This is a genomic window from Streptomyces sp. ID05-26A (assembly GCF_033794685.1).
Taxonomy (GTDB): domain Bacteria; phylum Actinomycetota; class Actinomycetes; order Mycobacteriales; family Pseudonocardiaceae; genus Lentzea.
Genome location: NZ_JARAYZ010000009.1, coordinates 114,045 through 170,835, shown reverse-complemented (window position 1 = coordinate 170,835; position 56,791 = coordinate 114,045). Strand labels below are relative to the sequence as shown.

Annotated in this window: 54 protein-coding genes (2 of these 54 only partly in view); 30 read left to right on the top strand and 24 right to left on the bottom strand. The window is 68.8% G+C overall.

What is annotated here, in order from left to right:
* Positions 1 to 332, bottom strand: partial view of an acetaldehyde dehydrogenase (acetylating) gene (locus PV646_RS43655; protein ID WP_500348939.1) — the beginning only. 586 nt of this gene lie to the left of the window's left edge; the window shows 332 of its 918 coding nt (coding positions 1-332); it begins with the start codon at positions 330 to 332; the stop codon falls past the left edge of the window.
* Entirely contained in the window at positions 329 to 1,108 is a 780-nt protein-coding gene (locus PV646_RS43650; protein ID WP_500348938.1) for a 2-keto-4-pentenoate hydratase, read from the bottom strand. Before PV646_RS43650 ends, PV646_RS43655 begins: the two co-directional genes overlap by 4 nt.
* Before the next feature lie 80 nt (positions 1,109 to 1,188).
* Here PV646_RS43650 and PV646_RS43645 point away from each other — a divergent pair, with 80 nt between their 5' ends.
* Positions 1,189 to 1,953 carry an IclR family transcriptional regulator gene (locus tag PV646_RS43645; protein WP_500348936.1) on the top strand — a complete coding sequence of 255 codons (765 nt, stop codon included), beginning with the start codon at positions 1,189 to 1,191 and terminating at the stop codon, positions 1,951 to 1,953.
* A gap of 95 nt (positions 1,954 to 2,048) precedes the next feature.
* On the opposite strand, the gene PV646_RS43640 is transcribed toward PV646_RS43645, so the two are convergent.
* Positions 2,049 to 3,056 carry a DUF2891 domain-containing protein gene (locus tag PV646_RS43640; RefSeq protein ID WP_500348935.1) on the bottom strand — a complete coding sequence of 336 codons (1,008 nt, stop codon included), beginning with the start codon at positions 3,054 to 3,056 and terminating at the stop codon, positions 2,049 to 2,051.
* A gap of 239 nt (positions 3,057 to 3,295) precedes the next feature.
* Here PV646_RS43640 and PV646_RS43635 point away from each other — a divergent pair, with 239 nt between their 5' ends.
* Positions 3,296 to 4,621 (top strand): class II 3-deoxy-7-phosphoheptulonate synthase, encoded by a 1,326-nt coding sequence (locus PV646_RS43635; RefSeq protein WP_500348992.1) that lies wholly within the window; start codon positions 3,296 to 3,298, stop codon positions 4,619 to 4,621.
* A 73-nt stretch (positions 4,622 to 4,694) separates the two neighbouring features.
* Here PV646_RS43635 and pknB read toward each other — a convergent pair whose 3' ends face one another.
* A complete protein-coding gene (pknB, locus tag PV646_RS43630) occupies positions 4,695 to 6,743 on the bottom strand; it encodes a Stk1 family PASTA domain-containing Ser/Thr kinase (RefSeq protein ID WP_500348933.1) in 2,049 nt (682 codons plus the stop codon).
* Positions 6,744 to 6,820: 77 nt separating this feature from the next.
* Here pknB and PV646_RS43625 point away from each other — a divergent pair, with 77 nt between their 5' ends.
* Positions 6,821 to 7,186, top strand: coding sequence for an Rv2175c family DNA-binding protein (locus tag PV646_RS43625; RefSeq protein ID WP_452254499.1), 366 nt, complete (start codon positions 6,821 to 6,823; stop codon positions 7,184 to 7,186).
* A 77-nt stretch (positions 7,187 to 7,263) separates the two neighbouring features.
* Here PV646_RS43625 and PV646_RS43620 read toward each other — a convergent pair whose 3' ends face one another.
* The 3 genes from PV646_RS43620 to PV646_RS43610 form a co-directional block, all read right to left on the bottom strand.
* The gene (locus PV646_RS43620; RefSeq protein WP_500348931.1) at positions 7,264 to 8,124 is read right to left on the bottom strand and encodes a phytoene/squalene synthase family protein; all 861 of its coding nucleotides are present in this window, start codon (positions 8,122 to 8,124) and stop codon (positions 7,264 to 7,266) included.
* Positions 8,125 to 8,135: 11 nt separating this feature from the next.
* Positions 8,136 to 9,584 (bottom strand): polyprenol phosphomannose-dependent alpha 1,6 mannosyltransferase MptB, encoded by a 1,449-nt coding sequence (mptB, locus tag PV646_RS43615; RefSeq protein WP_500348930.1) that lies wholly within the window; start codon positions 9,582 to 9,584, stop codon positions 8,136 to 8,138.
* A 168-nt stretch (positions 9,585 to 9,752) separates the two neighbouring features.
* Positions 9,753 to 10,820, bottom strand: a complete 1,068-nt coding sequence (locus PV646_RS43610; protein WP_500348928.1) for a polyprenyl synthetase family protein — start codon at positions 10,818 to 10,820, stop codon at positions 9,753 to 9,755.
* Positions 10,821 to 10,924: 104 nt separating this feature from the next.
* On the opposite strand from PV646_RS43610, the gene metF reads away from it, so the two are divergent.
* Entirely contained in the window at positions 10,925 to 11,806 is an 882-nt protein-coding gene (metF, locus tag PV646_RS43605) for a methylenetetrahydrofolate reductase [NAD(P)H] (RefSeq protein ID WP_500348927.1), read from the top strand.
* 89 nt (positions 11,807 to 11,895) lie between these two features.
* On the opposite strand, the gene PV646_RS43600 is transcribed toward metF, so the two are convergent.
* Positions 11,896 to 12,549: a DUF3153 domain-containing protein gene (locus PV646_RS43600; protein ID WP_500348926.1), complete on the bottom strand. Its 654-nt coding sequence runs from the start codon at positions 12,547 to 12,549 to the stop codon at positions 11,896 to 11,898.
* A gap of 107 nt (positions 12,550 to 12,656) precedes the next feature.
* Here PV646_RS43600 and PV646_RS43595 point away from each other — a divergent pair, with 107 nt between their 5' ends.
* Positions 12,657 to 14,309, top strand: a complete 1,653-nt coding sequence (locus tag PV646_RS43595; protein ID WP_500348924.1) for a DUF885 domain-containing protein — start codon at positions 12,657 to 12,659, stop codon at positions 14,307 to 14,309.
* Between the two features lie 122 nt (positions 14,310 to 14,431).
* Here the strand turns inward: PV646_RS43595 and PV646_RS43590 are convergent, their stop codons facing one another.
* Positions 14,432 to 14,836 carry a hypothetical protein gene (locus tag PV646_RS43590; RefSeq protein ID WP_500348923.1) on the bottom strand — a complete coding sequence of 135 codons (405 nt, stop codon included), beginning with the start codon at positions 14,834 to 14,836 and terminating at the stop codon, positions 14,432 to 14,434.
* A gap of 63 nt (positions 14,837 to 14,899) precedes the next feature.
* Entirely contained in the window at positions 14,900 to 15,394 is a 495-nt protein-coding gene (locus PV646_RS43585) for a VOC family protein (protein ID WP_500348921.1), read from the bottom strand.
* Between the two features lie 24 nt (positions 15,395 to 15,418).
* On the opposite strand from PV646_RS43585, the gene PV646_RS43580 reads away from it, so the two are divergent.
* The gene (locus tag PV646_RS43580) at positions 15,419 to 16,990 is read left to right on the top strand and encodes an alkaline phosphatase D family protein (RefSeq protein WP_500348919.1); all 1,572 of its coding nucleotides are present in this window, start codon (positions 15,419 to 15,421) and stop codon (positions 16,988 to 16,990) included.
* Here the strand turns inward: PV646_RS43580 and PV646_RS43575 are convergent.
* Together PV646_RS43575 and PV646_RS43570 are read right to left on the bottom strand one after the other, a co-directional pair.
* A complete protein-coding gene (locus tag PV646_RS43575; RefSeq protein ID WP_500348918.1) occupies positions 16,967 to 17,713 on the bottom strand; it encodes a maleylpyruvate isomerase N-terminal domain-containing protein in 747 nt (248 codons plus the stop codon). The two genes, PV646_RS43580 and PV646_RS43575, sit on opposite strands and share 24 nt — an antisense overlap.
* On the bottom strand, positions 17,710 to 18,129 hold the full coding sequence (locus PV646_RS43570) for an SAV_6107 family HEPN domain-containing protein (protein WP_500348916.1): 420 nt from the start codon (positions 18,127 to 18,129) through the stop codon (positions 17,710 to 17,712). Before PV646_RS43570 ends, PV646_RS43575 begins: the two co-directional genes overlap by 4 nt.
* A gap of 203 nt (positions 18,130 to 18,332) precedes the next feature.
* Here PV646_RS43570 and PV646_RS43565 point away from each other — a divergent pair, with 203 nt between their 5' ends.
* The 4 genes from PV646_RS43565 to PV646_RS43550 all read left to right on the top strand — a co-directional run bounded on the left by PV646_RS43565 (position 18,333) and on the right by PV646_RS43550 (position 21,308).
* Positions 18,333 to 18,821 (top strand): YbaK/EbsC family protein, encoded by a 489-nt coding sequence (locus PV646_RS43565; protein WP_500348914.1) that lies wholly within the window; start codon positions 18,333 to 18,335, stop codon positions 18,819 to 18,821.
* Positions 18,818 to 19,381, top strand: coding sequence for a GNAT family N-acetyltransferase (locus PV646_RS43560; protein ID WP_500348913.1), 564 nt, complete (start codon positions 18,818 to 18,820; stop codon positions 19,379 to 19,381). Before PV646_RS43565 ends, PV646_RS43560 begins: the two co-directional genes overlap by 4 nt.
* A 308-nt stretch (positions 19,382 to 19,689) precedes the next feature.
* Complete coding sequence (locus tag PV646_RS43555) at positions 19,690 to 20,319, top strand: GntR family transcriptional regulator (protein ID WP_500348911.1); 630 nt, start codon at positions 19,690 to 19,692, stop codon at positions 20,317 to 20,319.
* Complete coding sequence (locus tag PV646_RS43550) at positions 20,316 to 21,308, top strand: 1-aminocyclopropane-1-carboxylate deaminase (protein WP_500348910.1); 993 nt, start codon at positions 20,316 to 20,318, stop codon at positions 21,306 to 21,308. Before PV646_RS43555 ends, PV646_RS43550 begins: the two co-directional genes overlap by 4 nt.
* 9 nt (positions 21,309 to 21,317) lie before the next feature.
* Here the strand turns inward: PV646_RS43550 and PV646_RS43545 are convergent, their stop codons facing one another.
* Positions 21,318 to 25,868 carry an ATP-dependent helicase gene (locus PV646_RS43545; RefSeq protein ID WP_500348991.1) on the bottom strand — a complete coding sequence of 1,517 codons (4,551 nt, stop codon included), beginning with the start codon at positions 25,866 to 25,868 and terminating at the stop codon, positions 21,318 to 21,320.
* A 100-nt stretch (positions 25,869 to 25,968) separates the two neighbouring features.
* Between PV646_RS43545 and PV646_RS43540 the strand changes: the two genes are divergently transcribed.
* From PV646_RS43540 to PV646_RS43510, 7 genes are all read left to right on the top strand, one after another.
* Positions 25,969 to 27,816 carry an Hsp70 family protein gene (locus PV646_RS43540; RefSeq protein WP_500348908.1) on the top strand — a complete coding sequence of 616 codons (1,848 nt, stop codon included), beginning with the start codon at positions 25,969 to 25,971 and terminating at the stop codon, positions 27,814 to 27,816.
* Between the two features lie 53 nt (positions 27,817 to 27,869).
* Positions 27,870 to 29,132 (top strand): MFS transporter, encoded by a 1,263-nt coding sequence (locus PV646_RS43535; RefSeq protein WP_500348907.1) that lies wholly within the window; start codon positions 27,870 to 27,872, stop codon positions 29,130 to 29,132.
* A gap of 9 nt (positions 29,133 to 29,141) precedes the next feature.
* Positions 29,142 to 29,336 (top strand): DUF3046 domain-containing protein, encoded by a 195-nt coding sequence (locus PV646_RS43530; RefSeq protein ID WP_500348905.1) that lies wholly within the window; start codon positions 29,142 to 29,144, stop codon positions 29,334 to 29,336.
* 147 nt (positions 29,337 to 29,483) lie between these two features.
* Complete coding sequence (gene recA, locus PV646_RS43525; RefSeq protein ID WP_189159366.1) at positions 29,484 to 30,530, top strand: recombinase RecA; 1,047 nt, start codon at positions 29,484 to 29,486, stop codon at positions 30,528 to 30,530.
* A gap of 13 nt (positions 30,531 to 30,543) precedes the next feature.
* Positions 30,544 to 31,053, top strand: a complete 510-nt coding sequence (locus PV646_RS43520) for a regulatory protein RecX (RefSeq protein ID WP_500348903.1) — start codon at positions 30,544 to 30,546, stop codon at positions 31,051 to 31,053.
* 76 nt (positions 31,054 to 31,129) lie between these two features.
* Positions 31,130 to 31,585 (top strand): MarR family winged helix-turn-helix transcriptional regulator, encoded by a 456-nt coding sequence (locus PV646_RS43515; RefSeq protein WP_500348901.1) that lies wholly within the window; start codon positions 31,130 to 31,132, stop codon positions 31,583 to 31,585.
* Positions 31,586 to 31,695: 110 nt separating this feature from the next.
* Positions 31,696 to 32,496 carry an alpha/beta fold hydrolase gene (locus PV646_RS43510; RefSeq protein WP_500348899.1) on the top strand — a complete coding sequence of 267 codons (801 nt, stop codon included), beginning with the start codon at positions 31,696 to 31,698 and terminating at the stop codon, positions 32,494 to 32,496.
* 63 nt (positions 32,497 to 32,559) lie between these two features.
* Here the strand turns inward: PV646_RS43510 and PV646_RS43505 are convergent, their stop codons facing one another.
* Positions 32,560 to 33,366, bottom strand: coding sequence for a S1 family peptidase (locus PV646_RS43505; RefSeq protein WP_500348898.1), 807 nt, complete (start codon positions 33,364 to 33,366; stop codon positions 32,560 to 32,562).
* A 145-nt stretch (positions 33,367 to 33,511) separates the two neighbouring features.
* On the opposite strand from PV646_RS43505, the gene PV646_RS43500 reads away from it, so the two are divergent.
* Genes PV646_RS43500 through PV646_RS43490 form a run of 3 tightly spaced genes read left to right on the top strand, consistent with a single transcriptional unit; the run spans position 33,512 to position 36,206 of the window.
* Entirely contained in the window at positions 33,512 to 34,276 is a 765-nt protein-coding gene (locus tag PV646_RS43500; protein WP_500348896.1) for a hypothetical protein, read from the top strand.
* A 42-nt stretch (positions 34,277 to 34,318) separates the two neighbouring features.
* A complete protein-coding gene (locus PV646_RS43495; RefSeq protein WP_500348894.1) occupies positions 34,319 to 35,086 on the top strand; it encodes an RNA ligase family protein in 768 nt (255 codons plus the stop codon).
* Positions 35,079 to 36,206, top strand: coding sequence for an AAA family ATPase (locus PV646_RS43490; RefSeq protein ID WP_500348892.1), 1,128 nt, complete (start codon positions 35,079 to 35,081; stop codon positions 36,204 to 36,206). Before PV646_RS43495 ends, PV646_RS43490 begins: the two co-directional genes overlap by 8 nt.
* A 298-nt stretch (positions 36,207 to 36,504) precedes the next feature.
* On the opposite strand, the gene PV646_RS43485 is transcribed toward PV646_RS43490, so the two are convergent.
* Positions 36,505 to 37,725, bottom strand: a complete 1,221-nt coding sequence (locus PV646_RS43485; protein WP_500348890.1) for a DUF4142 domain-containing protein — start codon at positions 37,723 to 37,725, stop codon at positions 36,505 to 36,507.
* A 273-nt stretch (positions 37,726 to 37,998) separates the two neighbouring features.
* On the opposite strand from PV646_RS43485, the gene PV646_RS43480 reads away from it, so the two are divergent.
* The 3 genes from PV646_RS43480 to PV646_RS43470 all read left to right on the top strand — a co-directional run bounded on the left by PV646_RS43480 (position 37,999) and on the right by PV646_RS43470 (position 41,757).
* Complete coding sequence (locus tag PV646_RS43480; protein ID WP_500348889.1) at positions 37,999 to 38,526, top strand: sigma-70 family RNA polymerase sigma factor; 528 nt, start codon at positions 37,999 to 38,001, stop codon at positions 38,524 to 38,526.
* 2 nt (positions 38,527 to 38,528) lie between these two features.
* Complete coding sequence (locus PV646_RS43475; RefSeq protein ID WP_500348888.1) at positions 38,529 to 38,969, top strand: zf-HC2 domain-containing protein; 441 nt, start codon at positions 38,529 to 38,531, stop codon at positions 38,967 to 38,969.
* A 247-nt stretch (positions 38,970 to 39,216) separates the two neighbouring features.
* Positions 39,217 to 41,757 carry a BREX system ATP-binding domain-containing protein gene (locus PV646_RS43470; RefSeq protein WP_500348886.1) on the top strand — a complete coding sequence of 847 codons (2,541 nt, stop codon included), beginning with the start codon at positions 39,217 to 39,219 and terminating at the stop codon, positions 41,755 to 41,757.
* On the opposite strand, the gene PV646_RS43465 is transcribed toward PV646_RS43470, so the two are convergent.
* The 4 genes from PV646_RS43465 to edd all read right to left on the bottom strand — a co-directional run bounded on the left by PV646_RS43465 (position 41,717) and on the right by edd (position 47,979).
* The gene (locus PV646_RS43465; RefSeq protein ID WP_500348884.1) at positions 41,717 to 42,952 is read right to left on the bottom strand and encodes an MFS transporter; all 1,236 of its coding nucleotides are present in this window, start codon (positions 42,950 to 42,952) and stop codon (positions 41,717 to 41,719) included. The genes PV646_RS43470 and PV646_RS43465 overlap by 41 nt on opposite strands.
* Positions 42,952 to 44,916 (bottom strand): PEP/pyruvate-binding domain-containing protein, encoded by a 1,965-nt coding sequence (locus tag PV646_RS43460; RefSeq protein ID WP_500348883.1) that lies wholly within the window; start codon positions 44,914 to 44,916, stop codon positions 42,952 to 42,954. The genes PV646_RS43465 and PV646_RS43460 overlap by 1 nt, the downstream gene beginning before the upstream one ends.
* 214 nt (positions 44,917 to 45,130) lie before the next feature.
* A complete protein-coding gene (gene eda / locus PV646_RS43455; RefSeq protein WP_500348882.1) occupies positions 45,131 to 45,778 on the bottom strand; it encodes a bifunctional 4-hydroxy-2-oxoglutarate aldolase/2-dehydro-3-deoxy-phosphogluconate aldolase in 648 nt (215 codons plus the stop codon).
* A 344-nt stretch (positions 45,779 to 46,122) separates the two neighbouring features.
* Positions 46,123 to 47,979: a phosphogluconate dehydratase gene (edd, locus tag PV646_RS43450; RefSeq protein ID WP_500348880.1), complete on the bottom strand. Its 1,857-nt coding sequence runs from the start codon at positions 47,977 to 47,979 to the stop codon at positions 46,123 to 46,125.
* A 227-nt stretch (positions 47,980 to 48,206) separates the two neighbouring features.
* Here edd and PV646_RS43445 point away from each other — a divergent pair, with 227 nt between their 5' ends.
* The 4 genes from PV646_RS43445 to PV646_RS43430 all read left to right on the top strand — a co-directional run bounded on the left by PV646_RS43445 (position 48,207) and on the right by PV646_RS43430 (position 51,972).
* Positions 48,207 to 48,497, top strand: coding sequence for an Rv0250c family protein (locus PV646_RS43445; RefSeq protein WP_500348879.1), 291 nt, complete (start codon positions 48,207 to 48,209; stop codon positions 48,495 to 48,497).
* A gap of 86 nt (positions 48,498 to 48,583) precedes the next feature.
* Positions 48,584 to 49,348, top strand: coding sequence for a succinate dehydrogenase subunit SdhC (gene sdhC, locus PV646_RS43440; protein ID WP_500348877.1), 765 nt, complete (start codon positions 48,584 to 48,586; stop codon positions 49,346 to 49,348).
* 9 nt (positions 49,349 to 49,357) lie between these two features.
* A complete protein-coding gene (locus PV646_RS43435) occupies positions 49,358 to 51,226 on the top strand; it encodes a fumarate reductase/succinate dehydrogenase flavoprotein subunit (RefSeq protein WP_500348876.1) in 1,869 nt (622 codons plus the stop codon).
* The gene (locus PV646_RS43430; protein WP_500348875.1) at positions 51,223 to 51,972 is read left to right on the top strand and encodes a succinate dehydrogenase/fumarate reductase iron-sulfur subunit; all 750 of its coding nucleotides are present in this window, start codon (positions 51,223 to 51,225) and stop codon (positions 51,970 to 51,972) included. Before PV646_RS43435 ends, PV646_RS43430 begins: the two co-directional genes overlap by 4 nt.
* On the opposite strand, the gene PV646_RS43425 is transcribed toward PV646_RS43430, so the two are convergent.
* A complete protein-coding gene (locus PV646_RS43425; RefSeq protein WP_500348873.1) occupies positions 51,959 to 52,627 on the bottom strand; it encodes a response regulator in 669 nt (222 codons plus the stop codon). The two genes, PV646_RS43430 and PV646_RS43425, sit on opposite strands and share 14 nt — an antisense overlap.
* A 113-nt stretch (positions 52,628 to 52,740) precedes the next feature.
* Between PV646_RS43425 and PV646_RS43420 the strand changes: the two genes are divergently transcribed.
* Genes PV646_RS43420 through PV646_RS43410 form a run of 3 tightly spaced genes read left to right on the top strand, consistent with a single transcriptional unit; the run spans position 52,741 to position 53,847 of the window.
* Positions 52,741 to 53,013, top strand: coding sequence for a hypothetical protein (locus tag PV646_RS43420; RefSeq protein ID WP_500348871.1), 273 nt, complete (start codon positions 52,741 to 52,743; stop codon positions 53,011 to 53,013).
* A gap of 19 nt (positions 53,014 to 53,032) precedes the next feature.
* On the top strand, positions 53,033 to 53,398 hold the full coding sequence (locus PV646_RS43415; protein ID WP_500348869.1) for a hypothetical protein: 366 nt from the start codon (positions 53,033 to 53,035) through the stop codon (positions 53,396 to 53,398).
* On the top strand, positions 53,383 to 53,847 hold the full coding sequence (locus PV646_RS43410; protein WP_500348868.1) for a hypothetical protein: 465 nt from the start codon (positions 53,383 to 53,385) through the stop codon (positions 53,845 to 53,847). Before PV646_RS43415 ends, PV646_RS43410 begins: the two co-directional genes overlap by 16 nt.
* Before the next feature lie 54 nt (positions 53,848 to 53,901).
* Here the strand turns inward: PV646_RS43410 and PV646_RS43405 are convergent, their stop codons facing one another.
* The 4 genes from PV646_RS43405 to PV646_RS43390 form a co-directional block, all read right to left on the bottom strand.
* Complete coding sequence (locus tag PV646_RS43405; protein ID WP_500348866.1) at positions 53,902 to 54,783, bottom strand: amino acid ABC transporter permease; 882 nt, start codon at positions 54,781 to 54,783, stop codon at positions 53,902 to 53,904.
* A complete protein-coding gene (locus PV646_RS43400; protein ID WP_500348864.1) occupies positions 54,780 to 55,427 on the bottom strand; it encodes an amino acid ABC transporter permease in 648 nt (215 codons plus the stop codon). The genes PV646_RS43405 and PV646_RS43400 overlap by 4 nt, the downstream gene beginning before the upstream one ends.
* A gap of 79 nt (positions 55,428 to 55,506) precedes the next feature.
* Positions 55,507 to 56,400 carry a glutamate ABC transporter substrate-binding protein gene (locus PV646_RS43395; protein ID WP_500348863.1) on the bottom strand — a complete coding sequence of 298 codons (894 nt, stop codon included), beginning with the start codon at positions 56,398 to 56,400 and terminating at the stop codon, positions 55,507 to 55,509.
* 39 nt (positions 56,401 to 56,439) lie between these two features.
* Positions 56,440 to 56,791 carry the 3' portion of an amino acid ABC transporter ATP-binding protein gene (locus tag PV646_RS43390; protein ID WP_189159489.1) on the bottom strand. Its footprint extends 377 nt past the window's final position, so 352 of the gene's 729 nt are visible here — the last part of the coding sequence; its start codon lies off the right edge, out of view — the gene reads right to left on this strand; the stop codon is at positions 56,440 to 56,442.

Below are 56,791 nucleotides of genomic sequence, written 5' to 3'. Positions count from 1 at the left end.
TTGACCGTCGGCACCACCATCGGTCCGATCGCCGCCGGGGTGAGGTCGATGACCTTCTTGCCGTGCGCGGCCAGGACCTCGGCGTGCTTCGCGTGAGCGCCCGCGGAGGTGGCGTCGAAGACGATCTCGATGTCGTCGAACCCCGGCATGGCGACGAGGCCGTCGATGCCGTCCGCCGTGGTGGGAACGCCGAGCTTCCCGGCCTTGGCGAGGCCGTCCGACGCGGGGTCGATGCCGACCAGCGCCACCACCTCCAGCACGGTGGACCGCCTGAGCACCTTGATGACGAGGTCGGTGCCGATGTTGCCCGACCCGATGATCGCGACCTTCACGCCTCCTCCTTCCCGAACGTCGCCCGCACCGTGCCGAGGCCGGTGATGGTGGCTTCGACCTCGTCGCCGGCCTGGACGGGCACGACGGGACCGAGCGCGCCGCTGAGCACGACGTCACCGGCCTTGAGCGGGTCGCCGAGTGCCGCGGCGGTCGTGGCGAGCCAGGCCAGCGCGGTCAGCGGGTCGCCCATGCAGTCCGCGCCGGTGCCGGTCGAACGCTCCACGCCGTTGACGCTGAGCACCATCGACACCCCCTTGGGCGCCACCTCGTCCAACGTCCGCTCCTGGGCGCCGAGCACGTAGAGGCCCGCCGAGGCGTTGTCCGCGACGGTGTCGGCGAACGTGATGTTCCAGCCCTCGATCCGGCTGTCCACGACCTCCAGCGACGCCTGGACGTACCCGATCGCCGCGGCGACCTTCCGCTCGTCGAACGGCCCGTCCGTGAGGTCGGCCTTCAGCACGAACGCCACCTCGGCCTCGACGCGGGGCTGCAACAGCCGGTGCGTCGGCAGCACGTCGCCGTCCTTGAACGCCATGTCGTCGAGCAGCACGCCGAAGTCCGGCTGGTCCACGCCGAGCTGCCTGCGCACCGCGGGCGAGGTGAGGCCGATCTTGCGACCCACGGGTTCGGCGCCGTCCGCGACGCGTGCGGCGATGTTGTGCTGCTGGACCGCGTAGGCCTCGGCCTCGCCGATGATGTCCCGCACGGGCGCGCACGTGACCTTGTCGCGCGCCGCTTTCGCGAGGCGCTCCGCTGCAGTTCGGACTTCGCTCATGCCGCACATCGTGGCGGTGTTCCTGCTCCACGAGGGACTCGGGAGTTCCGCTGACCGGAACTCAGTGGCACGATCGAATGATGACCGAGGTGCCGAACACCCTGCTGGGCAAGGTGATGTCGGTGCTGAACGCCTTCGGGGCCGACGACGACGAGCTCGGCTTCGCGGAACTGGGCAGGCGCACCGGCCTCTCGAAGGCGACCCTGCACCGCCTCCTGGGCGACCTGACCGACGTCCGCCTGCTCGACCGCGGCACACGCGGCTACCGCCTGGGCGGCCACCTGTTCCAGCTGGGCATCCGCGCGTCGGTCGAACGCCGCCTCGTCGAGGTGTCCACGCCGTATCTGGAAGACCTCTACGAACGCACACACGAAACCGTCCACCTCGGACTACTGGAGGGCCACGAGGTCGTCTACGCCGCCAAGATCGGCGGTCACCGGCAGGCGTCGTCACCGTCGCGGCTGGGCGGACGCATGCCGCTGCACGCGACCGCGATCGGCAAGGCCCTGCTCGCCCACGCCCTGCCGGCGTTGCGCACTGAGGTTCTGTCCGCTCCCTTGGTCCGCCGCACGCCGCGCACGGTCGTCACGCCCGGCATGCTCCGCCGTCAGCTGGCCACGATCCGGCAGACAGGGGTGGCCTACGAGTTCGAGGAGTCCAGGATCGGCCTGGCGTGTGTGGCGTCGCCGGTGCTCGGCCACGACGGGGCGGTGGTGGCCGCGGTGAGCGTCGCCGGGCCGGTGATCCGGTTCGATCCCCGGGCCCACGCGGCCTCGGTGCACGCGGCGGCGACGGGCATCGCCCTGACCCTGATCCGGCGCGCGACACTGTCGTCCGGCAGCTGATATCCAATATATCGTCGCCCGTTTTGTCCGACCTTATGCAAAAGACGTTTGCGGACGTCCGCAAACGTCTTTTGCAATGGGCGGGTAAGCGCAGGTCAGAAGGCTTTGATGTCGAGGTAGGCGCCGAACGTCCCGAGCCAGTGGTCGGCCATGTAGCCGTGCCCGCCGAACACGTAGGTCCACCCGGCTTCGCGGTGCGCGGCCGAGGCGGTGCGGGCCGTCGACACGTACCGGTGCCCGTCCGGAAGTGCTTCCGCGATCGCTTCCCAGTTCCAGGCACGAGACAGAGCGAGCCCGGCCAGGTGCGAGCCGTAGGGGTCGCTGGGGTCGTCGACCGGGAAGGGCTCGCGCAGCACGCGCCACCGTTCCGACTCGAGCTCCGGCAGGTAGGCGTCGAGCCAGTCCGCGAACTCCGCGGCGGGGAGGGCGCGGCGCATCAGGTCGGCCGTCGTCAGCGCGGGGGACAGGAAGTCGGCGGCGTCGGGTTCGAAGCCGCCGTACGCGACCTCGTCCCGGTGCCACCTCAGGGCGGCCTCGGCGCACGCGGTGGCCAGTTCGGAGTCTCCGTTCGCCTGGGCGGCGTCGAACACGAGACCGGTCGCGAACGCGGTGTTGCTGTGCGTGCCGGTGCGGATCGGCAGGCGCGCCACCGAGATCCACTCCAGCCAGCGGTCGCGCAGCACGTCCGCGATCGGCGCCACCGACCACGGCAGGCCCGAGGAGCGCAGTTCGGCGTCGAGCAGCAGCAGCCACGCCCAGCCGTACGGGCGCTCCCAGTGCCGTCCGGACGGGGAGGCGAAGAACGCGGCCTCGGTGGCGCAGTTGTCGGGGGTGATGAGCTTGTCGAGGGCGTTGCGGGCCGTGTCCGCTCCCGCGAGAGAGGGACGCAGCCGCAGCAGGCGCACGGCGAGCCACGTCTGGTGCACGCACGAGTGCCAATCGAACGACCCGGCGAACACCGGATGCAGCACCCGCTGCGGCACGAGCCGGTCGTCGCCGTCGATGACGTGCGTCCAATGGACCGGGTGGTCGCGCTGGATGTTGTCGACCGCGACGCCCAGCAGCCGGGTCGCGGTGCCGTCATCCAATCGGGTGGCGTTCATGGCCCACATCATGCAATGCGGCACCACGACACGGCAGAGGTCGGTAGTTGACAAGTAACAGACTTCACTCTGCCGGAGGTAACAGCGGTTACGCCGGATGACGGCCAGGTCGGCGGCCTGGAAGCGCTGACAGGCCCGGCCCGGTCTCTCAGTGTGGGACAACTAGGATGAGCAGCGTGAACTGGACCGTGGACGTGCCCATCGACACGCTTCCCGAGCTTCCGCCGCTGCCTCCCGAGATGCGCAAGCGCCTGGACGACGCCCTGTCGCGCCCGGCAGCCCAGCAGCCCGAATGGCCCGACGCCGAACAGGTGCGTCGTGTGCGGACCGTGCTCGAGAGCGTGCCGCCGATCACCGTGCCCGCCGAGATCGACCGGCTGCACACGCAACTGGCGCAGGTCGCGAACGGTGAGGCATTTCTCCTGCAGGGCGGTGACTGCGCGGAGACGTTCGCTGACAACACCGAGCCGCACATCCGCGCGAACATCCGGACCCTGCTGCAGATGGCCGTGGTGCTGACCTACGGCGCGAGTCTCCCGGTGGTGAAGGTCGGCCGCATCGCCGGCCAGTACGCCAAGCCGCGTTCGTCGGGCATCGACGCCCTCGGCCTGCCGTCCTACCGCGGCGACATCATCAACTCCCTGGTCGCGACGCCCGAAGCCCGCGTCGCCGACCCCGGTCGCATGATCCGCGCCTACGCGAACGCCGGCGCGGCCATGAACCTGCTCCGCGCGCTCACCGGCGCGGGTCTCGCCGACCTGCACCGCGTGCACGACTGGAACCGCGACTTCGTGCGCACCTCGCCCGCCGGCGAGCGCTACGAGGCCCTGGCCGGCGAGATCGACCGCGGCCTCAAGTTCATGTCGGCGTGCGGTGTGAACGACCAGTCGCTGCACGGCACCGAGATCTTCGCCTCGCACGAGGCGCTGCTCCTCGACTACGAGCGCGCGCTGCTCCGCCTCGACACGACGGGTGACGAGCCCAAGCTCTACGACCTGTCGTCGCACTTCGTGTGGATCGGTGAGCGCACCCGTCAGCTCGACGGCGCGCACATCGCGTTCGCCGAGATGCTCGCGAACCCGATCGGGCTCAAGATCGGCCCGACGACGTCGCCCGAGATGGCCGTCGAGTACGTCGAGCGCCTCGACCCGCACAACAAGCCGGGCCGCCTGACGCTCATCTCGCGCATGGGCAACCAGAAGGTGCGCGACGTGCTGCCCGCCATCATCGAGAAGGTCGAGGCCAGCGGCCACAAGGTCATCTGGCAGTGCGACCCGATGCACGGCAACACGCACGAGTCGTCGACCGGCTACAAGACCCGGCACTTCGACCGCATCGTCGACGAGGTCCAGGGCTTCTTCGAGGTGCACCGCCGCCTCGGCACGCACCCCGGCGGCATCCACATCGAGCTCACGGGTGAGGACGTCACCGAGTGCCTCGGCGGCGCCCAGGAGATCTCCGACGACGACCTCGCCGGCCGCTACGAGACGGCGTGCGACCCGCGCCTGAACACGCAGCAGTCGCTCGAGCTCGCGTTCCTCGTCGCCGAGATGCTGCGGTCCTGACGAGTTTCCTGAAGACGAGCTGAAGAACGAAGGGCCCCGCGTCGAGAACGCGGGGCCCTTCGCTTTGCCCTGATCAGAGGCCGACGATCGTGATCTCGGTACCTCGCTTCACCCGCGTCCTCGGCGGGATCGACTGGTTCACGACGGTCGCGTTGTTGCTCTTGTTGAACTCGACCTTGACCTTCAGGCCGGCCCGTTCGAGCTCCTCCTTGGCTTCCCGCACCTTCTGCCGGGTGACGTCGGGGACCTCGATCTCGCGGTCGTTGCTCTCGTAGAACAACGTGACGCGCTTGTTCTGCGTCGGGTCGAGCACCGTGCCCGCCGGCGGGTCCGTCCTGACCACGCGCGACCCGGCGTTCTCCGGGCCGTCGTCGCCACTCGCGTCGACCGCCTCCAGACCGGCGCGCTGCAGTTCCGCGAACGCCTCGTCCTTCGTCTTGCCCGTCACGTTCGGCACGGGCAGGCGCGGCGGCGGTCCCTTGCTCAGGATGAGCGTCACCGGGGCGTCGAGGGCGAGCGCCGTGCCGGGGCGTGGGTCGAGGCCCACGACCTTGCCGATCGGCACGGTGTCGTGGAACGCGTCCTTCGTGGGGTCCTTGACCGTCTTGAGGCCCGCGGTCTGGATCTCCTTGGTCGCGGCGTCCACCTCCGCGCCCGCGGTGATGAACGGCACGACCGGCCTGCCACGCGACACGACGAGCTTGACCTGCTCGTTCTTGCGCAGCTCCGCGCCGGGGCCGGGGTCGGAGCTGATGACGGTGCCGTTGGGCACGTCGTTGGACGGCACCTTCTCGACCAGGCCCGTCAGGTCGGCCTTCGAGAGCAGCACCTGCGCGTTCTGCTCCGACTGGCCGGCCACCGACGGCATCTCCGTGTAGCGGTTCGCGCCGACGTACCAGGTGAACAGGCCGATGGCGACAACCACGACGGCGGCGACGGATCCCCAGATCGTGTAGAGCTTCTTGCGGCGCTTGCGTTCTTCCTCGAGTTTCTCGGCCTGCGTCTTCCGCTTCTGCGCGGGACGGCGGCGCGGAGGCTCCGGGCGCTGCATCGTCCGCGTCGCCGAGGCTCCGGCGGGGAAGCCGGGAGGAGGCGTCGGCGGCCCCGTGTGGACCGTCGTCATCGCCCCGGCGTTCAGCCCGGGGTTCAGCGGCGGCTTCGGCACCACCGGCCTGGTCGCCTCGGCTGCCGAGGGGGGAGTGGCGCCGACGGCGACGGGAACCGGCCGCATGACGACCGTCCTGTCGTTCTCGGGCACCGAGCCGGGCACGGGCACCGGCTGCGGCGTGAGGCCCAGATCCGTGCCCACGCGCTCCAGTTCGGCCAGGAACGTGTCGGCGTTCGCGGGCCGCAGCGACGGGTCGCGCCGCGTCGCCTTGCGCACCAGCGTGTCGAGCGCCAGCGGGATCTCCGGAACCGACGGGACGTCCGAGTTCACGTGCTGGTAGGCCACCGAGATGGCCGTCTCGCCGCGGTAGGGCGCCTGACCGGCCAGCATCTCGTAGAGCACGATCCCGGCCGAGTAGACGTCACTGCGCGCGTCCGCGGCTCCCGTTTCCACCTGTTCGGGTGACAGATAGGCGACGGTGCCCAGGATCTCGCTGTCGCTCGTGACGCCGTTCTCGCCGATCGCGCGGGCCAGCCCGAAGTCCGCCACCTTGACCTGGCCACCAGGCCCGATCAGCACGTTCTCCGGTTTCACGTCCCGATGCACGAGCCCGGCGCGGTGTGCCGCGCCCAACGCCGACAGCACCGGCCCGAGGATGCTCAACGCGACGGCGGGAGCGAGCTTGCCGCGCTGGTTGAGCAGGTCACGGAGGTTGCCGCCGTCGATCAGCTCCATCACCAGGTACACCTGGTCACCGTCGACGCCCTGGTCGTGCACGGACACCACTGCCGGGTGGTGCAACTGGGCCGCCGCTCGCGCCTCACGTTCGAAGCGCGCCACGAACGTAGGGTCCGCGGTCAGGTGCGGATCCATCACCTTGATGGCCACATCGCGATCGAGGCGAGTGTCACGACCTCGATAGACGGTGGACATGCCACCGCGCGCGAGCACGGAGTCCACCCGGTAGCGCTGCTCCAGCAGTCCACCCATCACGTTCGAAACCGACCTCTCCACAGTGCGAGATGGTAAAGCTCAGGATGACCCGGTTGGCGGAAGGGCGTTCCCAGTTCGGTTATGGCATTGTGACCCCCGTGAGTGCGATTCCTGCCGCTGCGGATGTATTGGCTGCCGACCTGGAGGTTCTTCACCTCCCCGAGGTTGCCGACCGAATGGGGCTTCCGGTCACCCGGGTCCACCAACTGCTGCGCGACGGGCAACTGCTCGCCGAGCGGCGCGCCGGCGTTCTCGTCATCCCGGCGGCGTTCCTCGCTGCCGGAGCAGTGGTGAAGGGTCTGCCCGGCACCATCACGGTGCTGCGCGACCAGAACTTCTCCACGGACGAGATCCTGCGCTGGCTCTTCACGGAGGACGAAAGCCTCCCTGGCACTCCGATCGAAGCATTGCGCGGAGACCGTGGGCGCGAGGTAAAGCGCCGCGCGCAGTCCATGGGCTTCTAGGCCACCGATCACGGCGGTTCCAGACGTCTCCGCAGGTGAGAGGCGTCTGGAACCCTTGTGCCCGGCTAAAGCGGTGCTCACCTCGTCATCACACGTGCGATGAGGGCCTGAGCGGCGCCGGGTACTGCCACGGCCAGTCTTCTTGAGTTCGGCACGGCCACGCGCCGCCACAGCACCTCGCAGCCGATGAGCCCGAGGATGTCGCGATACAGCGTGTATGCAGCACGTACACAGGGCCGCGACGCCGCCGACAGCATGCCGATGCCCAGCTCCGCAGACTGATATATCGCATATGAGTGCGCGACGAGATCGTCGAGAGCCCTGTGCACCCGGACGTTTGCGCGCTTCCGCAAACGACACCATTGCAATAGCTCGCGGTCGACACCGTGCGCGGTCAGCACGTCCAACGGCAGGTAGACCCGGCCTCGGTCGAGGTCCTCGCCGACATCGCGCAGGAAGTTCGTGAGCTGGAACGCCGTCCCGAGCCGGGCCGCGTACGGTTCGGCCTCCTCGCGGGGCACGACGGTGCCGAGCACCGGCAGCATCTGCAGCCCGACGACCTCCGCCGAACCGCGCATGTAGACGCCGAGCGCGTCGAGGTCCGCGTACTCGGTCACGCCGAGGTCCATCCGCATCGACGCGAGGAAGTCGGCGAACAGCGACCTGTCGATGTCGTAGCGGCGCAGCGTGTCGGTCAGCGCGTGCAGGATCGGGTTCGACGGTTCCTTGTCGAGCAGCCGCTCCAGGCGGTCCAGTTCACCCGCGCGGTCGGTCACCCCCGCGGCGTCGACGATCTCGTCGGCCCAGCGCGCGAACGCGTACAACGCGTGCACGGCGGGCCGCTGCTCAGGCCGCAGCAGCGTCGTCGCCAGGAAGAACGTTCTGCCGTACCGCGCGTTCACCCGGCGGCAAGCGGCATAGGCGTGGCCCAGGTCCATGGTCCCGGGGCTCATTCGTAGCGCGAGGACAGGCCGAACGGGTCCGGCTTCACCAGCGACCTTGCCGCGAGCCCCGACACCACCAGCGCGAAGAACAGGTAGCCCCACGAGTAGAGCGCCGTGTCGCCGTTCGGGAACGTCACCAGCATCAGGAACAGCGACGCGACCGTCATCGTCACCAGGCCGGCCGTGCTCCACGCGAACCCGGCGGCCAGCGCCAGCGGCCAGGTGAAGTACCAGGGCAGCGTCGCGGGGGACAGCAGCGCCACGGCCAGCATCGTCAGCGCGCCTCGCCGGATCGCGTCGCGCACCTCCCCGTCACGCGACGCCCACCACTGCGTGTACGCGATCCAGATCAGCACCACGGAGCCCAGAGCTCGCGCGACGCCGATGAAGATGCCGCCGTCGACGTAGACGAACCAGTTCACGACCATGCGCACGAAGTCGCCGACCGCACTCGGCACCGACAGCCAGTTGATGATCATCGACGAGCTGCGCAGCGCCGGGATCCAGCCGAGGTTCACCCCGGCGATCACCGTGCACACGGCGAACGTCCCGAGGAACGCGGCGAGGCCCGGCAGCAGTGCCTTGCGGAACTGGGCGCGCTTGTCGCCGTCCAGGCGCGCAGCCCAGATCCAGACGAGGAACGGCGCGACCACGACGGCCGTGGCCTTCACCGAGAACGCGAGGGCGAGCAGCACGAAGCCGAGCACGTGCCGGCGGTCGAGCGCCAGCAGCACACCGGCCGCCATCAGCCCGATCATCAGCAGGTCGTTGTGCGCTCCGCCGATGAGGTGGATCAGCACCAGCGGGTTCGCCGCGACCAGCCACAGCGCGATCGCCGACTTGCCGCCCAGGTGCCTGCTCAGGCCCGGCAGCGCCCAGCACAGCAGCACCAGGCCACCGGCGAGGGAGAAGCGCATGGCGACGACGCCGAGGATGACGCTCGCGTCCGTGATCCACACGATCGCCTTGGCGATCAGGATGAACAACGGCCCGTACGGCGCCGGCGTGTGCTGCCACACCCAGCTGACGTTCTCGGACAGCGTGCTCTGCAGGACGGCGGGCCCGACGGTGTACGGGTCGTAGCCGCTCAGCGCGAGCTGGCCCTGCGCCAGGTAGCTGTAGATGTCCTTGCTGAACAGCGGCGGCGCGAACAGCAGCGGCAACGTCCAGACCGTCACCGCGACCAGCACCGCGAAGTCGCCGATCTCGCCCCACCGCACGAGGCGGCCGAGCCGGATCCACGCCCAGATGACGAGGCCCAGCCCGAGGTACAGGACCATGCTCGCCAGGTCGCGGCCGTGGCCGTAGCGCAGCCAGCTCAGCCCGACCTCGCCCAGCAGCGGGTCGCGTTCGAGGATCGCGCCGGCACCCATGCCCCCGAGCGCGATCAGCGCCACGCCCAGCAGACCGAGCATGGTCGTGCGGATGGGGATGGCGTAGGTGTTCGCGCGCACGACTGGTTGAAGCTCCTGTGGAGACGCCTCGGAGCTCGTGCGGGGTAGGGACGGGGTTGCTGCCATCGCCCGAACATCGTTGCACAACGCGCGGAAGCGTCAGCAGGCAACGGCCCACACGGTCATGAGGAGTTAATCAACTCTCAGGAAGAGAGATCATGATCGACTTCAGAAGGCCCGCTTCGTCGAGCTGATCGCGAGGTCGGCGAGCTTGGTGGCGGCCGGTTCGGCCACGGGGGCGTCGTCCAGGGCGGCCAGCGCGCTCTTCGTCAGCTCCTCGATGCGCTCCTCGACGGCGTCGACGGCGCCGACGTCCACGAGCGCGCGCCGGACCTCCTCGACGGTGTCCAGGTCGAGGTCGGGCTTGCCGAGAGCGATATCCAATATATCGGCGCCGTACTGCATGCCGAGCGCGACGAGCAGCGTGCGCTTGCCCTCGGAGAGGTCGTCACCCGCGGGCTTGCCGGTGACCTCGGGGTCGCCGAAGACGCCGAGCAGGTCGTCGCGCAGCTGGAACGCGACGCCGATGTCGGCCCCGAACGCGCGCAGGCCGTCGATCAGCTCGGGTGAGGCGCCCGCCATCGCCGCGCCCATGTGCAGCGGCCGTTCGACGGTGTACGCGGCTGTCTTGAGCCGGTCGATGCGCAGCGCGGCGTCCGGGGACGAGTCACCCCGCGCCTGCGTCAGCACGTCGAGGTACTGGCCGGCGAGCATCTCGGTGCGCATGTCCCGCCACGGCTCGCTCATCCGGCGCAGCACCTCGGAGGGCAGCCCGGCGGCGAAGAGCATGTCGTCGGCCCACGCCAGCGCGACGTCGCCGATCAGCACGGCCGCGGACATGCCGAAGCGTTCCGGCGAACCGAGCCAGCCCTGCTCGCGGTGCCGCGCGCCGAACGCGATGTGCACGGTCGGTTTGCCCCGGCGCACGGACGACGCGTCCATCAGGTCGTCGTGGATCAGCGCGCACGCCTGGATCAGCTCCAGCGAGCTGACCGCCGTGAGGACCTCGTCCGCGAGTTCACCGTCGGGGTCACCGCCGGCCGCACGCCAGCCCCACCACGCGTAGGTCGGGCGGATCCGCTTGCCGCCGCCCAGCACGAAGTCGGAGAGCGCGTCGACCGCGCTCGCGAAACTCGGGTCCATCGCCTCGCCGGACGCGCGCCGGGAGGCCAGGTACGTGGTCAGCGCTTCGTCGACGTGCTGGGGCAGGGCAACGTCGATTGGGTGGTGGGACACACGTCCATGGTCCGCTGTGTCCGGGGCCACCCGCATGTCGGGGCACGCGTACCAGATGGTGAGCGGGTGTCTCACCTGGCGGAAGACCCACTAGGCTTGGCTCCATGACGTCGGTGGTGCAACGGCTCCAGGGGGAGTTCCCCAAGTTCTCGGTGGAGTTCCTCCCGCCGCGAGACGCGGAGGACGAGAAGATCCTCTGGAAGGCCGTTCGCGAGCTGGAGGGCCTCGACCCGGCGTTCGTGTCGATCACCTACGGCGCCGGCGGGTCGCGCCGGGACCGCACCATCCGCGCCACCGGCCGCATCGCGCAGGAGACGACGCTGCTGCCCGTCGCGCACCTCACCGCCGTCGAGCACTCGGTGGCGGAGCTGCGCAACGTCATCGGCTGGTACGCGGCGATCGGCGTGCGCAACGTCCTGGCGCTGCGCGGCGACCCTCCCGGCGACCCGATGGGCGAGTGGGTCGCGCACCCCGAGGGCCTCAACTACGCCGACGAGCTGGTGCGGCTGGTCCGCGAGCTCGGCGACTTCTGCGTGGGCGTGGCGGCGTTCCCGTACGGGCACCCGCGCTCCGGCGACCTCGACACCGACTTGAAGTACCTGCTGCGCAAGCTCGACGCGGGCGCGGACTACGCGGTGGCCCAGCTGTTCCACGCGCCGGAGCCGTTCCTGCGGATGCGCGACCGGGTGGCGGACGCGGGCTGCACCGCGGCGATCCTGCCCGGCATCATGCCGATGCTCTCGCCGCGCGGCCTGGCCAAGATCGTGGAGCTGTCCGGCGCCGATCTGCCGCTCGACGTCTCGCGCCGGCTCGCCCCGTACGCGGACGACGTCGCGGGGTTCCGGGCGACCGGCATCGACATCGCGACCGAGATGTGCCAGCGCCTGCTCGACGAGGGCGTTCCGGCCCTGCACTTCTACACGATGAACAGGGCCAAGGCGACGCGGGAAGTGCTGGGGCGCCTGGGTTTGGTGACGCGCGCCTAGGCCCTGTCCCGCAAGTCTCGTCGGGCGACAGCGGCGGCCTCCGGGACTCTCGCCCGCGTCTGTCACCAGGCGAACTTTCAGGACAGCGCCTAGAGCGTGACGTTGCGTTTGTGGGCGATGAGCGCGAGGACGACGACGATCAGCGCGGCACCGCCGGTGAGCCCGGCGACCAGCAGCGCCCAGCCGAAGAACGACTGGGAGTTCTCGCCCGCGTACTGCACGGTGGCCTGCAGCATCGACGCCTGACCGGGCTTCGGAGACCACGCGATCGTGTTGTTCTCCTCCTCCCGGCCGTTGGTGTTCACGATCTTGCCGGGGAAGCTGACCTTGACCTGGATGTCCGCGCGTTCCACGGGCACCTGGGTCAGGTCGACCGAGCCCGAGAGCGTCACGAGATCACCCGACCGGCGGAAGCTGAGGCTGTAGCGGCTGTTCGACGAGCTGGTGGACGACGACAGCGTCCGCATCTCGTCGAACGACAGGCCGTTGAAGAACAGCTGAGTGCCCGCGTACGACTCCACCCGGTACGGCTTGGTGGTGACCCGGCTCGCGAGCTCGGGCGGCACCTTGAGCTGCGGACCGGGGTCGTTGTCCTGGGTGGGAGGCGTGGCCGCGACGATCTCGCCGGAGATGCGGTCGTCGTCCGACACGGCCATGGCGGCGTACACGCGAACGCAACCACTCAGCGAGAACAGGGTGAGCAGCAAGAAGACCGGCAGCAGCAGTGCCCGGGAACGACGCACCCGGACATCCTGCCAGGACGGTCCAAACGACGCAGGTCCCCTCCGAAGGTCGTGAGCTTGACTAACTACCTTTTGGTGTGGAGGGGCGCGAGGTAGCGTCTCGAAACATGGCATCCGTGCACGAAATCAGCAACAAATTCGTCAGCGACTACGTGGCGTTGGACCCGATCACGGCCACGAGTCTGGGGTTCGCGGGATCCGACGACAAGCTGACGGACCTCTCCCCGGAGGGGCACGCGGCGCGCGACGAACTCGCCGTCCGCGCGCTCGCCGCCATCACCGCCGCACAGCCCGCGGATGCCTCCGAGGAAGCGGCGCGCGCCGTCTTCCTGGAACGGACGGGCGTTGAACACGAGTTGTACGAGGCCGGTGAGACCGAGTCCTCGCTGAACGTCATCGCGAGCCCGATCCAGTCCGTGCGCGACATCTTCGACCAGATGCCGACCGACACGCCGGAGCAGTGGGCCACGATCGGCAGCCGCCTCTCCGCCGTGCCCGCCGCACTGGACGGCCTGCGCGCCTCTCTCTCACACGCCGCATCCCGCGGAAACGTCTCCGCGCTGCGCCAGGTCACCCAGGTCGCCAAGCAGTGCGACACCTTCGCCACGACGTTCTTCGGCCCGTTCGCCGCGTCCGCGAACGTCGAAGGCTCGGTGCGCTCCTCTCTCGACGCCGGCGCCACCGCCGCTGCCGCCGCCTACGCGGACTTCGCCTCGTTCCTGCGCACGACGCTGGCTCCCCAGGCGCCGACCAAGGACGCCGTGGGCGAGGAGCGCTACCGCCTCGGCTCGCGTTACTTCACCGGCTCGCGGCTCGACCTGGCCGAGGCCTACGCGTGGGGCTGGGAGGAGTTCCTCGGCATCGAGGCCGAGATGAAGACGGTCGCCTCACGGCTCAAGCCGGGCGCCTCTCTCGCGGAGACCGCGGCGTTCCTCGACGAGCACCCGCGCTACCAGGTGCACGGCCAGGACGGCCTGCAGTCGTGGATGCAGGAACTGTCCGACAAGGCCCTTCTCGACCTGCGCGACGTGCACTTCGACCTGCCGGACGTGCTCATGAACCTCGAGTGCAAGATCGCCCCGCCCGGCGGTGCCGTCGGCGCCTACTACACGCAGCCGACCGCGGACTTCTCCCGCCCGGGCCGGATGTGGTGGTCGATCGCCGAAGGCAAGTCGGTGTTCCCGACGTGGCGCGAGACCTCGACGGTCTACCACGAGGGCGTGCCGGGCCATCACCTCCAGTGCGCGACGGCGGTGTACCAGTCGGAGTCGCTGAACGACTTCCAGCGCCTGATGTGCTGGGTCTCGGGCCACGGCGAGGGCTGGGCGCTCTACGCGGAACGCCTCATGCGCGAGCTCGGCTACCTCGACGACGACGGCGACCTGCTCGGCATGCTCGACGCGCACCTGTTCCGCGCGGCCCGCGTGATCATCGACATCGGCATGCACCTGGAGCTCGAGATCCCTGCCGGCACCGGCTTCCACCCCGGCGAGCGCTGGACCCCCGAACTCGGCCTCGAGTTCATGATGACCCGCACCCTCTCGGAGCCCGCGCACATCCGCGACGAGATCGACCGCTACCTCGGCTGGCCGGGCCAGGCGCCGGCGTACAAGATCGGCGAGCGCCTGTGGCTCGCCGCCCGCGAGGACGCGCGGACCCGCAAGGGTGCCGACTTCGACCTCAAGCGCTTCCACAAGGAGGCCCTGGAGATGGGCGCGATGGGCCTCGACACCCTTCGTGAACGGTTGGCCGCCCTCTGACCGCACCTCGCGGTTTGGTGCTCTGACCTGCGCTTACCTGCCCCATTGCAAAAGACGTTTGCGGACGTCCGCAAACGTCTTTTGCATAAGCGGGCGGGTCAGGCGAACTGATATATCGGATATCAGTGGGCTGCGGGGTCGCGCAGGCGGAACATCGAAATGTCGAAGCCCGTGCCCGTGAGGCTGCTGTCGAACGGTTCGCCGCCCGGTCCCGTGTAGGTCAGCCGATGCACGTCGTCGTTGGACAGGAAGGCGCCTTCGACCTCGTAGTCGCCGCCACCCTTCTTGATCCGCTGGGACAGCTGGTGGGCCAGGTACTGCGCGAGGCTGTACCCCTTGCCGGTGCCGCCCACCTCGGCCTTGAGCTCGCGGGCGACCTCCGGGTGGGCCCGGTCGACCTTGATCGCCAGCTGGTACGCGGTCATGTAGGGCCGGCCGAAGTGGTGCCCGGACTCGTTGACGATCGTGACGGCTCCGAGTGCTTCGCGGACCTTCTTCTCGACCAACAGCTTCTCCCAGATGCTCACGTGGCTCGTCCTCCTGCCGCGGCGGGTCTGACGGACCGGCTGTCGTGGGAGTGCCTCCGGCCGTTACGCCGGGTCGGCCCACCGGACGCGCACCCGGTTCGTGATCGGCTCCGGATCGTCGGTCCGCACGAACTCGAGCCACGGACCCGGCTCGGGCCGGACCGAGGCGAAGCCGTCACCGCTGCGCACCACCGGGTGCCCGGTCGCCTCGGCGGACGCTCGCGGATCACGTGAGTCGACGACGACGGCCGCGATCACACCGGGGTACTCGGGCCGGGGTTCGAGGACGCAGAACTCGTTGCCCTGCGGATCGCGCAGCACCACCCACGGCACGTCGGCCTGACCGACGTCGGCGTGTTCGGCACCGAGCTTCAAAGCCCGCGTCACGATGTCCGCCTGGTGTTCGGATGAGGTCGAGGCCAGGTCGATGTGCACCCGGTTCTTCTCGATCTTCGGAGCGTCGCTCCACACGAACGTCAACTCGATCTCGTCACCGGCGAATTCGGACCAGAACGCGGCCAGCGCGGGAGGATCCGCCGCCTCGAACGTGATTTCCACTCGTGCGAGGGTACTGTCTCGCGCGTGGCGAAGCTGGTGCTCGGACCCCTTCTCAGGTATGTCGACGACACATCCGCGACGGTGTGGGTCGAGACGGACACCTCCTGCGAGGTGAAGATCGCCGGCGGCACGGCGCGGACGTTCCAGGCGGGCAGTCAGCACTACGCGGTCGTCCGGCTCGAGAACCTTGGGCCGCGCACCGAGTACGACGTCGAACTGGACGGCGAGAAGGTCTGGCCGGAAGCGGACAGCCGCTTCCCGAAACCCGTCATCCGCACCGGACAGGTCCGCCGGATCGCCTTCGGGTCGTGCCGTGCCGCGCCGGACCAGCCGCTCGGCCCGGACGCGCTCGACGCGTTCGCGCAACGGCTCATGGACGCGCCGGAAGAGGAATGGCCGCAGGCGATGATCCTGCTGGGCGACCAGGTCTACGCCGACGAACCCACCGAGGCGACCAAGCAGTGGCTGCGGGATCGCCGCAAGGGTTCGAAGGAACCCGACGGCGAGGTCGTGCACTTCGGTGAGTACGCCCGCCTCTACCACGAGACCTGGGGCGACCCGGAGATCCGCTGGCTGCTGTCGGTCGTGCCGACGGCGATGATCTTCGACGACCACGACGTGCGTGACGACTGGAACACGTCCGCGGTGTGGCGCAAGGAGATGGCGGACAAGCCGTGGTGGCGTGACAGGATCCGCGGCGCCATCTCCTCCTACTGGGTCTACCAGCACCTGGGCAACCTCGGCCCGCAGGAGCTCGCCAAGGATCCCTTGTACGCCAAGGTGAAGGCCCAGGACACGGACGTGCTGCCGATGCTGCTGGAGTTCGCCGAGGCGGCGGACAAGGAGTCCGAGGGGCGCAAGTCGACGTGGTGGAGCTTCCGCCGCGACTTCGGCCGCACCCGGCTGCTCATGCTCGACACGCGCTCCGGCCGCATCCTCGAGGAGGGGGAGCGGCAGATGATCAACGACGAGGAGTTCGACTGGATCGAGCACAACGTCGAGCAGGACGACGAGTACGACCACCTGCTGATCGGCTCGTCGCTGCCGTGGCTGATGCCGCACGCGCTCAGCCACTTCCAGTCCCTCAACGAGATCGGCGCGCGCAAGCCGGGCTGGCAGGGCAAGGCCGCCGAGGGGATCAGGCAGGCGGTCGACCTGGAGCACTGGCCGGCGTTCCGCGAGTCGTTCGACAGGCTCTCGCGCATGATCGAGAAAGCGGGCAACAACGGCGCGGCGACGGTGTGCGTGCTGTCCGGCGACGTCCACCACAGCTACGTCGCCGAGGCCGAGTTCCCGAGGCCCACCAAGGCCGTCGTCGCGCAGCTCGTGTGCTCGCCCATCCACAACGAGGCCCCGAAGGTGCTGCGGCCGGCGTTCCGGCTGTCGTGGTCCCGTGCGGCTTCCCGGGTGTTCCGCCGTCTCGCGACGATGGCCGGAGTGCCGGAGGACCTGGTGCGCTGGCGCAAGACCAGCGGCCCGCACTTCGGGAACTCCATAGCGTTGCTGGACTTGAACGGCCGCCTCGCCCGCTACCGACTGTTGTCGGCGAAGGGCGAGGAGACCACGTCCGTCCTACTTGGTCGCGAGTCGGAGTAGCGCCCACAGCTGCGCGATCGCGTCGTCGTCGCCGACCGTCGTGACCAGGCGGTCGGGCAGACGTCCCCACAGCCAGCGGTACATCGTCATCGGGCCCGCCGACACCTGCGCGTCGGCGACGTGGGCGTCCTCCGGGTCGACCACGCGCCAGGCCGACGAGCCGCGCGGGCCGCAGCGCGTGAGCCACAGGTGGTCCTCCACCTGGATGGTGACGAGGCTGTCGCGCGATCCCCGCACCCCGAGCACGTCCAGCTTGTGCCCCAGCCACAACGTGAGCACCTCGTCGACGCCGTCGATCGCGATCTCGTCGGCGACGACACCCACCTCCATGCCCGCCGCGCCCTGGACGTCCATGCGGTGCAGCGTCGTCTCGTGCGCGAGGCGACGCCGCCAGAAGCCGTAGTTCTGCTGGTCCGGCCACCACGTCGCACACGGCTCGTCCTCGTCGTGCGCTTCGAGTTCCGCGATCACGGCCTCCGCGCCCGACCGCATGAAGTCGAGCGGGTCCTCGTCCGGGGCCGGGTGCTCCTGCCATTCCCCGATCTCGGGCTCGCGGCCGAGCCTGAGCCACGCCAGCACGCCGCGGTAGCCGCCGCCGATGTGCCGCACGGTCTCCCCGAGGTTCAGCCCGGGGCAGGCGGGCACACCCTTGTGCGGCGGCTGGCCGATCGCGGACATGGCGAGCAGATCCGCCTCACGGCGCAAGATGTCGAGCGAGTTCACCGCTTCGCCTCACTCATGACGCCGTCGACGAGTGCCACGAACAGATGGGTCTGTCGCACGAGATCGTCAGCCGTGCGCGCGTTGACGTGCCTGGTGATCCCCGCGAGTACGGCGGCCCGTGTGGACGACCACGACGCGAAAAAAGCGGCCCACTCACTCATTTCCGGCGCCATCGCGGCGAGCAGCACCCACGCGCTGGTCGGCCGCGACCGCCCACGATGAGGCCGTCCACGCAGGGCGAGCACCGCGGCGGCAGCGCGCAGTGCGGCGAGGTAAGCGGTCGCGAACCGCTCCGGGGGTTCGGGCGTGCGCTCCGACTCGGCGAGCGAGTCGTGGGCCTGCCGCAGCAGGACGAGCGCGGACGCGGGCGGCAAGGGGATGGGGAAGGCTGCCGGATTCGAAATCTCAGCTGTCATCTCGGCCTCCTCGTGGCGTCGGTGAACGACGTCACCGCCGAGGGGAAGCCGGCGGCTCTCGGAGGTGGGGTGCTTCCCCCACCCCACCTCCGAGGCATGGTGCGAATCGAACACATGTTCGAGTCTCCGTAAGCGTAGCTGCCAGCGGATGGATTCCTCAACCCGCCCCACCACGTGGGCGCGAGTCGTGGTCTGATGGAGACGTGAGTGCGCTAGAACACCCCGGAATCCGCAAGGTCGCGGACGCCCTGCCTCCCGCCACCGCCGAACGGATCGTCGTGCTGCCGGACGCGGTGCGGACCGCGGCGGCCGCGGCGCAGGCGGTAGGTGTGCAGGTGGGCGCGATCGCGAACAGCCTGGTGTTCGCCGCGGTCCGCGACGGCGAGGCCACCCCGCTGCTGGTGCTGACGTCAGGCGCGCACCGCGCGGACACGTCGCTGGTGGCCGCACTCGTGGGCGCGGACGCGGTCAAGCGCGCCGATCCCGAGTTCGTCCGCGAGCACACCGGCCAGGTGATCGGCGGGGTGTCGCCGGTCGGGCACCCGGCGCCGATCGAGACCGTGGTCGACGAGTCGCTGTCCGGCTACGAGGAGATCTGGGCGGCCGCGGGCCACCCGCACGCCGTCTACCCCACGACCTTCGCGGACCTGGTGGCGCTGACGAGCGGACGCGTCGCGGTGGTGTCGGCATGACGGCCTCGCCGCGCCTGGAGCGCATCGTCGAGCTCACCGCCTCCGAACTGAACGTGCGGCTGGGCGAAGCCCTCGCGCTGTACGTGACGGCGATGAACTACCCACCCGCCACCGTCGAGCAGCGCGCCCCGATGTGGCTCGCGCACATGATGCGCGAGGACTGGCGCTGCGTCGTCGCGCTGGGAGAGCAGGACGAACTCGTCGGCATCGGCTACGGCTACCGAGGCGCGGCCGGCCAGTGGTGGCACGAGCAGGTGCGGCGCGGGCTGATGCAGGTCTCGCCACCCGCCGTCGTCGACGGCTGGCTCACCGACTACTTCGAGCTCACCGAACTGCACGTGCTTCCGCGCGCCCAGGGTCGTGGCCTCGGCGAAGAGCTGCTGCGCAGGCTCATGGAGGGCGTGCCGTCCTCCCGCGTGCTGCTGTCCACGCCCGAAGGCCCGAGCAAGGCGTGGAAGCTCTACCGCCGCGTCGGCTTCGAGGACGTGCTGCGGCACTACCAGTTCACCGGCGACCCGCGCCCGTTCGCGGTCCTCGGCCGGACGCTGCCGGTCACCTAGAACCAGACCTGAATCTCGTTCGGCAGTTCCGCGCTCTCCGGGTTGATCACGCAACCCGGAGCTGACGGCCGCCTCCTTCCGGTGCGTCGTAGCTGAAACGCGCGCGACTCGACGCCGACCCACGCCGCCGCCAGCCTCCGTTTGCAGCTCGGCGCGACCGCATCCGCATGCAAAAAACGTTTGCGGACGTCCGCAAAAGACTCATTGCAATGGCGTGGTGAGCGGGGCGGCAAGAGCGAGGGAGCGGCATATCGGCAGGTCGGGATAGGGGCTTGCGATCAACCTGACCTGTCCCTACGCTCACTGATATGCAATATATTGGATATGGGTCCCTGAAGGAGCGGGCGGCGGCCGAGATCCGGTCGGCGATCGTGCGCGGTGATCTGGAGCCGGGCACGCCCATCAAGGACGTCGAACTGGCGGAGCGGCTGGGCCTGTCCCGCACGCCGGTGCGGGAGGCGCTCGCCACGCTGACCGACGAGGGCCTGGTGGAGACCAAGCCGCACGCTTACACCCGTGTCACCGCGCTGGAGGCGGAGCCCGTGCGCGACGCGCTCGTCGTCGTGCAGTCGATGCACTCCCTCGCCGTCGGCCTGGCGGTGCCGAAGATGACGGACGAGGACATCGCCGCGATGCGCCTCGCGAACAAGGCTTTCCAGAAGGCGCTCGACGCCAACGACGCCGTCGCCGCGCTGGCCGCCGACGACGAGTTCCACGCCGTGGCCGTCCGTTGCTGCGACAACTTCGCGATCACCGCGACCATCGACCGTTTCACGCCACTGGTGCGCCGGATCGAGCACAGCCGCTTCTCGTCGCCGAACGCGCGCCACTCAGTGACGCAGCACCAGCAGATCATCGAGGCGTGCGAGAAGGGTGACGCGGCGCAGGCCGCGGTCCTGGTCGACGAGAACTGGGACACCCTGAAGGAGGAACTGTGAACAGATTCCCGCTTCTCTTCGGGCCCTCTCCGGTCCACCGGCTGGACCGCCTCACAGCCCACCTCGGTGGCGCCGCCGTGTGGGCGAAGCGCGAGGACTGCAACTCCGGCCTCGCCTACGGCGGCAACAAGACCCGCAAGCTCGAGTACCTCGTCGCCGACGCGATCGCCACCGGCTGCGACACCCTCGTGTCGATCGGCGGCATCCAGTCCAACCACACCCGCCAGGTCGCGGCCGCCGCGGCCCGGGCCGGCCTGAAGGCCGTGCTGGTGCAGGAGAGCTGGGTCGAGTGGTCCGACGTCGGCAGCGACCGCGTCGGCAACATCCTGCTCAGCCGCATGATGGGAGCCGACGTCCGGCTGGTGGACGCCGAGTTCGGCATCGGCGTCAAACCCGCCTGGGAACAGGCGATCGAAGAGGTCCGCGCCAACGGCGGCAAGCCCTACCCGATCCCCGCCGGCGCCTCCGACCACCCGCTGGGCGGCATGGGGTTCGCGAACTGGGCCGACGAGGTCCGCCAGCAGGAAGCGCAGCTCGGCGTCTTCTTCGACACGATCATCGTCTGCTCCGTCACCGGCAGCACGCAGGCGGGCATGGTCGCCGGGTTCGCGAACGACACCGGCCGGCGTGTGCTGGGCATCGACGCGTCCGCCAAACCCGCCGAGACCCTCGACCAGATCACCCGCATCACGCACAACACCGCCAAGCTCCGCGAGGTCACGGTGTCCGAAGAGGACATCCTCCTCGACGACCGCTTCCACGCCGGCACCTACGGCATCGCCGACGAGTCCACGCTGGAGGCCATGCGCCTCGGCGCGAGCCTGGAAGCGATGATCACCGACCCGGTCTACGAGGGGAAGTCCCTGGCAGGGCTCATCCACCTCGTGTCGTCGGGCGAGATCGGCCGCGACTCCACGGTCCTCTACGCCCACCTCGGTGGGCAGCCGGCACTCAACGCCTACAGCTCCCTGTTCTCCGCCGGCGACTAGGCGGAGTGGTCACGCCCGCAGGCGCAGGCCCTTCGGGGTGGCGCGGAAACCGGCTTCCTGCAGGACCGTCGCCAGGTGTGAAGTGAGCGCGACCTCGCCGTCGGCTCGCTGGACCGCCAGCTGGCCCAGCCAACCGTCGCGGACCGCCCGGCTCAGGGCGTTCGCGGCGGTGCGCAGGGCCGGTTCGTCGTCGGTGAACGACAGCAGTGACTTGCCTCCTCTCTCCACGTAGAGCGCCGGGGTGCCGTCGACCAGCACCGCCAGCGCACCTGCCTTGCGGCCCGGCCTGTGCTTGCCCTCGCCCAGCGGATCCGGCCACGCCAGCGCGGCTCCGTAGGGCTGGGCCGGGTCGGCCGCAGCGAGCACCACCGCGGTCTCGTCGGCCTGCGAGGACTGACCGGGCGGACGCGACAACGCCCGCAGCCGGTCCACCGCGCCCCGCGCCGCGAACTGGGCCGCGCCCAGCCCCTCGACGACGTAACCGCGGATGACCTGGTTCGACTCCTCCATTGCCCGCAACACCTTGTAGACGCCGCTGAACCCGCCCGTCACGCGCTCGGTGTCGAGAGCACCCCTGGTCAGCACGCCGTGCCGTTCCAGGAACGCCTCGGCACGCGCGTGTGCCCGGCGGGTCGGGTTCTCCGCCGGAGTCACCGCGAGGGACCAGCGACCGGCAGCGGTCGGCGGGCCCGTGCGCGAAGGCATGTCGGGACGCGAACGCAAGCGGGCATACCGGCCCCGCGGAGCAGCACGGCGAGGTTTGTGCGCCGCCCCGCCGCCGGACACCAGCGCGCGCAACGGCGACAACGTGTCGTTCGTGATCAGCCCCGCCCACACCAGGTCCCACAGCGTGCCGACGACCTCGGCGTCCGTGCACGTCACGGAGACAGAAGCCCGGTCGACCACCTGACGGAAGAACAACGCCCCGCCGGACAACGCCTCCAGGACCGCCGTGTGCAGCGGCGACTCGGGGATCGACTCCGGCACCAGGTCGGGCAGCAGCAGATCGGCCACGTCGGCCGGGGCGAGCGCGATCCAGCCGTCGCCACCGGCCAGCGCACCGCACCCCGTCCACGTCACCTCGCCGGACGCCGTCAGCTCGTCCAGCAACGCCGGGTAGTAGCCGGGCAGCCGGGACGGGAGCAGCAGCGATTCCAGCGCGCTCGCAGGAAGCGGCGCTCCCGCGAGCTGTTCCACCACCGAGAACACGTCGTCGAGGGTCGGCGCCGACCGCAACCGACGGCCCAGGCCGTGCCACTGCGGGAGGAACCGGCCGAGAGCGGCCGGTTCGACCGGCTCCACCTCGGAGCGCAGCCGGGCCAGCGAGGCCCGGCGCAGGCGGCGCAGCACGTCCGCGTCGCAGTACTCGGTGTGCGTGCCGCCGGGACGGAGTTCACCGCGCACCAACCGGCCCGTGGCCGCCATCCGTTCCAGCACGCTTGTCACCACGGCCACGCCCAGACCGAAGCGGGCAGCGGGTTCGGAGGCGGGGAACGGACCGTGGGTGCGGGCGTAGCGGCTCAGCAGGTCGCCCAGCGGATCCGCCACCGGTTCGGTGAACGCCTCCGGCACGCCGACCGGGAGAGCGACACCGAGCGCGTCCCGGACCTTGCCCGCGTCCTCGATCGAGATCGAGCGTTCCTCGCCGGCGATCCGGACGCGGATCACCCGGCGCTCGGCCACCAGTTCGTCGAGCCACTCGCGCGGCACACCGCGTTCGAGCGCCTCGGCGTCCGAGAGATCTCCCAGGAACCGCAACAGGTCCGCGGTGTCCTCGGCATGACGTGGTCTGCGGTCCTCGGAGAGGCGTTGCAGGCTGCGTTCGACCTCGGCCACGATCTCCGGGTCGAGCAGTTCGCGGATCGCCTCCGACCCGAGCAGTTCCGCGAGCAGCGTCGAGTCGAGCGACAACGCCGCCGCCCGCCGTTCCGCCAGCGGAGCGTCCAGCTCGTAGAGGAACATGCCGACGTACCCGAAGAGCAGGCTGCGGGCGAACGGCGACGGCGACTGGGTCTCGACCTCGACCACGCGCACCTTGCGCGCGCGGACGTCCGACATCAGCTCTTTCAGACCCGGCACGTCGTACACGTCCTGAAGGCATTCACGCATCGCCTCCAGGACCACCGGGAAGCTCTCGTACTTCGAGGCCACCGACAACAGCTGCGCGGACCGCTGCCGCTGCTGCCACAACGGGGTGCGTCGTTTCGGATCACGGCGGGGCAGCAGCAGCGAGCGGGACGCGCACTCGCGGAACCGGGCCGCGAACAACGCCGAACCGCCCACCTCCGCGACCACGATCTGCTCGACCTCGTCGGGGTCGAGCAGCACGTCCTCCGCGGTCGCCGTCACCTCGGCGCCCTCGTGGTCGAGGGCGTCGGGCAGCCGCAGCACGATGCCGTCGTCGGAGTGCGCCGCCTGCACCTCGACACCGCGCTTCTCCCGCAGGCGCGCCGCGATCGCCAACGCCCACGGCGCGTTCACCTGCGCGCCGAACGGGGAGTGCACGACGAGCCGCCAGTCGCCCAGCTCGTCGCGGAACCGTTCCACCAGGACGGTCCTGTCGTTCGGCACGTGCCGCGTGGACTCCCGTTGCTCGCCCAGGTACGCCAGCAGGTTGTCCGTCGCCCACTCGTCCAGACCGGCGGACTTCGCCCGTGCGCGCGCGGCCGAATCCTCCATCGTGGACACTTCGCGCAGGAACTTGCCCATCGCCCGGCCGAGTTCCAGAGGGCGGCCGGGAGCGTCGCCCTTCCAGAACGGCATCCGCGCGGGCTGCCCCGGCGCGGGCACCACGATCACCCGGTCGTGGGTGATGTCCTCGACCCGCCACGACGACGTGCCCAGCAGGAACGTGTCGCCCACCCGCGACTCGTAGACCATCTCCTCGTCGAGCTCACCGACGCGCGACCCCGGCCCCTTCTCCGACGGCGGGGTCATCACCGCGAACAACCCGCGGTCGGGGATCGTGCCGCCGGACGTGACCGCCAGCCGTTGCGAACCGGGCCGGCCGCGCAGCTCGGAGTTCACCCGGTCCCAGGTGATCCGCGGCCGCAGCTCGCCGAACTCCTCGGACGGGTACCGGCCCGACAGCATGTCGAGCACCGCGTTCAGCGCCGAGTCCGGCAGCCCGGCGAACGGCGCCGCCCGCCGCACCAGTGCCGTCAGCTCGTCGACCGTCCACGTCTCCATCGCCACCATCGCGACGATGTGCTGCGCCAGCACGTCGAGCGGGTTGCGCGGGAACCGCACGGCCTCGATCGCGCCGTCCCGCATCCGTTCCGCCACCACCGCGCACGACACCAGGTCGCCGCGGAACTTCGGGAACATCACACCGCGCGACACCGCGCCGACCTGGTGGCCGGCCCGGCCGACGCGCTGCAGGCCCGAGGCGACCGACGGCGGCGCCTCCACCTGCACCACCAGGTCGACCGCGCCCATGTCGATGCCGAGCTCCAGCGACGACGTCGCCACCACGCACGGCAACCGGCCCGACTTCAGGTCTTCTTCCACCGCCGTGCGCTGTTCACGCGACATCGAGCCGTGGTGCGCACGGGCCACGGACGCCGTCTTCTGCACGGTCATGCCCGACTGGCCGATGGCCTCGGCCGGGAAGGACTCCGGTTCGGAGGCCTCCTCGGCGAGCTCGTTCAACCGCGCTGTCAGCCGTTCCGCGAGCCGCCGCGAGTTCGCGAAGACGATCGTCGAGCGGTGCGCCCGCACGAGCTCCAGCACCCGCGCCTCGACCGACGGCCAGATCGAGGTGCGCTGTTCGGCCCCGGCGGCCGAACCCGACACCTCGCCCGTCGGCTGGCCGAGCTGCGCCATGTCCTCGACCGGCACCTCCACCTCGACCTCGATGACCTTGGGCGTCTTCGGCTGCACCACCGACACCGGCCGGCCGCCGGACAGGAACGTGCCGATCTCCTCGACCGGCCGCACCGTCGCCGACAGCCCGATCCGCTGCGCGGGCTTCTCGAGCAGCGAGTCCAGCCTTTCGAGTGACAAGGCCAGGTGTGCGCCGCGCTTGGTGCCCGCCACCGCGTGCACCTCGTCGAGGATGACCGTCTCCACGCCGCGCAACGACTCGCGCGCCGATGACGTGAGCAGCAGGAACAACGACTCCGGGGTCGTCACCAGCACGTCCGGGGGAGTGCGCCCGAACGCCCTGCGTTCCTCCGGGGACGTGTCGCCCGTGCGCATGCCCACGGTGATCGACGGCTCGGTCAGGCCGAGCCGGTGCGCCGCCTGCCGGATACCGGTCAGGGGAGCGCGCAGATTTCGCTCGACGTCCACCGCCAGGGCTTTCAGCGGCGAGACGTAGAGCACCCGGCAGCGCCGTTTCGGTTCCGCGGGCACCGAGGAGGAAGCCAGCCTGTCGAGCGCCCACAGGAACGCGGCCAGCGTCTTGCCCGAGCCCGTCGGGGCGATGACCAGCGCGTGCTCGCCCGCCGCCGCGGCCGCCCACGCACCCGTCTGCGCCTGGGTGGGCGCGGCGAAGGCTCCGGCGAACCACTGCCTGGTCGCCGGTGAGAAAGCCTTCATCGCATCCATGCGAACCATCATGACGGCGGGGTCTGACAATTTCTGATTACGCAGGTCCGAGCACCCGCCGAAGCCCGCTGTGGCACGATCACCCGGTACGTCCTGCGAGGGGAGCACGGTGCGCGTCCTGTCCGTCGACCTGGGCACCGCCAACACGGTTGCGGTGCTGTCCGACCACGGTGTGGTGGATGTGGACGGTGGGCCCACGATGCCCTCGTCCGTCTACCTCGACGAGGACGGTTCCCTGCGTGTCGGCCGAGAAGCGGAGCGGCGGTCCCGTCAGGACCCGTCGCGCTACGAGGCGAACCCCAAGCGCCACATCGACAAGGCGACGATCAAGCTCGGCGAGCAGAACCTGCCGACCAACGACGCGCTCGCGGCCCTCTACTCGCGCGTGATGGAAGCCGTCACGGCGCTGCTCAAGGGCGAGCACCTCGACGAGATCCGCCTGACGCACCCGGCCGAGTGGGGCCCGAGCAGGCGCAACAAGCTGCTGTCCTCGGCCAGGCTCGCGGGCATGACCGGCGAACTCGTGCCGGTGCCCGAGGCCATCGCGGTGGCCTCGCTCGGCGGCGGCCGCCCGCTCGCCGTCTACGACTTCGGCGCCGACACGTTCGACGTGTCCGTGCTCGACTCCCAGCACCGCATCCTCGCCGACGGCAGCCTGAGCGACGTCGGCGGTCTCGACATCGACCAGGCGCTGCTGGAGCACATCGGCCGCAGCGTCTCGCACAAGGACCCGGCCGGCTGGCAGCGGCTGCTGCGCCCCACCACCGTCGACGACCACCGCGCCCGTCTCGGCCTGCGCGAGGAGCTGCGCCTCGCCAAGGAGGACCTCTCCGAGCTGCCCCAGGTCGAGGTGCTGATGCCGGAGCCGTTCGAGAAGGTCCTCATCACGCGCGCCGAGCTGGAGGCGTTGATCCGGCCGAGCCTGATCCGCACCACCGAGGTCCTCATCTCCGCGGTCCGCAAGGCCGGCGTCACGCCCGAGCACGTCTACCTCGTCGGCGGCTCCTGCCGGATGCCGCTGGTCGCGCAGATGATCGCGGAGAAGGTCGGCATCGTCCCGACCAACCCCGACCACCCGGAGACGATCGTCGCGTCCGGCGCGCAGGTCGTGGACCGGGCGGCGATCACGCTCAAGGCCGAGGACGACAAGCCCAAGTTCGTCGAGCCGCCCACGGTCGTCACCGCGCCGGTCAGCCCCGCCGTGACCGGCCCGCACCCGGTGAACCCGAACGTCAGCGGCCCGAACCCGGTGATCAGCGGGTCGTACCCGAGCGGTTCCTATCCGAGCGGTTCGTACCCCAGCGGCGCGTACTCGGCGAGCGGCACCTACCCGGTGAACCCGAACGTCAGCGGCAGCTACCCGATGAACTTCCCGCAGCAGCAGGCGCCGAAGAAGGACAACAAGAAGATCCTTGTCGGTGCCGGCGCGGCGGTCCTCGTGGTGGCGGGCGTGATCGGCGCGATCTTCGCGTTCTCCGGCCCGAGCCTGCCCAGCGCCGACGACTGCAAGGACGACACCGCGCAGGACGGCCAGGGCTTCACGAAGTGCCTGCGCCAGCTCGCGGGCACCGTGCCGGACGGCGGAGGCTGCGAGAAGGCCGACTCCGCGCAGATCACCGGCATGGAGGAGATCAAGGGCACGGTCGTGAGCTGCACGATCCGCGACGGCTACGCGGTGCAGTACATCCTCACCGACAGCGTCACGGGTGCGGAGAACAACGCCTCCTCGATCGCGAAGTCGTTCCAGACCGAGCGCGTCGAGGCCGACTGGACCGGCAACGGCCTGGAGGGCGACTACCGCGCGGCCACGTCGAGCGGCACCGGCGTGCTGGTGTTCACCGCCAAGGGCCGTCCCATGTTCGGCATCCTCACCAAGACCGCCGAGGAGAACGCGGACGAGCTCAAGGCCGACGAAATGGCCGACTTCTTCGAGAAGTCCGTGCAACCGGGGGAGTAACCGCCCCTGATGGCCCTGTCGGCGCGCCGCTCCGGCGTGCCACGATCGTGATCATGGTGACCGTCGCGCCGCGGGTCGAACGCGTGCAGCGCCAGGTCGTCCGCGTGCTGACCGGCACCCAGGTCCTGGGGTCGGCGGCGGTGACGATCGGCCTCGCGTTCAGCACGTTGATCGCCGCGTCGCTGTCCGGCTCCGAGGCCGTCGGCGGGCTCGCGCAGACCGCGGCCGTCGCCGGTGCCGCGGTGCTCGCCCTGCCCGGGGCCCGGCTCGCGCAACGCAGCGGACGCCGTCCCGCGCTCGTCCTCGGCTACGGCATGGGCGGGCTCGGCGCGCTGATCGCCGCCGTCGCCGTGGGCCTCGGGTCGTGGCAGGTGCTGCTGGTGGGCCTGCTCCTGTTCGGAGGGGCGTCCAGCGCGAACTACGCGGCCCGTTACGCCGCAACGGATCTGGCGCACCCGAACCGCCGTGCGCGCGAACTCTCCCGCGTCGTGTGGGCGGCCATGATCGGCGCGATCATCGGCCCGAACCTCGCCGATCCCGCCGGGCGGGCGGCGGAGTTCCTCGGCATGCCGGCCGGAGTGGGGCCGTTCCTGCTGGCGGCGGTCGTGCTCGCCGCGGCCGTGCTGGTGATCCAGTTCGGGCTGCGGCCGGACCCGCTGGTCGTCGTGAAGAGCACACGACCGGTTGAATCCGCGGACTGCTGCGCGGGAGGCTCCAGCGGCGAGAGTCCCCGTGGTCTCAAGGTCTGGGGCACGCTCGGGCCGATGGCTCGGCTTGCACTCGTTGGTGTGATGTTGTGCCACACCGCGATGGTCGGGCTGATGTCGATGACGCCGGTGCACATGAACCACGCCGGGTCGTCGTTGCGCGTGGTCGGTGTCGTGATCAGCCTGCACGTCGCCGCGATGTACGCCGCGAGCCCGTTGTTCGGGTGGATGGCGGACAAGCTGGGCCGGGTGCCGGTGCTCGCGATCGGCGCGTCGCTGGTGGTGGCGGCCTCCGGGGTGGCGGGGATGGCGCCCTCGCACGACGCTCCGCAGCTCGCCGTCGGCCTGGCGCTGCTCGGCTTCGGCTGGTCGGCCGGGCTGGTGGCCGGATCGGCGTTGCTGACCGAGTCCGTGCCGGTGGACGACCGGCCCGCCGCGCAGGGACTGTCCGATCTGGTGATGAACGTCGGCGGCGCCATCGGGGGAGCGGTGTCGGGGATCGTCGTGACCGCGTGGTCGTACGCGGCGCTCGGGCTCATCGTCGGGTTCACCGCGTTGCCGTTGCTCGTCGTGTGCCTCTTCGCATCGCTGCGCAGGCCCGTTCGTTAGGGTCTCCCGGTGCGCATCACCATGTTCCGCAAGCTCATGGCAGGGGAGTTCGGCCAGGTCAGGGCCGAGATGATCGCCCACGACCACGTGCTGTCGTCGTTGGGAGGCCGGACCGCCGACCAGGCCCTGGAGGCCGGGATCGGCGCCAAAGAGGTCTGGGTCGCGGTCTGCAACGCCTTCGAAATTCCCGAAAGTCGCCGCTGAAGTGGCGGTTCGGAGTGTCACGTGTGCTCGAACACGTGTTCGGCTACAGTGGCGCCGACCCCCGGCTTCGCAGAATTGTCAGACCCCGCCAGTAGCGTCAGGTCCAACATGACGAAGCAACGGCAGACGACAAAAGGTGGACCCAAGATGGCACCCGCAGCACCCGACCGGGACAAGGCGCTCGAGCTGGCCCTGGCGCAGATCGACAAGCAGTTCGGCAAGGGCTCGGTCATGCGCCTCGGCGAGGAGGGCCGTGCCCCGATCGCCGTGATCCCGACCGGCGCGATCGCCCTGGACGTGGCACTCGGCATCGGTGGGCTGCCGCGGGGCCGGGTCGTCGAGATCTACGGCCCTGAGTCCTCCGGTAAGACGACCGTGGCGCTGCACGCCGTGGCGAACGCGCAGAAGGCCGGCGGCATCGCGGCGTTCATTGACGCGGAGCACGCCCTCGACCCCGAGTACGCGAAGAAGCTGGGCGTCGACACCGACGCGCTGCTGGTCTCCCAGCCCGACACCGGTGAGCAGGCGCTCGAGATCGCGGACATGCTGGTCCGTTCCGGCGCGCTCGACATCCTGGTCATCGACTCGGTCGCCGCCCTCGTGCCGCGCGCCGAGATCGAGGGCGAGATGGGCGACAACCACGTCGGTCTGCAGGCCCGCCTGATGAGCCAGGCGCTGCGCAAGATCACGGGTGCGCTCAGCGCGTCCAACACGACTGCGATCTTCATCAACCAGCTGCGCGAGAAGATCGGCGTGATGTTCGGCTCCCCGGAGACCACGACCGGTGGTAAGGCGCTGAAGTTCTACGCCTCCGTGCGTCTGGACGTCCGCCGCATCGAGACCCTGAAGGACGGCGGCGAGCCCGTCGGCAACCGCACCAGGGTCAAGGTCGTGAAGAACAAGGTCGCGCCGCCGTTCAAGCAGGCCGAGTTCGACATCCTCTACGGCAAGGGCATCAGCCGCGAGGGCTCGCTCATCGACATGGGCGTCGACCAGGGCATCCTGCGCAAGTCCGGCGCCTGGTACACCTACGAGGGCGACCAGCTGGGCCAGGGCAAGGAGAACGCCCGCAAGTTCCTGCTGGACAACCCGGACATCGCGAACGAGGTCGAGAAGCGCATCAAGGACAAGCTCGGCATCGGCGCCACCCTCGACGCCGACGAGACGGTTCCCGCCGCGCCGGTCGAGTTCTAAGAGGTAGTGGGGTTTGGACGAGGCTGAAGAGCAGCGCAAGGCACGGGACATCTGTTACGCGCTGCTCGGTGCCCGGGCCCGCTCCCGGCAGGAACTGCACGACGCGTTGCTGCGCAAGGGGATCAGTGCCGGCGCCGCCGAGATCGTTCTCGGCAAGTTCGACCGCGCCGGCCTGATCGACGACGCGCAGTTCGCCGAGATGTGGGTGCATTCCCGGCACACGTACAACGGCCTGGGCCGCCGCGCCCTGGCCATGGAACTGCGCCGCAAGGGCGTGGCGGACGAGGTGGTGGCCGAGGCCGTCGCCGCGGTCGACGGCGAGGCCGAGGAAGAGCGTGCTCGCGAGCTCGTCCGCAAACGCCTGCGCACCCTGTCCGGCGTGGACGAGACGACGAAGATCCGCCGTCTCGTGGGTGCGTTGGCGCGCAAGGGTTATGCGGAAGGCCTCGCCTATCGGGTGGTGCGCGACGAGCTGCGCAACGCCGGAGATGAGGCCTCGGCGCTGGACGAGCCCTGGTCGTAGGCCAGGGCCGGTCCCGTTCGCGGTGCCGCAACCGATCACGCCGCTGTGGTGGTGGGCTCCGAGTAGCCTGAAAAGCGTGAGCACTACTCCCGACGCGCCGTCCGCCGTGACTCCCACGGTCTCGGACCTGCTCTGCTTCGACCTCTACACGACGTCGCGAGCGGTCACCGGCTTCTACCGCCCGATCCTCGACAAGGCGGGCATCACCTACCCGCAGTTCCTGGTGATGCTGCTGCTGTGGGAGAAGGACTCGAGGCCGATCCGGGAGCTCGTGCAGGAGCTCGACCTGGAGTACAGCACGCTCTCGCCGTTGATCAAGCGGCTGGAGAAGAGCGGTCTGCTGGTGCGCGTCACGCACCCCGACGACGAGCGTTCGGTGCTCGTCCAGCTCACGGACAAGGGTCGTGAGCTGCGGTGGATCGGCGCCGAGATGTTCAACCAGCTCGGTAAGGCGCTCGGCATGACCCTGGAGGAGATCACCATCCTCCGCAGGGCGCTGAACCGCGTGAAGCACGGCGCCGAGCGCCAGTGAGCTGAAACACATCGCGTGCGAGGTAACTCGTCGGGTAACTTACATCGTGCACGACCTAATCGAGCGCGATGCACCACCGCCACGGTGCCCGACGAGAGAGTGAGAGATCAATGCGAGTTCGTAAGGTGATCGCCGTTCTGGGGACGCTGCTGGCGATGGCCGCCGTCGTTCCGTCGAGTGCCGGTGCCGCGGACGAGGCCTCGAAGCAGGGTGCCAAGAAGCCGACGATCGTCCTGGTGCACGGCGCCTTCGCGGACGCGTCCAGCTGGAACGGTGTTGTGGAACGCTTGCAGCGCAAGGGGTTCCCGGTCGTAGCGGTGGCGAACCCGCTAAGGTCCGTCACCGGTGACGCGAACTACCTGCGCCAGGTGCTCGCCTCGATCGAAGGGCCGATCGTCCTCGCTGGACACTCCTACGGCGGCATGGTCCAGTCGGCCGCGTCGCTCGGCAACCCGAACGTGAAGTCGCTCGTCTACGTCGCGGCGTTCGCGCCGGAGAAGGGCGAGACCGCTCTCGGGCTGTCGAACCAGTTCCCCGGCAGCACCCTCGGCGACGCGGTGCGGCCGATCCCGCTCGGCGACGGGACGACCGATCTCGTGATCGCGCAGGACAAGTACTGGCAGCAGTTCGCGGCGGACGTGTCCCGCAAGGACGCGACGCTGGCGGCGGCGACCCAGCGCCCGATCAACGACACCGCGCTGAACGAGCAGGCAGGCGAGCCCGCCTGGAAGACCATCCCGTCCTACTTCGTGGTGGCGGGCAAGGACAAGAACATCCCGATCGCCGCGCAGAAGTGGATGGCCGAGCGTGCCCACTCCCGTGCGACCGTCGAGGTCAAGGGAGCTTCGCACTCGGTGGCCGTGTCGCACCCGGACACCGTGGCCGACCTGATCGTGCGCGCCGCGCGGTAGTGGAAGACGAAGAATCCGGGACGCGGGCAGGGGCGTCCCGGATTCTTCGCGTCGGGGCCCGGCCTACCGGACGGGTTTCGCGACCTGGCAGCCGGGCAGCGTCAGGTCCAGCGTCGTGCGGGGACCGAAGCAGGCGACGAGACCGAAGGTCTGCTGGCCGTAGTTGGTGCCGCGGCGGACGGTGATCTTGCCGGCGGCGTCGACCTCGCACGGGTTGTTCATCGTGCAACGGCCGCCGCTCTCGTTGCCGGTGTTGTTGACGCCGACGACCTTGCCGCTCGCGTTGTCGATGATCGGCGAGCCCGACGTGCCGCCGATCGTGTCGCACGACGGCGTGTAGCGCAGCGAGTCACGCCAGGTCCAGCTCGCTTCCCTGACCTGGTGGACGAATCCGTCGATCTGGCAGGAGTAGATCTTCTTCCAGTAACCCGAGGCGATCCTGATCTCCGTCTTGGTGGACGGGCGCGCGGCGGACAGTTCGAGCGCGCGGCCGCCGTGCTGCTGCTGGAGTTGCTGGTAGGACTTGTCGAGCCGGTAGAGCGCGGCGTCGGTGCCGGTCATCGTCGCGTAGACGAGCCTGGTGCTCTGCAGCGTCGCGATGTCCGAGCCGGAGCCGTTGAGCAGCTTGAAGGTGCGGTCCGCCGGCTGGTCGACGTACACCTCGCCCGCCTTGATGAACTCGACGCAGTGCCCGTTGGTGAGCACGAGCGCTTTGTGCGAGGGGCTCGAACCGGGCAGGCGGACGAGCGAACCGGAGCAGTTGTTCAGCTTCACCGTGCCGGTGAAGTCGACAGCCGCCTGCGCGGGTGCAGTCGTCACGCCAAGTGCGGCGATCGAGGCCAGCAGGATTCCGGCGAGTCGTCGTGCCATGCACGGATCGTAGTCGATCAACTACCTTCGGCAGTCGGCCGGTCGGCCGTCCGTAACTCGATCGGGTGATGCCGTGGGTTGGGGCTAACGGGTGAAGCAGACCAATCGACGTCGTGGTCACACATCGCAACCCTCGGGAGCCTTGATGACCTATCCGACGCCGCCCGTCTACGCCGAGCCTCCGGTCGCACCGCCGAAGACCGCACGCTTCGGTGCACTCGCGTGGACGGCGGTGATCCTCGGGATCGTCGGCATCCTCAGCTCGTGGCTCATCTTCTTCAACAACCTCACCGCGATCGCCGCGTTCGTCGGGATCGTGCTCGGCGTGATCGCGTTGTTCGGCACGCGCAAGGTTCTCGCGGCGGCCGGTGTCGTCCTGTGCGTGCTGGCGATCGTGCTGACGGTCGTGGCGCAGCAGGCCGCGGTCGAGGAACTCGACAAGATCCTCGACGGCAGCACCAACCAGGGCCAGGTCGGCGCTCCCGGCGAGACCGCGAAGCAGGACGCACTGAAGGAGAACCCGACCTGGGGCAAGAGGTACTCGTGGGCGAACGGCCTCTCGGTCGACGTCGCCAAGCCGGTCGCGTGCACGCCCGGTCAGTTCTCCGCGCCGCCCAACATCGCCCGCGCGGTGAAGTTCGAGATCACCATCACCAACGGGACCAGCGCGGCGTTCGAGACCGCGCTGATGTCGATCGGTACCGACGCGCAGTTCAACGGGCAGAAGGCCGACATGGTGTTCGACTCGGGCGGCGGCTGTGACAGCACGTTCGACTCGGCGACCGTGCTGCCGGGCAAGACCTACACCTTCCACATCGCGTACTCGGTCGGCGCGCAGCCCGGTGAGATGCAGCTCGTGTTCGAGCCGACCTTCAACTCCGACAAGGCCGCGTTCGTCGGTCAGGCGTAAACCGTTCGCTTGCGGGCGCACGGACGGGTTACAAAATGGGGCATGTTGCGCAAGTACCCGCGAACGCCCCACCTGGAGGGCTCACGCCTGCAACCGGGCGACGAGGACCTCGACCAGGTGCCGTTCCGCGCGATCGCGGGGCGGCACCTCGTCGTCGAGGAGAAGCTCGACGGTGCCAACGCGGGCATCAGCTTCGACTCGGACGGCGTGCTGAAACTCCAGTCACGCGGCCACTTCCTCGCAGGCGGGCCGAGGGAACGTCAGTTCGCGCCGTTGAAGGCGTGGGCCGCGACGCACCAGGGCGTGCTGTGGGAGAGGCTCGGCACACGTTTCGTGCTCTACGGGGAATGGTTGTACGCCAAGCACACCGTGTTCTACGACGCGCTGCCGCACCACTTCTGCGAGTTCGACCTGCTCGACCGCTCGACCGGTGAGTTCCTGTCCACTCCGGAACGCCGCCGGCTGCTCGCGGGTACGCCGGTGATGTCCGTGCCGGTGCTGCACGAGGGGCCGCTGCGCCGCTTGAAGGACCTGACCGCGTTGCTCGGCCCGTCCACCTGCCGCACCACGGTGTGGCGTGACGCGTTGGTCGGGGCGGCGCGTGCGGCGGGGCAGGATCCGGCGGTCGTCGTCGCGGAGACGGATTCGGACGACGACATGGAAGGCCTCTACATCAAGGTGGAGGAGGACGGCCGCACGGTCGAGCGCTACAAGTGGGTGCGGCCGACGTTCGCCACCGCCGTGCTGGACTCGGGCAGCCACTGGCAGGACCGCCCGATCCTGCCGAACCAGGTGGTGGCCCGTGTTTGAGCAACTCTGCCCCACTGGGCCACAGTGGACTCTCGACTGGGACGCCGTCCGCTCGGCGTTCCCGTGGGTGCGCGCTCTCGAAGGGGTGCCGCAAGATCCCGTGCACCACGCCGAGGGGGATGTCGCCACGCACACCCGGATGGCGTGCGAGGCCCTTGTCTCGTTGCCCGAATGGCGTTCGCGTCCCGAGGCGGACCGTGTGCGGTTGTTCGCGACGGTGCTGCTACACGACGCCGCGAAGCCGTTCCGCACACAGATCGCCGACGGCCGCGTGACGGCACACGGCCACTCACGAGCCGGAGACCTGCTGGCGCGCAAGCTGTTGTGGGAGATGGGACGCCCGATCGTGTGGCGCGAACACGTCGCCGCGCTGGTGCGACACCACCAGGTGCCGTTCTGGGCGCTGGAACGCCCGGACCTCGACCGCATCGCGTTCCGGGTGAGCCTGCTCGCGCGCAACGACGACCTGGCGACGCTCGCCCGCGCCGACATCCTCGGCCGGATCTGCGGTGACGCGGACTCGGTGCTGGAGAACATCGCGCTGTTCGAGGAGTACTGCCGTGAGCGCGACTGCCTCAACCGGCCACGCGCGTTCCCGTCCGACCACGCCCGGTTCCAGTACTTCCGCACGCCCGGCCGCGACCCCGGCTACGCCGCCTATGACGACACTCGCGTCGAGGTGACGGTGCTGTCCGGCCTGCCGGGCGTCGGCAAGGACCACTGGATCGCCGCCCAGCGGCCGGGCTGGCCGGTGGTGAGTCTCGACGCGGTGCGCTCGCGACTCGGCATCGCGCCCGACGGTGACCAACGCGCCGTGGCCGCCGCGGCGTTCGAGGAAGCCCGAGTGCTGTTGCGGGCGGGGGAGCGGTTCGTCTGGAACGCGACCAACATCTCCCAGCAACTGCGCGAGCGCTGCATCGGACTCGCCGCGGACTACCGCGCCCGCATCACCCTGATCGGGCTCGAAGCGCCGAGGAACGTGATCCACGCTCGCAACCGCGCCCGCCCGGAACCGGTGCCGGCCGCCGTTGTCGACCGGCTCATCGGCAAGTGGGAAGCGGTCGACCTCACCGAGGCGCACGTGGTCGAACGAGTGGACACCGCGGTGCCGTCCGCCTGACCGAGTGGCGCCCGGTGGCCGTGCCTGAGTCTGCGTAGGCCGACCCCTTTACCGCGTGCCGGTGCAGGGGTCGGCCGCAGCTTGCTCATCTGCTGGAGCCGCTGCAGACCAGCCCGCTGGCTCGTTCACCTTCGTTATGTCAACCCGGCAACCCGTTGACCTGGCCCTTAGCAATGACTCTTTGGACTTCGTCGTCAAACGAGTCATTGCTAAGGGGGCTGGCGGGTGCCCGGCGGGCCGTTGGGAACTGATATATCGGTTGGCGAGGGCGGCAGCCGATATATCAGTTCGCGGGGTGTCAGCGGCGGTGGTTGCCGTGGTGGCCGATCGCCCGGACCAGCCAGAGGGTGCCTGCGGCGGCGACCACCAGGACGGCGATACCGGTGAGGAAGCCGACGCTCGTGGACGAGTCGTCGGGCTGTGGCGCCGAGCTGCTGTTGGACTTCGTTTGCTGGGCGATGGGCGGGTTGTTGGTCATCTGCAGCGAGTTCGCCTTCACCAGACCGGTGCCCTCCAGCAGGAGCATGTGCTTGAGCAGGAGGGTCAGGGCGGTCTGTGCGGCGATGCGGGCGGGAAGGTTCTTGGTCGTCGCGCGGGCGTGGGCGACCTGGGTGATGAGTGAGCCGTCGGCGGCGCGGGACAGGTTCGTGTACATGTCGTCGAGCTCCTCGCCGGAACTGGACGTGATGGCGTTCGCCCACGACTTCTGCTCGGTCGTCGGTTCGACGGGGAGGTCCACGCCGATCTGACGGGCGGCCTCCGTGACCGACTGGGTCAGCTGCGTGTGCTCCGCGGCGAGCTGACCCGCGACCTTGCGGACCTTCGCGTCACGGGCGCGGTCCGAGCTCTCGCGGCTGGCCGGTTTCTGCCAAAGCGAATGCTGGGTGAGCAGAACAAGCAATTCCCGGTCCGACGGTTCGATGTTCTGACCGATGACGCGGACCGCGTTCACCTGTGCCTTGGCGGTCACCAATTCGAGTGCAGACGGGTCGACCCTGCCGGTGTTCTCCAGGACCGTCATTGTACGAATCAGCATTTGCACCGTCTGGTGGGCGAGTGTGCGAATTGCGGTGTTCTGCGTTGTCGCCCGCGTTTGTACGGACATCACGAGAAGGCCGCCCTGTGTCTGCCGGACGATCGTCGCGTAGGCGCGGTCGTGGTTGTCACCGGTGCGTTCGGCCATCTCGTTGATGAGTGACTGGTGTTCACTGCTGACGTCGTTCGGCAGAACCACGCCCAGTTGTTCGGCGGATTTCAGGAGTTCGACGTCGAGTCGTGAATGCCCTTCGAAGATGTCACGTCCGGCATTGCTCACGCTCGCATTCGTCGAACGTGCCGGAGCTTCTTTGCTGACTGGTACCAACCACGAGTTCGCTTGGCGCAGAGATACCATGAATGAGCGGTCTGACGGTTGTACCTCTGTCGATTGCGCATTGGCCGGGACGGCTCCGATAAAAGCCCCCAGAAATACGACAGACAGGATGGCGAACAGCGCTGCGTGCTGCCCCAGCGTGTCCAATCGGTGACGCATAGTGCCCGTTCCCTCCCGCGATCGAGCTGCCTTCAAAGGGAGATACGCGCAGGTGAGGTCAGGGTTCACGGGGCGTGCGCAGATGCTTATGTGACGTGGATCACAGCTCTGATCGCGAACCATTGGAGCTGAATTTACGTACCCGAGAGGTTTTCGTGTTCGCGATGTAGGATCTGTACGATTCCATGCTCGGCCACCGAGTCGCTAGGACTGCCGCCCGAAGCGAACCCGTCGCCGATATCTGGGGAGGTCGTCAGCTTCATGGTTGATCAGGGCAAGGTCGCACACGCCCAGCAGGACGAAGAATTGCTCACGTTGCTCTACGGGCAGTTCCAGCGGATGTTGTTCTCGCAGGTCCTGTGCTTGACCAACTACGACCGCCAGTGGACGGAAGATGTAGTTCAGGAGACGTTGATCAGGGCTTGGCAGAACTCCGCGCATCTCGTTCGTGAACCGAGTATGTTGCGCGGCTGGCTTTGTACTGTGGCTCGTCGCATTGTGATCGACGGATGGCGAAGCCGGCAGGCGCGCCCGCAGGAAGTCGAATTGTTGCGTCCGGACATCGCCGAATCTCCGGACGACACAGAACAGACACTTTCGGTGATGGTCATTACCGACGTAGTACGCCAATTGAGTGAAGAACACCGTTCAGCTATCTACGAAACGTATGTCATGGGACGAACGGTGAAGGAGGCCGCGATCGTTCTGGGGGTCCCGGAAGGAACCGTCAAGTCCCGGTTGTACAAGGCGATGCACACGATCCGCCGGGCACTGCAGGACAGGAGCTAGTGATGGTGATCCGTCAACCACATCACGAGCACGCGGAAGCAGGACCAGACCAAGATCAGAACGACGACAACCGCACGGACCAGGAAGGTCCGTGCGGTGATGTGGCGGCGTACGCGCTGGGCGTGCTCGACCCGGCGGAGCACGTGAGCTTCTCCAGGCACCTAGCCGGGTGCGAGGACTGCCGGCGTGACGCGGCCGACTTCGGCATGGTCGCGCCGGTGCTGCGGCCGGTGCTGACCGAGAACCCGCCGGGTGTGCCCGGGTCGTGCCCGATCGCGCGCAGCATCCTGGTGCTGGCGGCGGGTGTCGTGGTGGCCATCGCCGCGGTGCTCTCGGTCGTGGAGTCGCTGTCCTCTCACGTCGACAACCCCGTCGACGTGGGCACTCTCACGCGCGCTATATCCACCTACGAAGACCGGTTTCCGCTGGTCGAACGCATGTGAGCGCAGATGTGGGTCCGCGAGCAGGCAGGCGAGGCGCACCCATGCGCGCATCAGCCCGGCGAAGATCATCGCTCGCTCCAGCACTCCCACTCCGAACAATCCCGCGAACAGCTCACAGTTCCGTTAACCGTTACCTGTGGGTAAGTTTGCCCGACGACGAAGCGCAGGTCTCTACGGTCGGCACCGAAGGAACACCGAAACCTTCGACCTGCGGTCCTCTCGGTACCGAAGGCAGGGGTAGACAGAGGTGACATCTCCACTACTCGGCCGGGACGCGGAACTCGCGACTCTCGGTCGCTTGCTGGACGACGCGGTTCAGGGAACCGGCTCCTGCGTCGTCGTCACCGGCGGGTTCGGCATCGGCAAGACGGCGGTGCTCGACGCGCTCGCCGCCGAAGCCCGCGAACGCGGCTTCACCGTCCGGCTGGCCAAGAGCGCCCGGCTGGAGAGCCACCTCCCCGGCGCGGTGGTGCGCCAGCTCGCGCCGTGCCTCGCGAACGAGCACGACCTGGAGGAGCTGTACGCGCGCGCCGCGAACTCCGCGCGCAAGGGCCCGATCCTGATGATCATCGACGACGTGCACGTCGCCGACACCTTCTCCAAGCGCGCGCTCGCGTACCTGCGCCCACGGCTGCAGGAGATGCCTGTCGTCATCGCGCTCGGCGCGTCCCAGGGCTACCTCTCCACCGACGAGGTCACGCTGCCCGAGGTCGCGGGCGCCCACCCTAACCGCCTCGACCTCGACGGCCTCGACCTCGCCGCCGTCGCGAGTCTGACCGAGAACCTCCCGGACCGGGACCCGAAGCGCTGCCACGAGCTCACCGGCGGCAACCCCTACCTGCTGCACGCTCTGCTGCGCGAGGAAGGCGAGGGGTCGGCCGCCGTCGGCGAGATGGTCGGCATGCGGCTGCGCGAGTACACCGGAGCAGTCGAAGTCGCCCGCTCCGCCGCAGTGCTGGACGGGGACGCCGGGCTCGAACTGCTCTCCGCGCTGACCGGTTTCGACGCGCTGCCCGCCGTCGACATGCTCGTCCGCCTCGGCGTGCTCGCCGACACGGACCCGCTGACGTTCCGGCATCCGTTCGTGCGCAACAGCATCCTCGCCGACATGCCGATCGCGGTCCGCTCCGCCGCGCACTCCCGCGCGGCCTGGCTGCTGTTCGAGTCCGACGCCCCGGACGAGCGCGTCGCCGAGCACGTGCTGAAAGCCAGATCGGTGCGCTTACCCTGGTCCGTCGACCTGCTGCGCGAGGTCGGCGGCGTCGAGCACCTGGAACGGGCGCTCGAGGAACACCTGTCCGACGAGGACCGCCTCGCGATCGAGGTCGAACTCGGACACACGGAACACCTGAAGGACAACGCACTGGGCCGAGACCGGGTCCGTGACGCGCTGGTGCAGTGCGAGGACCCGCACCTCGCGGCGAACGTCGCGCTCGCGCTGATCCAGCGCATGTGCACGGGATCGGACGCCCACTTCGCCGTCTCGCTCGCGATCATGGTCGTCGCCCGGTTGCTGCCCGAGGACCGCGACAAGGTCTGGAACCTCGTCTGCACCACGTACCTGCTCGCGGCCAACCGCAACGCGCACATGGCCAATTGCGCCGGCAAGTACTTCGAGGACCTCGTCGGAGACGTCCCGCAGGACCCGAACCTCAAGCGCGCGCGGTCGGCGTTGCTCGCCGTCGGCAACGCCCGCAGCGGTGACTCGTACCCCGAAGCCGTCGAGTACGCGCTCGAGGCGCTCGAAGGCGAGTGGATCGGCGTGTTCGGCGCGTCCTACGTCTTCACGTTCCTGGTGCCGGTGCTCGGCGACAATCCCGAGCACATCAACAAGTTCTGGCTCTCGCACAGCACCGCGCCGGTCTCGCACGACCCGCACCTGCGCCGCGGGATGCTCAGCATGATCGCCCGCGCCTCCGCCTTCCACAACAGCGGCGACCTGGCGCGCGCGTACACGTTCCTGACGCCGCCGGTCTCGACGGGCAACATCGACTGCCCGGCCGTCGTGCTCGCGACCGCGAAGCTCGCCGAGGTCTGCATCGAGATGGGGCAGTTCGACGAAGCCGCCCCGCTCGTCGTCGAGGACGGCGATCTGTTGCAGCACATCAACATCGTCTACGCCCGCGGCCGGCTCAAGCTCGCGTCGTGCCACGCGGAGGGCGGCCTCGAGGACCTGCTGGAGGCAGGCCGCCGGCTCGCGAGCCGCGAGATGCCCAACCCGGCGCTGATCGCGTGGCGGCACCACGCCGTGCGCGCGTACCTGGCACTGGGCAACCGTGACGACGCGGCCCGGCTCGCGCACGAGGAACTCGACCTGGCCAAGCGGTGGGGTTCCCCGAGGGTGATCGGGACGGCGTTGATGAGCGTCGGCATGAGCACCGACGACATCGACGTCCTGACCGAGGCCGAGCAACTCCTCGCCTCGTCACCGCACCGGTTGCTGCACGCCCAGTCGTCGTACTGGCTCGGCCACCACCTGCGTCGCAAGGGCCGTGCCGACGCGGCCGCGGTGCACCTGCGGAAGTCGTTCGAACTGGCCCGGCGCCTGAGCGCGCACCCCCTGGCCAAGCTCGCGGGCGACGAGGTCCGCGACGAGGACGACCAGGTGCAGGGCCTGACCAAGCAGGAGAACCGGGTCGCCCGGATGGCGGCGCAGGGCCTGACGAACCGGCAGATCGCCGAGGCCCTGCACCTCACCCGGCGCACGGTGGAACTGCACCTGTCGAGCGCCTACCGCAAGCTCGGCATCACGGGACGAGCCGAGCTCGTCGCCGCCTTGTGGTCCTGACAGCGACCAGCAGACCCGCCAGCAACATCATCACGATCACCGTGACGACCGACGACAGCACCAGGAACTCGTCGAGCCGCCCGCCGGTGAGGTAGGCACCGAGCGCGATGGCCACGACCGCGCACACGGCACGGTCCATGATGGACTCCATCGACAGAAGCGTTGCGCGGTAACGGGAGTCCGGAATCGCGTCGTTGAGCAGCTTCTTCTGGACGGGGAAGCTCATGCCCGCCGTCACGGAGAACAGGCACAGCAACACGATCGTCACGACACCGCCGGACGGCGCGACGAATCCGATCGCCAGCGCCATCACGACGGTCAGCAGGAACACCGACCTCGCCGGTCCGATCCTGCGCGACAACCAGTGCGGGCGTGCGGCCGCGATCGCCTCGAAGACCGTCATCGCGGCGAGCACCGAGCCGTACCAGCCGACCGGGACGTCCTTCGACTCCAGCACCGGCTGGAACAGGTTCACCTGCAAGATCCGCACCAGCGTGAACATCGCGATGCCCTGGATCATCAACAGCAGCAGCCAGCGCGACTTCCCGAGCGCCTGGAACGCGCCGCCGACACCCGCGAGCAGCTTCGACGTCTTGCCTTCCGGCCGTGTCCAGCCCGGAATCGGCGGGAGCCTGAGCGCCAGGACCACGGCGATCGCGGCGTTGATCGCGGTGAGCCAGTACGGCGACGGCATGTTCCACTGCATCAGCAGCCCGATCACCGGCCAGTACACGATCTTGCCGACAAGGCTGTACGACCGTCCGACGCCCTCGGCCTTCAGGTAGAGATGCCCTGCGTCGTGCGCGTGCAGGTACTCGTAGAGGTACGCGCTCTGGGCGCCGGAGATCAACGACCTGGCCAGCGCGATCAACAGGAAGTGCACGAGGAACCCGGTGTAGTCGCCGGCGAACACCGGCACGAGGTTCGCGACGACCAGCACGCTCGCGCCGAGCCACAGGGACGTGCGGTAGTCGAAGCGGTCCGCGGCCAGGCCGGTAGGGATCTCCAGCAGGCAGAACGCGATGTAGTAGATCGACTGGATGCCGAAGATCTCGGCGTCGCTCAGCCCGAGCCGCTTCTGGTACTCGTAGAAGATCGGGACCCACAGCAGCAGCCCGAAGAAGAACTGGAAGCCGTACGTCAGGCGGACGGCACGCGCCACTTCCGGAGCCGCCGGTACGCGAAGCCCCAGCATCAGATCGAGTACGGCCGCAGTTGCAGGACGTACAGGACGTCCTCGGTGGCGAGCCATTCGATGTCGACCGGCGAGTCGAACGTGTAGTCCGGCGAGAAGTGCGACTGCAGCAACCTGCCGACGATCGCAAGCCGTTGCAGCTGCGCGTGAGCGTTCGGGGTGAGGTCTTCCTCCGCGTCACCGAGGGAGACCGTGCGGCCACCACCCTCCACAGTGGAGTAGAGGAACTGCATGGGCTGCTTCGAGCCTTCGACGACGTCGGTGACGTTCGGCGAGACGTTGACGTAGATGTTGCGGAAGTCGTTGCGGTTCATGGGGTTCGTGGTGACCATGACGCCGCCGAAGTCGGCTTTGACCTGCTCCTGGACCACGACGCCCATGAAGCAGTCGTCCAGCGAGATGCCCGCCTGCTGCCTCAGCCGGACGCTCCGCGCGGACACGAGTGACGCCCACACCTCCTTGACCGACTCCACGATCTTCTCGGCGCTGGTGACGTGGTTGTACGACTCGTAGATGCCCGCGGCGGAGAACCCGGCGAGGTCTTCGGCGTTCGACGAGCTGCGCACGACGAAGGTCCGCACACCCGCGAGGTTCTCGACCAGCGCGGTGTCCAGTTCGGACAGCAGGTGGTCCGGCACGCGGGTCTTGCGGATCAGCTGCTGCAACTCGACGCACAACGGCTCGATCTCACGCGCGTTGAGCTCCAGTGCCATCTTCAACTTGCCGATGGCCTGCTGGATCTTCGGCGACGACTCCAGGAACCCCTGGTGCATCGAGAACGGCAGGGCGACGCCGCGCGGCACCCGCACCCGTTCCGCGAGCAACTGCCGGGCGGCCGCGAGCAGGTCCTCCTGCGGGCTGTCGAGCAGCTTCGCCAGGTAGGGCATGAGGTTGTCGCGCGGCGGCCGCGGCACGGCGAAGAACCCGAGCAGCCGGCGCGGCGACCCGGTGGCGAGCACGTGGTGCAGTTCGCCGAGGTTCGCGGCCTTGGTGCCGTAGCGGTGGCGGTCGTTGTAGCGGATCCGGCCGAGGGCGAGGATCGGGTTGTAGGTGTGCTCGGGCTCGTCCAGCGTGACGCGCTGCGCGTACCAGGCAGGGCGCCGGCCGGCGTCCTGCGGTTCGTCGATCAGCCGCAGCCCGACCCCGGCACCCTGCGGCGAGACCTCGTACTCGACCCACCGGCCGTCGAGGTCTTCCCGATCGATCAGTTCGAACGCGCCGATCTGGACGGCGTTCGGGATGGACCAGCCGGTCGCGAGGACGTTCGTGTGCGACAAGGGAGTGGTGTGGCCGGCGTTGATGATGCCGGCGAGGCGCGGAATGTCGTCGGGAACGCGGTGCATCACCACGATGTCGAACCATTCGAGCGTGTTCTCCCGGTACTCCTGCTCGCTGCGGAATGCGCGCAACCGGCCCTTCGTGACGCCGGAGTTCAACGCCACGAACTCGGCAGTGGAGAACAATTCGTGTGCCAGGATGCGCGGCAGTCTTTCCGGGGAGATCTCCGCCACCGCCTGTTCCTGGAGGTGGTTGGCGGGTTTGAAGAACAACGGGATCGCGGCGTCGACGTTCTCGCGCACCTCGGCGTGGAAGGACTCGATCATCTCCGCCGGCATGGTGTCGACCTCGACCGTCTCCAGCGAGAACATCGGCCTGTCCTCGCGCCGGTGCAGCGCCAGGATCCCGAGGAAGAACCGCCGGTCAGAGGCGTGGTAGAAGCTCTGGTTGAACTCGTCGATCCGCGCCCGCACCTCGCTCTCGGCGATGCCCAGGACCTGGGTGCCGATGTAGATGGCGTGGAACTCGTGACGCGCGTTGTTCAGGAAGTGGATGGTCTCGTCCTGCCGGTCGACCACCACTTTGACGAATGAATAACCACCCAGACTGCCGGATAGCTGGTTGAACGCCGACATCGTCAGCTTTTCCCCGACCACACCCGCCACGTCGGCTTCCTGGACAGCCACACCCGCTCCTCTCGTGCGCCATTGCAACGAGGAAGTGTGACGGTGCGGAGCGCGGAGCTATTCCTTCGGAAATCTCATTTGGCGGTCGTCTCGCCCGCCTTTCCTCAAACCCCAGTCAATTCGAGACCGGCGTCACCTCCCGTTGGGTGAAGAATCCAACGAGGTGGGACGCCGGTCTCGTGGTGTGAGCCGAACTTCCGGTTCGTGATCTGGGTTACCCGAGCCGCGAGGCCTCGCGGGCGAGCGTCTCGATGCGCTCCCAGTCGCCCTGCACGAGGGCGCCCTTCGGGGCCAGCCACGAACCGCCGACGCAGCCGACGTTCGGCAACGCGAAGTAGTTCGGCGCGGTCTGCGGGGTGATGCCGCCAGTCGGGCAGAACCGCACGTGGGGAACCGGGCCGCCGATCGACTTGAGGTAGTCGACGCCGCCCGCGGCCTCGGCCGGGAAGAACTTCAACGCGGTCAGCCCGCGCTCGGCGAGCCGCAGCACCTCGGACACCGTCGCCGCACCCGGCAGGTACGGCAGCCCGGTCGCGTCGGCGGCGTCGAGCACCCGGTCGGTCGTGCCGGGGGTGACGAGGAACGCCGCCCCGGCCTTCGCGGCCTGCTCCGCGTGCTCCGGCGCCGTGACGGTGCCCGCGCCGATCACGATCTCCGGGACCTCGCGCGCGACGTTCTCGATCGCGGCGAGCGCGGCGGGGGTGCGCAGCGTGAGCTCGATGACGCGAACGCCACCGCGCAGCAGTGCCTGGGCGAGCGGCACCGCGTGGTCGGCGTCGTCGACCACGACGACGGGGATGACGGGCGACAGGCCGAGGAGGTCCGCGCCGGTGGTCACCCGAAGATTGTCACCGTTGGTCACTGCTGCTCTCCTTGCCGAACTTGGGTCGAGCCTGGATCGGAACTGATATATCGCATATTGCCGGTCGGCCGCTCACGCTGCCGTGGCTCCTGAGCACCTCGTCGCGCGCCTCCACTGTGCCCTGGTGCCGTCACCCGGACGCAAAAAACGTTTGCGGACGAAGTCAAAAGACTCATTGCAATGGCATCCGAGGTGGCGGTGGGAAGGGACGCGGGGGCGGGCTGGGCGGGCGTCGCCGCCCCTTTTGCAATGGGTCTTTGACGACGAAGTCAAAAGACCCATTGCTAAGCGGCAGGTCAGCGGTGGTGCGGGAGCCAATATATTGGTTGCAGCGGGTGCAACAGCTAGTGGTGGGTGACCGGGGCGAAGTGGTCGGCGGTGATCGGGCCGAACACCGTCGCGCCGCGGTCGGCCGGTCCGACGCTGCGGCGGAGGGCGGCGAACAGCTCGCGGCCCGTGCCCATCCACTCGCGGCTGGTCGGCGGGAAGTCGACGAGGGGGCGCGTCGCCAGTTCCTCCGCGGGCACCTGGACCTCCAGGGTTCCGGCGGTGGCGTCCAGGCGCACCACGTCGCCGTCGCGGACGCGGCCCAGCGGGCCGCCGACCGCCGCTTCCGGGGTCAGCTGGATCGCCGCCGGGATCTTGCCCGAGGCGCCGGACATGCGGCCGTCGGTCACCAGCGCCACCTTGTGGCCGCGGTCCATCAGGACACCGAGCGGCGGGGTGAGCTTGTGGAGTTCGGGCATGCCGTTGGCCTGCGGGCCCTGCTGGCGGACCACCACGACGACGTCGCGGTCCAGTTCGCCCGCCTTGAAGGCCTCCTGGAACGCCTCCTGCGTGGTGAACACGCGGGCCGGGGCCTCGACGACGTGGTTCTCCGACGCCACGGCCGAGACCTTGATGACGGAGCGGCCGAGGTTGCCGGAGAGCATGCGCAGGCCGCCGTCGGACGCGAACGGGTCCGAGGCGGGCCGCAGGACCTCGAGGTCGAGTGAACGGCCGGGGCCGTCGACCCAGATCAGCTCGCCGTCGGCCAGCATCGGTTCCTGGCGGTACCGGTCCAGGCCGAAGCCCGCCACGGTGGTGACGTCGGCGTGCAGCAGGCCCGAGTCGAGCAGGGTGCCCACGACGAACTGGACGCCGCCGGCGGCCTGGAAGTGGTTGATGTCGGCGCTGCCGTTCGGGTAGACCCGCGCGATCAGCGGCACGACGGCCGACAGGTCGTTGAGGTCGTCCCAGCTCAGCTCGATGCCCGCGGCGGCGGCGATGGCGACCAGGTGCATCGTGTGGTTCGTGGAGCCGCCGGTCGCCAGCAGCGCGACCACGCCGTTGACCACGGCCTTCTCGTCGACGACGTGCGCGATCGGGGTGTAGCCCTCGCCCTTGGCCATCTCGACGGCGCGGCGGCCGGCGTGTTCGGTGAGGGCGCGGCGCAACGACGTGCCCGGCGGGACGAACGAGGCGCCTGGCAGGTGCAGGCCCATGACCTCGACGACCATCTGGTTCGAGTTCGCGGTGCCGTAGAACGTGCAGGTGCCGGGGGAGTGGTACGAGGCGGCCTCGGCCTCCAGCAGGTCGTCGCGGGAGGCCTTGCCCTCCGCGTAGAGCTGCCGGACGCGGGCCTTCTCCTTGTTCGACAGGCCGGACGACATCGGGCCCGCGGGCACCAGGATCGACGGCAGGTGCCCGAACGACAGCGCGCCGATCAGCAGGCCCGGCACGATCTTGTCGCACACGCCCAGAAGCACCGCGGCGTCGAACATCTCGTGTGACAGGGCCACACCGGTCGACATGGCGATGACGTCGCGGCTGAACAGCGACAGCTCCATGCCCTCGCGGCCCTGGGTGATGCCGTCGCACATCGCCGGCACTCCGCCGGCGAACTGGGACACACCACCGACGGCGCGGACCGCGTCCTTGATCCAGGCCGGGTACTCCTGGAACGGCTGGTGCGCCGACAGCATGTCGTTGTAGGACGACACGATCGCGACGTTGGACTTGCGCAGCGCGCGCAACGCGGCCTTGTCGCCGCCGGTGATTCCGGCGAAGCCGTGCGCGAGGTTGCTGCAGGCGAAGCCGGACCGGGACGTTCCGTCCTGCGCGGCGGCGGCCACGCGCTCGAGGTACGCGCGGCGGGAATCGGCGCTTCGGGCGGCGATCCGGCGTGTCACCTCTGTCAGAACAGGATGCAGTTCGGTCATGGGGGTCTCCGGGTCATCACGGGCCGTGGTGGGGCCCTTACGAGACGACAACGGTGGCGTCCCACGGACGGGCGTGACGCCACACACAATAAGTCATGGCAGGTCGAAGGCACAAAAACGATTCAGTAACTGGTCTGGAACCAGTTTTGAATCTTGGCGTGTGGTGCTTGTCACATGGCTTGAGATCGAGCAGAGTGCGGGGCACGACCTTGGAACGGAGGTGTCCCATGACGTCCACGGAGATCGTCGAGCTGCGGCGGGTCATCGGTCAGATGCGGCATGCCGTCAGCAACCTGCGCGCCAGGTATGGCGACGTGGCGGCCGTACAACGTCTTGCGAACGACGTAGAACGCATGGACATCGACGCCACCGAACTCGTCGACCTGAGCACCCCGAGGCAGCGCGAAGCTCCTCAAGTGGAACGCGAGGTCGTGGTCGTGCCCGACACGCCTTATGACGAGTCGCTCTGGAAGGACGCGGACGACGAAGGACTCGGTGGGTACCGCAACCGGACCTGACCCAGCCCGAACTCACGGCCCTCGCAGTCAGCGGGGGCCGTTACGCGTTTCCTCCACAACGACGTGGACCCCCAGAAAGGTGACCAATGGCGAGGGCAGAGATCGCCGCCAGGACTCTGCGCACGGACCGATGGTGGTTGCCGCCGCTGACGACATTCGTCGGCCTGCTGCTCATCTCGATCTACGCGGCGTTCCGCACGTTCCAGGGGGACTACTACTGGGTCGACCAGTACCACTACCTCACACCGATGTACTCGCCCTGTCTCACCGAGGAGTGCATCCCCGCGGCATCCCACTTCGGTCAGTGGTTCCCGGCGCTGCCCGGCTTCCTGACACCGCCACTGCTGATCATCCCGTTCCTGCTGGGATTCCGGATCACCTGCTACTACTACCGCAAGGCCTACTACCGCGCTGCCTGGGCGTCACCGCCCGCGTGCGCCGTGGCCGAGCCGCACAGCAAGTACACCGGTGAGACCAGGTTCCCGCTCATCGCGCAGAACCTGCACCGCTACTTCTTCTACGCGGCGTCGCTCCTGCTCCTCATCAACATCTACGACGCGGTCCTCGCGTTCGGCACCGGGGTCGGCCTGGGCAACATCATCCTGCTGGTCAACGTCAGCCTGCTCGCCGCGTACACGCTGTCGTGCCACTCGTGCCGCCACATCGCGGGCGGGCGGCTCAAGCACTTCTCCAAGCACCCGGTCCGGTACTGGATGTGGACGCAGATCTCGAAGCTGAACAACCGGCACATGCAACTCGCGTGGGCCTCGCTGATCTTCGTCTGCCTCACGGACCTGTACGTCGCGCTGGTCGCCTCGGGAACGATCTCCGACCTCCGCTTCATCAACTAAGGAGTGGTTTTGCCCGAGCTGGAAAGGCATTCGTTCGACGTTCTCGTGATCGGCGCGGGTGGTGCCGGTCTGCGTGCCGCGATCGAGGCCCGTGAGCACGGCCTGCGCGTCGCCGTTCTCTGCAAGTCGTTGTTCGGCAAGGCCCACACCGTCATGGCCGAAGGTGGCATCGCCGCCGCCATGGGCAACGCGAACGAGAGCGACAACTGGCAGGTCCACTTCCGCGACACCATGCGCGGCGGCAAGTTCCTCAACAACTGGCGCATGGCCGAACTGCACGCACAGGAAGCGCCGCAACGGGTCTGGGAGCTCGAGACCTACGGCGCGCTGTTCGACCGCACCAAGGACGGCCGGATCTCGCAGCGCAACTTCGGCGGCCACGAGTACCCGCGTCTCGCGCACGTCGGCGACCGCACCGGACTCGAACTGATCCGCACGCTGCAGCAGAAGATCGTGTCGTTGCAGCAGGAGGACTTCAAGGAGTTCGGCGACTACGAGGCACGCCTCCGGGTGTTCCAGGAGTTCACCGTCACCGACCTAATCAAGGACGGGGACAGGATCGCCGGCGCGTTCGGCTACTGGCGCGAGTCCGGCCGGTTCGTGATGTTCGAGGCACCCGCGGTGATCCTCGCGACCGGCGGCATCGGCAAGTCGTTCAAGGTCACGTCGAACTCCTGGGAGTACACCGGCGACGGCCACGCGCTCGCGATGCGCGCCGGTGCCTCGCTGATCAACATGGAGTTCATCCAGTTCCACCCCACCGGGATGGTCTGGCCGCCGTCCGTCAAGGGCATCCTCGTCACCGAGTCCGTCCGCGGTGACGGTGGCGTGCTCCGCAACTCCGACGGCAAGCGGTTCATGTTCGACTACATCCCCGAGGTGTTCAAGGACAAGTACGCAGACAACGAGGAAGAGGCCGACCGCTGGTACACCGACCAGGCGAACAACCGGCGCCCACCGGAACTGCTGCCGCGTGACGAGGTCGCCCGCGCGATCAACTCCGAGGTCAAGGCGAACCGAGGCTCACCACACGGTGGCGTCTTCCTCGACGTGTCCACGCGTCTGCCCGCCGAGGAGATCCGCCGCCGGCTGCCGTCCATGCACCATCAGTTCAAGGAACTGGCCGATGTGGACATCACCGCGCAGCCGATGGAGGTCGGCCCGACCTGTCACTACGTGATGGGCGGCGTCGAGGTCGACCCCGACACGGGGTCCTCCTCGGTACCGGGTCTCTACGCGGCCGGCGAGGTCTCCGGCGGCATGCACGGCTCGAACCGCCTGGGCGGCAACAGCTTGTCGGACCTGCTCGTCTTCGGGCGCAGGGCCGGAGCCGGCGCCGCGGAGTACGTGCGGGCCATGAGTGAGCGCCCGACCGTGTCGGAGGACATCGTCACCGAGGCACGGGCCACCGCCCTCGCGCCCTTCCAGCAGGAAGGCGGCGAGAACCCGTACACGCTGCACATGGAGCTGCAGCAGTCGATGAACGACCTCGTCGGCATCATCCGGCGCGCCGGTGAGATGGAAGAGGCGTTGCAACGGCTGGAGAAGCTCAAGGAACGCGCGCGATCGCTGACCGTCGAGGGCCACCAGCAGTTCAACCCCGGCTGGCACCTGGCCCTCGACCTGCGCAACATGCTGCTCGTGTCGGAGTGCGTCGCGAAGGCGGCACTGCTGCGCACCGAGTCCCGCGGCGGCCACACCCGCGACGACCATCCCGTGATGGACGCCGAGTGGCGCCGCAAGCTGCTGGTGTGCAGGACCGAAGGCGACGGAGCGGTGGTCACGGAGAAACCGCAGATCCCGATCCGGAACGACCTGCTGGACCTGTTCGACCGCACCGAGCTGGAGAAGTACCTCACCGCTGAGGAGTTGTCATGAGCTACCAGGGGAAGTTCCGGGTATGGCGCGGTGACGACTCCGGCGGTGGGCTGGAGGACTTCACCGTCGAGGTCAACGAGGGCGAGGTCGTCCTCGACATCATCCACCGGCTGCAGGCCACGCAGACCCCGGACCTCGCGGTGCGGTGGAACTGCAAGGCCGGCAAGTGCGGCTCGTGCTCGGCGGAGATCAACGGACGGCCGCGGCTGCTCTGCATGACCCGCATGTCGATCTTCGAGGAGTCGGAGACGATCACGGTCACGCCGATGCGGACGTTCCCGATCATCCGCGACCTCGTGACCGACGTGTCCTTCAACTACACCAAGGCACGCGAGGTCCCGTCGTTCGCGCCACCGAAGGACCTGGCGCCGGGCGAGTACCGGATGCAGCAGGTCGACGTCGAGCGCTCGCAGGAGTTCCGCAAGTGCATCGAGTGCTTCCTGTGCCAGAACACCTGCCACGTGGTGCGTGACCACGAGGAGAACAAGGAGGCGTTCTCGGGGCCGCGGTTCCTCATGCGGGTCGCCGAACTGGAGATGCACCCGCTCGACACCGCGGACCGCGTCGACCAGGCGCAGGACGACCACGGGCTCGGTCTCTGCAACATCACCAAGTGCTGCAGCGAGGTGTGCCCCGAGCACATCCACATCACCGACAACGCGCTCATCCCGATGAAGGAGCGCGTCGCCGACCGCAAGTACGACCCGATCGTCTGGCTCGGCAACAAGCTGTTCAAGCGGTCCTAGCGAGAGCCTGCGGGATGACCAGTCCGGACTCGTACGCCATCACCACGGCCTGAGCCCGGCTGGTCAGCCGCAGCTTCGTCATCACGCGGTTGAGGTGCGTCTTCACCGTGCCCTCCGTGACCGTCAGCTTGCCCGCGATCGCCGTGTTCGTCAGCCCCGTGCCGACGAGCCGGAGCACCTCGCGTTCGCGGTCCGTCAGCTCGTCCAGCCCGATCGAACTGCCCGGCGACGCACCCGTGTCGCCCCTCAGATAGGCCGCCACGAGCCTGCGCATCACGGTCGGGCCGAACTGCATCTCACCCGACGCCACGGCGGTGATGGCCGCTATCAGGCGGGCCGGTTCGGACTCCTTCAGCACGAACCCCGCCGCACCCAGCCGCAACGCCTCGTGGACGTGCTCGTCGAGGTCGAACGTGGTCAGCACCAGCACCCGCGTGGACGCCGCGACGCGTTTGAGCGCGGCCAGCCCCGGCAGACGGATGTCGAGCAGGATCACGTCCGGTCTCGCCGACTCGGCCAGCGCGGACGCGGTGGCACCGTCCCCGGCCTCGCCGACGACGGTCAGATCCGGTGAAGCGTTCAGCAAAGCGACCAGGCCCGCACGGAACAACGGCTGGTCGTCGACAACAAGGACGCGCGCCACAATGCCCCTCACTCATGTGACGTCACCGCGGTAGATCCCCCACCACGAGCGTACCGCGAAAGTTGACGGGAGATCCACTCTTCGTGAGACGACCGGGTTCCGCTCGCGTCGATACGTTCCGCGCCATGCGCACCGCATCGGCCGACCTGCTCGCCGTTCGCACGATCACCGTCGACGGCTCGGACGTCTACCTCCGGGTCACGGCCAGTCCCGTCGACCTCGCGATCCGGTGGTCCCGCGAAGGCGACCACCGGGTGGCGGGCAGCCCCGTGCTGTTCCCCGCCGGGGACCGGTCGCGCCGGCTGCTCGGCAGGAACTTCCGCGCCGGCACCACGTTCTGCCTCGACGTCGTGGGGGAGGCCGGGGACTGGTGCGGTGTCGTCGACTGGAACGTCTGACCTTCGAAGGGGACTCTCGATGAAACGCGCTCTCGCCGGTCTGCTCGCCGTGGGCTTCGCGATGCTGTCGGCCACGCCCGCCCAGGCCGCGTCGACGACGATCACGGTGCCGTTCAAGGAGAACCAGATCACGTGGTTCACCACCGCGCGCACCATCACCGTCGCCGGGTCGAACATCGACGCCAGGGTCGCGCTGGCCGGTGTCATGCAACTCGCCTGGTACAAGTGCGGCGACCGCGACACCCGCGGCGCGTTCGTGCGGATGGAGGAGACCCGCAAGCACGTCGGCACGAACTTCAAGGCGGGCACCAAGTTCTGCCTCGCCTCGAACAGCCCGTACACCTCGGGCACCGTCGGAGGAACGCTGTGGTGGAGCGGAAACTGACCGGACTGCTCGCGCTCGTGCTCCTGGCTGGCTGCTCGGCACCTCCCGCGCAGCCCGCACTCGTGGACCAGCGGAAGTACACGCGGGACATGCGGGAAGGTTCCGCGAAGTTCGCCTGGCCGGACGGCCGCGAGCCCGATCTGGGGGTGCTGGCGGAGAAGTCGGGTCCGGGGCCGGACAGGGCACCGGCCGGCAGCGAGCGGATCGTCCTGGAGATCACCAACTCGTGCGCCTGGTACCTCGGCTGGGAGGACGCCCGGAAACGCGGCGACCAGAACGCGCAGACGGCCGCTCTGAAGGTGATGGACGAGGTGCTGCCGAAGTTCTCACCCGAGGACCCCGGCGGTCAGCGCTACGCCCGCGAGACGGCGGCGAAGGCCAAGGCGGGCGACGGCTCACTGGCCATGGACTACGTGACGAACAACTGCGAGTCCGTGCTCTGGAAATGACGAACGGGGCGCGTCCGATGTGGACACGCCCCGTTCCGTCGCACGGACGGCGGATCAGATGCCGCCGCCACCCATCGAGTTCGCGAGCTGGATCTGCTTCGCGTCGTCGTTGTCGAGCTTGACGACCTTCTTGTTGCGGCGGTTGCGCTTCTCCAGGTACGTGGCGAGCCACGTCAGCAGGAGGCACAGTCCGATGTAGATGATCGCGACCACGATCATCACCGGGATCATCGGGCGGCCGAAGTTGACCGCGTCACCACCGATGCGCGTACCCCACCGCAGGAGCTCCTCGAACGTGATGAGGAAGCCGAGCGCGGTGTCCTTGAGCAGCACGACGAGCTGGCTGATGATGGTCGGCAGCATCGCCCGCAACGCCTGCGGCAGCAGCACGAACGTCATGACCTGCGTCTTGCGCATGCCCAGCGCGTACGCGGCCTCGCTCTGGCCCTTCGGCAGCGAGTTGATGCCCGCGCGGAAGATCTCGGCGAGCACCGAGCCGTTGTAGAGCATCAGGCTGATCACGACCGCCGTGAACGCGCTCAGCTTCACCCCGGCCACCGGAAGGCCGTAGTAGAAGAAGAACATCATGATCACAAGCGGGATCGCGCGGAAGATCTCGACGATCACCGCCGCGGGGGCGCGCACCCACCCGTGGTCGGACAGCCGCGCGGCCGCGAAGATCGCGCCGAACAGCAGCGCCAGCACGGCTCCGGCGGCGAACGCGGTCAGCGTGTTGCCGATGGCCTCGACCAGGGAGAGCTGGATCTGCTTGTAGTTGATCCAGTCGAGCCTGCGGGCGCTGAACTGGTCGGTGACGATGAACCGCATGACCACGTACACCAGCGCCGCGGCCACCGCCGCGATGCCGATGACGGCCATGATCTTGTGACGGACGCGGGCCTTCGGACCGGGGACGTCGAACAGCACCATGCTCATCGGGCCACGCTCCACCGCTTCTCGAAGACCTGCTGGACGTACGTCAGCGGCAGCACCAGGATGATGAACCCGAGTGCGACCCACAGCAGTCCGATGAGGACGTTGTCACCCTGGTCCGACAGCTGCTCGCGGATGTTGCCCGCCTGGACGACGGCGAAGCCGGACGCGACCGTCGTGTTCTTCAGCAACGCGATCATGGTGCTCGTCATGGGCGGCACCACCGAGCGCAGCGCCTGCGGCAGCACCACGTTGCCGAGCATCTGCGTGAACGTGAGACCGAGAGCGCGCGAGGCCTCGGCCTGACCGACCGGCACGGTGTTGATGCCCGACCGCACGACCTCGCAGACGAACGCCGCGGTGTAGAGCGACAGGGACACCACCGCGGCGGTGTACGGCTCGATCTTCACGATGTCCAGCAGCGGGTACGCGAAGACGAAGAAGACGAAGACCAGCGTCAGCGGCGTGTTGCGCACGACCGTGACGTACGTCGTGCCGATGCTGCGGAACACCGGCACGGGGCTGACCCTCAGGGCCGCGAGGAGCGTGCCCAGCACCAGCGAGATCACCGCGGAGACCGCGAAGAGCTGGAGTGTCTGCCCGAATGCGCTGAGGAACAGATTTAGGTTGTTGGTGAGGACGCTCATCGGTTTCCTTGCCGTCCGTCCGCCTTCAAAGGAACGGCCGGTGGACCCACGCGGGATCCACCGGCCACGTGAGGAACCGTCAGTACCGGTCGATCTTCGGCTTCTCGGCGGACGAGCCGGACTTGCCCAGCGTGCCGTCGTAGATCTTCTGCCACGAGCCGTCGTCGAGCGAGGACTGCAGGATGTCGTTCACCTTGTCGCGCAGGGCCTTGTCGTCCTTGGGCAGGCCGATGCCGTACGGCTCGCTGGAGAACGTCTTGCCGACGACCTTCAGCTTGCCCTCCTCGGCGGCCGCGTAGCCCTTGAGGATCGCGTCGTCGGTGGTGACCGCGTCGACCTCACCGTTGAGCAGCTTGGTGACGCACTGCGAGTAGCCCTGGAACTCGAGGACGTTGCCTTCCTCGGTGAGCTTCTCGTCCTTGATGCGCTTGGCCGGCGTCGAGCCGGTCACCGAGCACACCTTCTTGCCCTTGAGGGTGTCCTTGCCGGTGATCGTGGTGTTGTCGGCCTTGATCAGCAGGTCCTGGCCGGCGACGAAGTACGGGCCCGCGAACGAGACCTTCTCCTTGCGACCGGCGTTGATCGTGTAGGTGCCGACGTAGTAGTCGACGTCACCGTTGATCAGCGCCTGCTCGCGAGCGGCGGACTGGATCGTCTTGAACTGGATCTTCGTCTCGGGGTCGAAGCCCAGCTTCGCGGCGATCAGGCGCGCGATGTCGATGTCGAAGCCGCTGTACTTGTTCGTCGTCGGGTCCTTGTAGCCCAGACCCGGCTGGTCTTCCTTGACACCGACGATGAGCTCGCCGCGCGCCTTGATCTTCTCGAACGAGGGCGAGCCCTCGACCTTGACGTCCTTGGCGACCTCGAAGAGGCCGGCGGGCGCCGGCTGATCGGTCGGGCTGCCCTCCTTGCCACACGCGGTCAAGGCCAGTGCGCCCGTGAGCAGCACCGCCGCAAGGGTGCGAACCCTCATCGTCCTTCTCCTGCCATTCGTTCGAAAGTGGGCTGACTACTAGTGAGTCAGGATCTTGCCAAGGAAGTCCTTCGCGCGGTTGGACTTCGGGGCCGAGAAGAACTCTTCCGGGGTGGAATCCTCGACGACCTCGCCGTCGGACATGAAGATCACCCGGTCCGCGGCCTTGCGGGCGAAGCCCATCTCGTGGGTGACGACCAGCATGGTCATCCCGTCCTTGGCCAGGCCCGTCATGACGTCCAGAACCTCCTGGACCATCTCGGGGTCGAGCGCGGAGGTCGGCTCGTCGAACAGCATCACCTTGGGCTTCATGGCGAGCGCGCGGGCGATCGCCGCGCGCTGCTGCTGCCCACCGGAGAGCTGAGCGGGGAACTTGTCGGCCTGGTTGGCG

Coding starts and splice junctions, on each gene's coding strand:
- PV646_RS43510 (WP_500348899.1), top strand. CDS start 31,696: ATGCGAGTTCGTAAGGTGATCGCCGTTCTGGGGACGCTGCTGGCGATG.
- PV646_RS43465 (WP_500348884.1), bottom strand. CDS start 42,952: ATGCTGGGGCTTCGCGTACCGGCGGCTCCGGAAGTGGCGCGTGCCGTC.
- PV646_RS43395 (WP_500348863.1), bottom strand. CDS start 56,400: ATGAGGGTTCGCACCCTTGCGGCGGTGCTGCTCACGGGCGCACTGGCC.
- PV646_RS43480 (WP_500348889.1), top strand. CDS start 37,999: ATGGTTGATCAGGGCAAGGTCGCACACGCCCAGCAGGACGAAGAATTG.
- PV646_RS43505 (WP_500348898.1), bottom strand. CDS start 33,366: ATGGCACGACGACTCGCCGGAATCCTGCTGGCCTCGATCGCCGCACTT.
- PV646_RS43595 (WP_500348924.1), top strand. CDS start 12,657: ATGGCATCCGTGCACGAAATCAGCAACAAATTCGTCAGCGACTACGTG.
- PV646_RS43640 (WP_500348935.1), bottom strand. CDS start 3,056: ATGAACGCCACCCGATTGGATGACGGCACCGCGACCCGGCTGCTGGGC.
- PV646_RS43415 (WP_500348869.1), top strand. CDS start 53,033: ATGAAACGCGCTCTCGCCGGTCTGCTCGCCGTGGGCTTCGCGATGCTG.
- PV646_RS43650 (WP_500348938.1), bottom strand. CDS start 1,108: ATGAGCGAAGTCCGAACTGCAGCGGAGCGCCTCGCGAAAGCGGCGCGC.
- PV646_RS43500 (WP_500348896.1), top strand. CDS start 33,512: ATGACCTATCCGACGCCGCCCGTCTACGCCGAGCCTCCGGTCGCACCG.
- PV646_RS43555 (WP_500348911.1), top strand. CDS start 19,690: ATGCAATATATTGGATATGGGTCCCTGAAGGAGCGGGCGGCGGCCGAG.
- PV646_RS43560 (WP_500348913.1), top strand. CDS start 18,818: ATGACGGCCTCGCCGCGCCTGGAGCGCATCGTCGAGCTCACCGCCTCC.
- PV646_RS43405 (WP_500348866.1), bottom strand. CDS start 54,783: ATGAGCATGGTGCTGTTCGACGTCCCCGGTCCGAAGGCCCGCGTCCGT.
- PV646_RS43475 (WP_500348888.1), top strand. CDS start 38,529: ATGGTGATCCGTCAACCACATCACGAGCACGCGGAAGCAGGACCAGAC.
- PV646_RS43445 (WP_500348879.1), top strand. CDS start 48,207: ATGACGTCCACGGAGATCGTCGAGCTGCGGCGGGTCATCGGTCAGATG.
- PV646_RS43495 (WP_500348894.1), top strand. CDS start 34,319: ATGTTGCGCAAGTACCCGCGAACGCCCCACCTGGAGGGCTCACGCCTG.
- PV646_RS43420 (WP_500348871.1), top strand. CDS start 52,741: ATGCGCACCGCATCGGCCGACCTGCTCGCCGTTCGCACGATCACCGTC.
- recA (WP_189159366.1), top strand. CDS start 29,484: ATGGCACCCGCAGCACCCGACCGGGACAAGGCGCTCGAGCTGGCCCTG.
- PV646_RS43430 (WP_500348875.1), top strand. CDS start 51,223: ATGAGCTACCAGGGGAAGTTCCGGGTATGGCGCGGTGACGACTCCGGC.
- PV646_RS43635 (WP_500348992.1), top strand. CDS start 3,296: ATGCGCAAGCGCCTGGACGACGCCCTGTCGCGCCCGGCAGCCCAGCAG.
- PV646_RS43400 (WP_500348864.1), bottom strand. CDS start 55,427: ATGAGCGTCCTCACCAACAACCTAAATCTGTTCCTCAGCGCATTCGGG.
- PV646_RS43545 (WP_500348991.1), bottom strand. CDS start 25,868: ATGGTTCGCATGGATGCGATGAAGGCTTTCTCACCGGCGACCAGGCAG.
- edd (WP_500348880.1), bottom strand. CDS start 47,979: ATGACCGAACTGCATCCTGTTCTGACAGAGGTGACACGCCGGATCGCC.
- sdhC (WP_500348877.1), top strand. CDS start 48,584: ATGGCGAGGGCAGAGATCGCCGCCAGGACTCTGCGCACGGACCGATGG.
- metF (WP_500348927.1), top strand. CDS start 10,925: ATGACGTCGGTGGTGCAACGGCTCCAGGGGGAGTTCCCCAAGTTCTCG.
- PV646_RS43535 (WP_500348907.1), top strand. CDS start 27,870: ATGGTGACCGTCGCGCCGCGGGTCGAACGCGTGCAGCGCCAGGTCGTC.
- PV646_RS43570 (WP_500348916.1), bottom strand. CDS start 18,129: ATGACAGCTGAGATTTCGAATCCGGCAGCCTTCCCCATCCCCTTGCCG.
- PV646_RS43620 (WP_500348931.1), bottom strand. CDS start 8,124: ATGGACCTGGGCCACGCCTATGCCGCTTGCCGCCGGGTGAACGCGCGG.
- PV646_RS43645 (WP_500348936.1), top strand. CDS start 1,189: ATGACCGAGGTGCCGAACACCCTGCTGGGCAAGGTGATGTCGGTGCTG.